The following is a 57671-nucleotide window of genomic DNA, read 5'->3' as shown; positions in this document are numbered from 1 at the left end:
GAACATAGTTACCAATGAAATGAAGACTGAGTTCCACATCCATTGTAAGGCTGGGTTTTGCACCATCAATTGTTGGAAGTTCTCCATTGTTGGAGCTTTAGGGAACCATTGTGGTGGAATCATAATGGTATCTGGTTGTGATTTGAATGCACCTGTCAAAATCCAGTAGAATGGAAAGATAAACAGTACAGTCAATAAAAGCAAGAAGATGGTTGAAATAACAGTGAAAGCTGTTAAAGGTTTCTTTTGTGTAGATTGCATAGCTGTCTCCTTTCTATTAATATTCTACGTCGTTTCCAAGTACTTTAAATTGAACAAAGCTGACAATTGCGATCATAACTGCCAAGAATACACCAATAGTATTGGCATAGCCATACTCAGTCAATTGGAAGGCTTTCTCGTATAGGTAGTACATAAGTGTACTTGTTGAGTAGTTTGGACCACCTGAAGTCAAAAGCTGAATCAAAGCGAAACACTGGAATGAGTTGATGGTTGTAATGATTGCGATATAAAGAGTTGTTGGAAGGAGGCTTGGCCATTTAATCTTCCAGAAAACTTGTAACTCAGTAGCTCCGTCGACACGCGCCGCTTCAACAAGTGAGTTATCAATATTACCCATTGCAGCGATGTAAAGGATGATTGGCTGACCAACTGATGTTGTCAAAAGAATAATCATAATCGCCATCAAAGCCCAGTTTTTATCACCCAACCAAGAAATGTTTTGGCTAATGATATGGCTTGACTTAAGTACGAAATTCAAAATACCTGATAGAGGATCATAAATCCATTTCCATACAACCGTTACAGCAACACTACCTGTTACAACAGGAAGGAAGAATACGAAACGATAGAAGGATCTAGCAACTGCATTTTGTTGGTAAGTTTGTGATGCCACAAATAGTGAGAAGAGTACAACGACTGGTACAGAACCGATAACTAAGATTACGGTATTAATCAAAGATTTTGTAAAGACAGGGTCTTTAAACATGCGGATGTAGTTGTCCAATCCCACAAACTCAAAGCTAGTCATCGAGTAGTTAAAGAAACTAGTGATGAATCCCATGATCATTGGAGCTAGGACAAAGACGATAAAGAAGATTAATACTGGTGCTAAGAATGCATAAGAAACAATTGTTTCTCTCATGCGAATTTTATTGACTTTCACAGTCGGCACCTCACTTTCAAATAGTTTTTGTTTTTTGATTGTTATCTGACATTGATGTAAAATCAAAATGAAATTTTTTCCAAGAAAAGCCTATGTAAGAACTTCATTTTAATTTTGACCTGTCAGTTCCTTACTTTTTTTAAACAAAACCCCCCTTTTCGTACACAGATGTGCACAGGGAAAAGGGGGTGATTTTACTTTTTATTTAGGGCTTATTATTTAGCTGCTTTTTTGATTGTTTCATTCGCTTTTTCAGTGAATGTCTTCAAAGCTGCAGCAGGTTGTTCGTCACCGTTAGACACTGATTGCAACATTGGGAACCATAGAGTTCTCATTTCAGCAAATCCGTCGATTGTGTTGTAGTATGGAGAGTAGTATTGAGTCCAACCACTGATTGTTTCCATACGTTTGTCGTCGTAAAGTTTTCCAAATGAAGTGCGAACTGGGAAGGCACCTGTACGAACTACGTCTTTAGGACCCCACTCTTTATCATCTGCGATGAATTGGATGAATTTCTTAGCAGCAGCAACTTTCTTTTCATCCTTGTTGTTAAATACTGCAAATCCGTTTACAAGGTACTCAAGAGCTGGTTTGCCTGAATCAGATGGGAATGGTACTTCTACCACTTCAACTTTACTTGCTTCCAAGAGTTTAGCTTGGATACCGTTTTGAGCTGGTGCCCAAAGGATTGTGTATGATGTTTGACCGTTTGCAAAGTTTTGGATGTCTGCTCCACCGTCAAATTGTGAACCGTTGTTCAACAAACCATCTTTAATCCAGCTAGTTGCTTTTTCAAGACCTTTGACGAACTTAGGATCGTCAGTTGTGTATTTAGTAACTTCTTTGTCTGTTACAGAACCGCCGTATAGGTTAGCGATGAAGGCACGTGTTCCTTGGTCTCCCCCTTGACCAGAACTGAACAATGAACCTGGAGTGTATCCTTTGTCTTTAAGTGCTTTCAAGACTTTTTCAAAATCATCTGTTGTCCAACCTTCTTTAACAAGGTTAGCTACACCAGCATCTTCCAACATTTTCTTGTTCATAGCCATGTAGAATGGTGCAGAACTGATTGGATACATGTATGCTTTATCACCAGCTTTACTTGCTTGAATGATGTTTTCATTGTTAACATCTTTAACAAATTCATCTGTAAAGAGGTCATTCAACTCAGCTAATTTACCATTTTTACCGTAATTAATGATACGACCTGGTGCATCGAAAAGTACATCTGGAGCAGTTCCAGCTTCAATAGCTGTCGTGATTTTTTCTGGACCAGATTTGAAGTCGATTGTTTCTAGTTTAACTTTGATATCTGGGTTTGCTTTTTCGAAAGCTTCGATGATAGATTTTTCATAAGTTCCTACACCGTCACCAGATTTTTCTTGAGTGAAGACTGGGAAAGCCCACCAAGTGATTTCAGTTTTCCCTGCATCACTTGCAACGTCTTTTTTAGCGTCTGATTTGCCACAAGCAGCAAGAGATAGAACAGCAGCACCCGCAAGTACTGTACAAGCTAGTTTTCTAAATTTCATTAGTATTCTCCTAAATGATGATATGCGTATCCAAAACGGATAATGAGTATTGACAACTTTGTATACGTTTACATTTTATTTTACGAATCAACCACTCTCCTCGTGTTTTAATTGTCTTATTTGAGACCTGCAACAAATCGTTCCGTGATCTCTTTTGGTCTAGTAATAGCTCCACCAACTACGATGCCTCGCACTCCGTAACCTAGGATTTGCTTAGCCTGTTCTGGTGTGTGAATCTTACCTTCTGCGATGACGTCTACTCCTGCATCACAAAGTTTCTTAATCAATTCAAAGTCTGGACCATCCACTTTCGGGCTATAAGATGTGTAACCTGACAAGGTTGTTCCAACAAAGTCAATTCCCGCTTCAACTGCTGTTAGTCCTTCTTCAAAGGTACTTGTGTCAGCCATCAAGAGTTGATTTGGATATTTTTCTTTGATTTGACGAATGAATTCTTGAATCTCTAGGCCATCATGGCGTTCTCTCTTGGTACAATCTAGAGCGATTACCTCAATATCTAGAGCAGCTAGTTCATCTACTTCTTTCATGGTTGCAGTGATGAATGGTTCCTGTGGTGGATAATCACGTTTGATAATTCCGATAATCGGAAGATTTGTAACCTCTTTGATTTCCTTAATATCCCGAACACTATTTGCTCGGATACCGACTGCTCCACCTTGCTCAGCCGCTTTGACTAGCAAGGGAATTACACCTCCCGCTTCTGTATAAAGCGGTTCGTGAGGAAGTGCCTGACAAGAAACGATGATTCCATCTTTAATCTGCTCAATCAAAGCTTCTTTACTGATCTGTGGCATCCACTTTCCTCCTTTTCTTTTTTTCTTATGAGCCTATTATATATCATTTTTGAAGCGCTTTCAATAACTTGTACTAGAATAGATTGAAGTTTCAAAACAATTTTATGAAACAGAATCTCCTGAAAGTAGTTTCAGGGAGAAATACCCGAGTTAAATTCTCCTTTCATCCGCTTATTTCCACTAGAATCTTCGCTTTCTGCAAACAAAGAGCCTGTAACGAATGAACGTTACAGACTCTTCTAATATAAGTCTAAACCTTTTTATAGAGACTTTTTAGATTCAATGTTGCCATTAATCTTCTTTTTTCTTAGCCATTCCAAACAAGCCGAGAAGCATTCCAACCATTCCTACAGATACTAGAGGAGTTGAAACCTCACTTCCTGTTGCAGGGAGGGTTGGTTGTTGTGGTTGAGCTGCTGGAGCTTGATATGTCTTGTCTTGCTGTGCTACTAAAGTGACAAGCGGTTTTTCTTCAACCTTATATTCCGGAAGTTCGTTTTTGGTTGCCTCGACTGCATTTACTCCGCCTGTGAATTCTAGAAGTTCATGCTTAAGGGCTTGAACTGCATTTGCTCCACCTGCAAATTCTGGAAGCTCATTCTTGAGCGCTTCAACTGCGTTTACTCCGCCTGTGAATTCTGGAAGTTCATGCTTAAGGGCTTGAACTGCATTTGCTCCACCTGCAAATTCTGGAAGCTCATTCTTGAGCGCTTCAACTGCGTTTACTCCGCCTGTGAATTCTGGAAGCTCATGAACTGCAGCTTCGACTGCATTGACACCACCTTCGAATTCTGGGACTTCCACCGTTGGCGCTGCTTCGTCACCGACTGTTGCACTAGGTTCAGTGTACTCAGGAAGTTCTGTTACAACCGCTTCGTCGTCATTGACACCACCTTCAAACTCAGGGACTTCTACTGTTGGTGCTGCTTCGTCACCTACTGTTCCAATAGCATCAGTATACTCTGGAAGCTCTGTTATAGTTGCTTCGTCACCATTGACGCCACCTTCGAATTCCGGAACTTCTACTGTTGGTGCTGCTTCGTCACCTACTGTTCCAATGGCTTCTGTATACTCAGGCGCCTCTGTTACAGCTGCTTCGTCACCATTTACACCACCTTCGAATTCTGGGACTTCATGTACTGCCACTTCGTCACCATTGACGCCTCCAGTGAACTCTGGAACTTCATGAATAGCAGGTTCTTTACTATTAATTCCACCAGGAATTCCTGCCTCATCAAGGCTAACTGGCAAATTATGCATGCTCTCAATCGCACCATCAACTATCTCTGTAACTTCTTGGCCAATATCTTCTTTTTTGACAACAAATAGCAGTGTTTTTGTATCGTACTGAGTTAAGAAGGTTGCTAGGTTTCCATTCGCTAATTTAAGAACAGGAGCTTGGTTTACCAAGACTTCTGAATCAAATTCTAGTGCAACAATATTGTTACCCATATCTACTGCACTTTTTACTTTTGCTTTAGTTGGAGCAATCATATCCTTGCTCAAGAAATCCCAGTTGAATTTCTTATAAGACAAAGTATATTCATTTTGATTGGCATCTGCATGCTCATAAAGTAAGCCAAATTCACCATTACCAAGATCTTGCAATGAGTTATAGGCAAATTTACCGCTTTGAATTGGATTGTGTTTAAGCCAAGTTAATTCTCCGTTAGCTTCCACACGTGCCAAGTGTACCAAACCGTTGTAACGTCCTGGTCCACCTGCGTTACTGAGGACGATATATTCCTTACCATCTTGTACAGTATGAATAGCTGACATTTGAACATAGACATCTTTGACATCTGAATAGCGTTTTACATCTTTTTCCCAAGTCGCTCCGCCATCTTTACTTGTTGCAACCTGCAAATCTCCTGTCAATCCACGCATGAAGAGTTTGAGGTCTCCGTTGTTCAACTGAACAACAGTTGACTCAGTATTTTGAGCACCTGGATTATTCATAGTTGAAGAGTGAATTGTTTGGTTACCTACTGGGCGGTTATCATTGACAGCTTCACCTGCTTGCCAAGTTTCACCATGGTCATCCGAGTAAATGACGCGTGAAGACTGAGAACCACTCAAGTAAGATACGTTATTTGTAGTATAGACTGGTATAACGAGACGACCTTTGTGAGGTCCTGAATGCAAGGCAATCCCTGTACCAGGTCCAGTACCTAAGAAGTGCATCCAGTCCTTGCGAATACCGTATGTAATATCTTTAGGTGCAGACCATGTTTTCCCATCATCATCACTATAAGACATCCAGAGATAGTTGGTATTTGAAACTCTAAAGATATTCTTGTCACTGTATTCGAAATAGACATTACCAATTAGTTCTTCACCCTTGTATAGATCACCCTTATCGCTATAAGCTGGTTGTTTAGGATCAACTACAACACGGTATTCTGTTTTTCTATTTTCAGGGTCAAAAACTTCACCATTTTCACGGATAGTATAACGTCCTGCATCACCTTGTTTGTACAAGACTTGGTAAACCTTATTACCGATTTGCTCATAAGCTTGTGGTGCTTTTCCTGGTAGAGAGAATACTGCCTTCCCTTCGAGGAACATATCATAAATTGAGAAGATTCTCTTAGTTTCAGGATCTTGGACTAAAGCCATGTCAATATTAACTGGTGATGGCCATTCTGGATTTTTAGCTTTCTCATTGTCACGAGGATTAGAGATGGTAATTCTATCTCCCCATGTCTTCCCATTGTCATCACTACGACGAACGACCATACCGATATCACCCCAGTCAGAGTGATGCAAGCGTCTTTCATCCGTTCCGGCAATCAAGGTACCTTTATCTGTCTTAAGAAGTGCAGGTATACGGTAACTTGCAATACCATCTTTATTTGGTTTGCGGTTCACACCACCTTCAAATACATCCAGTTTATCCGTAACTTTTGCACCTTCAGGAAGTTTTTTCGCCAATTCACCTCTTTCAAAGAACTGACTACGTTTTTTCACTTCTTCTGGAGAAAGGGTACGATCATAAATCGTTAAATTACGAACATTAAGATTTGATCCCCAGAAGTTTTTGCCTGTACGTTTTGTTGTACCGATTTGAACATGATTAACATCTGGCATATCTTGGATAAAACGACCAGACTGAGGACTTGTTCGAGACAAGACACCATTTACATAGACGCGAACCTGACCTTTTGGTTGGTCTACATTTGGTCTTTCAACTGTAAAGGTTACAGAGTTCCACTGACCTGGCTTAATCTTCAAAGGAGCAGTTTTATAATCACCATAGAATTGGTTTCCATTTGCATCACGACCTTCAACGATAGCCGTGTTATCAAGGATGGCCATTGTGAAGTACTCATTTACTTTGGTATCACTAGAAACTGAGAAGAGGTTGTAAAAACGTGGAGCAGACGCATCTGGTTTAAATTCCATGTGAATGGTAGCGTTCTGAAGCTTTTTCAATTTATCAAGTTCATCATTCAAATCAACTCGTTGACCATTTGTTGCATTGGTCTCTACATCTTCTTTTTCAACAACAACATTGGCATTTTCTAATTCTCTTGCGTAGAAGTCACGTGGAACACTACCGACTTTTTCGTCCTCAGTATCCGCTACTGGAGTCTCTGCTGGTTTTTCAGTTTCTGTCGGATTTTCAGAGCCTGGATTTGCTTGCAGCTCCTCACGGTTTACCTCAGTTCCTTTATCTGTCGCTGCTGCCAACTTATCAGCAAGTTCCTTATCTATGTTAGCCAGATTTCCTGATTCTACTTCTTTTGGCAATTCTGGCAAAGCTTGTCCAGCTGTTTCACCACTGGTTGCTGGAGCTTCTTGAGCTAAAACTGGCGACGCACCAAAAACAACTGCCCCAATGACTACTGATGCAGCTCCTACTGTTAACTTTCTAATTCCAAAACGTTGTTTCCGTTCAAAATCTCTCTGTGTCATATATTCCCTTCCGTCTTTCACAAAAAAATAAAGCGCTTTCTTTTTTATTGAAAATTTTTTGCCTCCAGGGCATAAATCATGTAAAGAAACTGTATTATTGATGGGTTTTTCCCATTCTTTTCATCTGAATTTCTGTTGCATTTTTATACTTTATATCTTAAAGCAAGCAACAATTTTACTCCTTTCAAATTGATACTACACTTATTATATAATAAATATTCTAAATAATAGCCTTAGTAATCTATAATAGAATTTACTTTCATATATATTTCTATGCTTCAAACTTTTCGAAACTACTTTCTTTAATCTCTCAAAAAGAAAGCCCTGTTTTAGCAGGGCTCTTTTTACATATTTCTAACGACCTACATAGGTAAAGGAAATCTCACTACCACACAACCAGTTGTAAACCTGGTCATTGACATGGACATTCATAGCCTCGTGGGCATATTCTGGCATGAGACGATAGCTCTTTTCACAAGTCAAACGATTGTAAATAGCAAACTGGGTGATTGGATAGCAGACATCGTCATCAAACCCTGTAATCATTCTCACATCACCTTTAATGCGATGGGCAAAGTTTTTCACATCGATATAACCAAGTGTCTCCATGATCTGCTCTTCTGTTTCGTGGAAAGGATCATGGAACTTAAAGTAACGAAAAAGCTCATCATAAGCTTCGCTGGTATTCCCAATTTCTAATACTCGTCTAAAGTCTGACAAGAATGGATAGATGGCAACTGTTCGCTTGATACGTGGATTGAGACCAGCAGCCACTAAAGCCAAGGCTCCTCCTTGAGAAGCACCATAACTGGCCAATTGCCCCTCATCTACTTGCGGGAAGCTAGCGACAATTTCAACCAATTGATAAATATCTAAATAGACATCTTTATAGAAGAGTTGCTCTTTTCCTTCTACTGCGCCACGGATGATTTGACCCTTAACTGTATTTCCGAGAGGCGAACGTAAGCCATCTTGTGAGTATCCAGATTGCCCACGAACATCCATCGATACAACCCCATAACCAGCGACGGTATAGGCTAGCATATCTGTCCAATCCCAACAACGTCCCATATAGCCATGGAAGTGGAAAATAACCGGTACTTTCTTATCTAATTTTGGTAAGACTACACGTGCATAAACAAGTCCATCACGTGTACCTTTAAAGGTTAACTCATAGCACTTAACATTTGGAATATGAAAGTCACGTTCCTCTAGTTGGTAATCTGGCAAGACCGAAACCTTGTCAATCTCCCCATCCCAAAAAGCATCAAAATCCTGAGGGACTTCATCTCTTCCTTGATATGTTTTCATTTCTTCTACTAATGCTGGATTTCTCATAGAATTCTCCTTTGTTTTGTAACCGTTATCATAACTGTAGCACATATGGGGAAGCAATGCAAGAAAGAAAGGGAAACGGAAAGTGGATTTAATGTCCGACCCCAGCAAGAATCCTCTTGAAAGTAGTTTTAGATATATAAAAAAGAGCGTTGCCACTCTTTTTCTTAGTATTTAGGAGAAGGTTGAGTTTCCTTTTGAAATATCTTTTGGTAATTTACTTTAATAGTCATGAGAGAGTCCTCGTTTCTTTTGGATGACTCTAGTATAGATACTCACCCTAAAAGCAAACTTAACATTATCTTAAAAAAGCTTAATCCAGATATTCTTTTTTCTCGAGATTTAAGGCAATCATGTGCCACTCTGGGTCCTCTCGCCAATTAGGTAGGGAGCTGATATAGCTAGCTACCTTTCTAGCTTCCTCAAGGATTGGGAAGTCTTCGATGATATCAGCTACATGGAACTCTGGTAAACCTGACTGTTTAGTCCCAAAAATTTCACCAGAACCCCGCATTTTCAAATCTTCTTCTGCAAGGACAAAACCATTGGTCGTTTCCGTCATGATACGCATGCGGTCTTTCCCAGAGTCAGTTTTTGGATTGGCCACTAGAACTGCATAGGACTGCTTGTCTCCCCGACCGACACGACCTCTGAGCTGGTGAAGTTGACTAAGTCCGAAACGGTCAGCATCCATGATAATCATGACTGTCGCATTTGGCACATTGACCCCAACTTCGATAACCGTTGTAGAGACCAGGATATCTGTCTTTCTCTCTTTGAAATCCTGCATAATCTGATCTTTTTCATCACTCTTCATCTTTCCATGTAAGAGGGCAACTTTTGCTTTCCCAGCAAAATGAGTTGTTAACTCCTCTGACAGAGCGATAGCATTTTTAAGGTCCAGAGCTTCAGATTCTTCAATCAAAGGAGAGATAACATAGACTTGGGAGCCTTTCTGAATCTCACCCTCCAACCAAGTCAAGACCTGTGGTAATTGCTCATGCTTGATCCAACGAGTTACGATCGGCTTACGCCCTGCTGGCATCTGGTCAATAATAGAAACATCCATATCCCCAAAGGCAGTGATGGCTAAGGTCCGTGGTATGGGAGTTGCCGTCATCATGAGGACATCTGGATTTTCACCTTTTTCCCGTAAAATACGCCTTTGCCCTACACCAAAGCGGTGTTGCTCATCGATGATAATCAAGCCGAGTCGGGCATAGTCCACGCCGTCTTGTATAAGAGCATGGGTTCCGATAATCACATCGGCTTCCCCCTTAGCAATGGTTTCCAAGACCTTTCGTTTTTCTGCAGCTTTCAGTGACCCTGTCAGGAGAGCTAATTTCAAATCTGGAAAGAGACTCTCTAAACTTTCAAAATGCTGCTCTGCAAGAATCTCTGTTGGAACCATGAGGGCAGCCTGATACCCTGCCGTTACAGCTGCATACATAGCAAGACCTGCAACCACTGTCTTCCCGCTACCGACATCCCCTTGTAAGAGTCGATTCATGTGATGGTCCGACTTCATATCTGTTAGAATTTCTTGCAGGCTTTTTTCTTGGGCTTGGGTCAAGGCAAAAGGCAATTTCTCTTTAACTGCAGTTAATGTTTTCTGAGACCAGTTCAAGACCAGACCACTTCCATGGACCTTATTTTCAGACTTGAGGGTCTGTAATTGCATTTGGAAATAGAAGAGTTCCTCAAATTTGATTCGACGGAGCGCCTGTTTGTATTCTGCCAAATCCTTAGGAAAATGCATGGCACGAACAGCCTGACTACGAGGCATGAGTTTGTATTTATCTAGCAAGGACTGGGGGATGTTTTCTTCTATCAAGAGGTTCAGTCCCTGATCAAAGGCTGTCTTGATGACTTTAACAAGTCCTGCTTGACTGACGCCTTGCGCTAGGCGATAGACAGGCTGGAGGTCATCCTCGACTTGGGCTAAAACCTTCATTCCTGTGAGGCTTGCCTTGGCACGATCCCACTTGCCAAAGACAGCCAAGGTTGCTCCTAGTTCAATCTTGTCAGCTAGGTAGGGTTGGTTGAAGAAATTAACTGCAAAAACAACCTCTCCCTGCTTGAGGCTAAAACGTAGACGATTACGCTTAAAACCATAATATTGAACACTAGCTGGTGTCACTACCTGACCAGATAAAACAGCCTTTTCACCGTCTTCTAGCTCTAGCACCTGCTTGGTCTTAAAATCTTCATAACGGAAAGGGAAGTAGAGCAAGAGATCTTGCAAGTTTTCAATTCCTAGTTTGGCATATTTCTCTGCTGATTTAGGTCCTACTCCTGGTAAGACATGCAAGGGTTGATGTAAATTCATGCTCTTCTCCTTTCCTTCTATTTCTTAATAATATTCTCTTGGAATTCGATCACTGAGGAGACAAACCACCTCATAATTGATGGTTCCTCGGTAAACTGCTACATCTGTTGCAGTAATTTCTTTATCACCGTCTGAGCCAATTAAAGTTACCTTGGTACCCAATGGGTAAAGCTTAGGTAAGCGAATGGTGATTTGGTCCATGGATACACGCCCTACAATGGGACACAATTGGCCATCCACCAGAACTGAGAAATTCTGCATGTCTCGTGTCCAACCATCTGCATAACCGATTGGCAAAGTGGCAATGACTTGCTCACTGTCTGCCTGATAAGTCGCTCCGTAGCCCATACAAGCTCCAACCTCTACTGTTTTGACATGTACGATGGCTGACTCCAAGGTTAAGGCTGGTTTTAGTTCATAAGGCAAGTCCAATACTTGTCCACTTGGATTGAGACCATACATGGAATCCCCCATGCGAACAGCATTAAAAATCGTTTCCGCATGCCATAAAGTAGTTGCGGAGTTACTAGCATGAACGAATTTGGGCACTTCTTGCAAATCATCTAGGATTCCCTTGAAATACTCTAGCTGTTGCTTAAAGTAGGTATCTGACTCTTCATCTGCAGTAGCAAAGTGCGTAAAGATTCCCTCGACAGAGGCACCATGGTTTTTGAGCATAGTTTGGGCTTGTTCGGCCTCACTGGCACTTCTAAAACCAATTCGTCCCATACCTGAGTCAATCTTAAGGTGAACGGTTAAACCAGCTAAGTCTGACTCAGTATCAAGGAGATTCTCAATCCATTCCAATCCTGCCACTGTCAAGGTAATATCAAAATCCTTAGCTAATGAAAAAGATTCAACCTCAGATACTCCCAAAATAAGAATTTTCTTAGCGATACCTGCCTGACGGAGTTCGATGGCTTCATCAATATTTGACACACAAAAGCCATCAACATCATCCTGGATAGCTCTTGCAACAGCTATCGCTCCATGTCCATACGCATTGGCTTTCACAACCGCCCATTTGAGAGTGCCTTTAGGAATGTGTGCTCCCATCTGTTGGATATTGTAGCGGATTGCTTCTAGATTAATAAGGGCCTTGGTTGGTCTATGTGGACTAGTTTTCATGATTTTCCTCCAAAATAACACTAGCTGTCACAAACTGTTCTGTATGGCTAATCGATAACCAAACATTTCCTGAAAATGGGGATTTGCTGAAGTAGGGAGCTCCCTTTTCATCGTTCAAGACTTCCAAATCCTGAAAGCCTAGCTTCCCAATTCCCGTTCCCATAGCCTTTGAGAAAGCCTCTTTAGCTGACCAACGACCAGCCAAATACTCGACCTGTCTGCGACCTTTGAGGTTGGTAAAGCGATCCATTTCCTTGTCTGTCAAGACACGCTGCGCAAAACCTTCTCTTTTTTCAACTGCATTTTGTATAGAAGCTAATTCTTCAATATCGATTCCGTGTCCAACTATCATTTTCATCAAAAGGAGTTGAGATCCCCCCAACTCCATCCTTTTCACTTATTTTGTTAAGGTAGAATAGATTTCTTCTACTAAAGCTACTGTGTTTTCCCAGCCCAAACATGGGTCTGTAATGGAACGTCCAAAGATTTCTGGCTGGTTTTGGCGCCCATCTGCTAAGTAAGATTCGATCATGAAGCCTCGAATTGTCTTCTTAATTTTTTCATTCCAAGCACGGTTGAGAAGAGTTTGGCGAACAATGCGAACTTGCTCCATATACTGTTTCCCTGAATTATCATGGTTGGTATCAATCATGATAAAGGGATTTTCGAGCCCCATAGACTCGTAACGCCCAATAGCATCTAGAAGGGTTTCATAGTAGAAGTTAGGTTCATTTTTCCCGTATTCATTCAAAGCACCGCGAAGGATGACGTGAGCCAAGGGATTTCCTGAAGTTTCAACTTCTTGACCATGAAAGAGAAAGGTTTGTTTGTTTTGTGCAGCATAGATGGCATTAAACATCACAGATAGGTTTCCAGATGTTGGGTTCTTCATTCCCACTGGTGCATCAATTCCCGAAGCTACAAAACGGTGTTCTTGGTCTTCGACTGAACGCGCACCCACTGCATGATAACTCACCAAGTCATCAACCAAGACGAGATTGGCTGGGTAAAGCATTTCATCTGCTGTAGTCAATCCAGTTTCTGTAATCACTCGATAATGAAGCTGACGAACAGCCTGTAAACCATTGATTAAGCTTGGAGCTTTAGAAGTATCTGGCTGATGAACCAAGCCCTTGTAGCCATCTCCATTGGTACGTGGCTTCGCAGTATATACACGCATGACCATGAAAATCTTGTCCGCCACTTTTTTCTGCAAGTCTGCCAAACGGCGAGCATACTCAAGAACTGCTTCTTCATTGTCAGACGAACAAGGTCCAATGACTAAAAGGACGCGGTCATCCTTTCCTGAAAGGATATCTGCGAGTTCTTGGTCACGGCTTTCCTTATACTGCAAGGCTTCTGCAGATAGCCGTGTTTCCGCCTTAATCGCTTCAATATCGATTTCTTGACCTTTCTCGATAAATGCCATATTATTCTCCTAGTCTTTGGTAGATTTCACGAACAAGAGCTTCCGTATTTTCCCATCCAAGACATGGATCCGTGATTGATTTACCAAAGACCTCAGGTTCGTTTTGACGACCGTCTTCTAGATAAGACTCAATCATGAATCCACGAACATATTTTTTAATCTTTTCATTCCAGTCTCGGTTAATCAAGGTCTGACGAACGATACGAATCTGCTCCATGTATTGTTTCCCTGAATTATCATGGTTGGTATCAATAATGATGAATGGATTCTCAAGTCCCATCTTTTCATACTGAGCAATAGTATCCATCAAATTATCGTAGTAGTAGTTAGGAATGTTTTTCCCGTACTCGTTAAGAGCTCCACGGAGAATAGCGTGCGATAGAGGATTTCCAGTAGTCTCGACTTCTTTCCCTAGGAAAAGGAAACTTTGCTTGTTTTGAGCTGCATAAATACCGTTAAACATGACATTGAGATTTCCTGAGGTTGGATTTTTAAAACCTGTCGCAAAATCTGCTCCGCTGGCTACAAAACGGTGTTGTTGATCTTCGACTGAACGAGCCCCAACTGCCATATAAGAAATCAAATCATCTACCAAGGGAAGGTTCTCTGGGTACAACATTTCATCTGCTGTTGTCATTCCTGTTTCAGAAATAACACGGTAGTGCAGATGACGAACCGCCTTGATTCCATTGATGAGGCTAGGCGCTTCTTTGGCATTTGGTTGGTGAATCAAGCCCTTATAGCCATCACCATTAGTACGTGGTTTAGCAGTATAGACACGCATGACCATAAAGACGCGGTCTTTGACTTCTTCCTGAAGTTTTGACAAACGCTTAGCGTACTCTAGGACTGCTTCTTCATTGTCAGACGAGCAAGGACCAATTACTAACAAGATGCGTTGGTCTTCCCCACGAATAATTGCTTCAAGCTCTTGATCACGTTGGAGTTTGTTCGCAAGTACTTGTCCTTCTAGTTTAGACAAACTACGAACTTCATCAATATTAATTTTAGGGCTTTTTGCTGTAAATACCATTATCCATCTCCTTATAAAGCAAACGGACGCCAAGCGAAAATTCACTTTTCACTAGGCATCCGCCTGAAAATTAATCATTCTTAACGTCGTTTACCATGACAGTTTTTAAATTTCTTACCAGATCCACATGGGCATAAGTCATTACGTTTTACTTGACTGAGATCCAAATCAGCTGGAAGATCTTTCTGTTGCGCAGCAATATTTCGAGTTGCTGTCGTACTGATATGATGTTCAGTTTGTGGTCGTTCTTGTTCATGAATTTGTGCTTTCATCATCAAGCGAGTCACATCAAACTCAATCGAACCAATCATATCATTAAACATACGGAAGCCTTCCGCTTGATATTCCACGACAGGGTTGTTTTGGGCATAACCACGAAGACCAACTGCATTTCTCAACTGATCAAGGGCATCGATATGGTCAGTCCACTTGTTATCTACAACACGTAGAATCAAGACTTTCTGGAATTCTTTCACAGCTTCTTCATCACGAAGTTTAGCAACTTGGCTATCGTAGACTTTCAATGCACGTTGGTATAGTTCATCCTTGATAGCTTGGTCAGACAAACCTTCTAGGTCTGAAAGTGAAATCGAATCTTCTGGAAGCAAGTTGTACTTGGCAAAGTTCAAGATTGCTTCAAGTTTTTCATCTTGTTTAGAACGAGCATGCCCATCGACAATTCGTCCAATCGTACGACGAATCATGGCGTGAATTTCAGGAGCCAAGTCACGTTCTGCAGTGATAACATCATAGCGTTGTGCGTAAATGATCTCACGTTGTTCACGCATAACATCATCATATTGGAGGACTTGTTTACGAGTATCGTAGTTATTTCCTTCAACACGTTTTTGCGCTGCTTCGACCTGACGTGTCAACATACGAGATTCGATGGCTTCGTCAGACATGTTAAGACGTTCAAAGACACCCTTCAAACGTTCTGAACCGAAACGCTTCATCAAATCATCTTCGAGTGACAAGTAGAACTGTGACTCACCTGGGTCACCTTGACGACCTGAACGTCCACGAAGCTGGTTATCGATACGACGGCTCTCATGACGTTCTGTACCGATGACACAAAGACCACCAAGTTCACGAACCCCTTCACCAAGCTTAATATCGGTACCACGACCGGCCATGTTGGTTGCGATAGTGATCGCACCACGTTGACCAGCGTTCATGATGATTTGCGCTTCTCTATAGTGGTTTTTAGCATTCAATACTTCGTGAGGTACGCCTGCTTCAACCAATTTCTTAGAAAGAAAATCACTGGTTTCAACGGCAACAGTACCTACCAAGACTGGTTGACCTTTTTGGTAACGCGCCTTAACATCTTCTACTACAGCCTTGAATTTTGCATCGAGACTAGCGTAAAGAAGGTCTGAATGGTCGATACGTTGGATCGGACGGTTAGTAGGAATTGGAATAACACGAATGTTGTAGATTTCGCGGAATTCTTCTTCTTCTGTTTTACCAGTACCTGTCATACCTGCCAATTTTTTATACATACGGAAAAGGTTTTGGTAGGTAATCGATGCTGATGTCTTAGTTTCATCTTGGATTGGTACACCTTCTTTAGCTTCAATCGCTTGGTGCAAACCATCAGAGTAACGACGACCTTCCATGGTACGACCTGTAAATTGGTCGACAATCAAGATTTCTTGTTCTTCGCTGACCACATAGTCAATATCAAGAATCATGATGTAGTTGGCGCGAAGGGCGTTGTCGATAAAGTGAGTCAAAGCCACATTTTCGATATCATAAAGATTTTCTAGTTTGAAGAAGCTTTCAGCCTTGTCAATACCAGAGTCAGACAAACCGATTGTCTTAGACTGAATATCAATGATGTAGTCATCTTTATCCAAAGACTTCACAAAGTGGTCAGCCATGTGGTAGAGTTGGCTAGTTTCAACTGCATTGGCTCCTGAAACGATCAACGGAGTACGAGCTTCGTCAATCAAGATAGAGTCTACCTCATCGACTAAGGCATAGTTGAGTGGACGTTGAACCATATTCTCCGCACGAACAACCATGTTATCACGAAGATAGTCGAAACCAATTTCTGAGTTCGTTGAGTAAGTAATATCACAGAGATAAGCTTCTTTTTTCTCCATTGGAGATTTTGCTGCCAAGTTGATCCCTACTGACAAACCAAGCCATGAGTACAACTCACCCATTTCAGTGGCGTCACGTTCTGTAAGGTATTCGTTGACGGTAACTACGTGGACACCTTTTCCTGAAAGGGCATTAAGGTATACCGGCATTGTCGCTGTCAAGGTTTTCCCTTCACCTGTACGCATTTCTGGAACGTCACCGTGGTGAAGAACGATACCACCCATAACCTGAACCTTGTATGGGAAAAGTCCAAGAACACGCTTAGCTCCCTCACGTACAACCGCAAAGGCTTCGTACAATAGTTGATCAAGGGTTTCGCCATTTTGATAACGTTGCTTAAATTCTTCTGTCTTAGATTGCAACTGCTCGTCTGTCAAAGCAGCCATTTCATCTTCGTATTTGAGGACTTTGTCAGCCATCTTTTCTAAGCGGCGAAGTTCCCCTTTATCATTTTCGATGATTGTTTTTAATAAATTTGCCATTTTTTTCCTTACTTTAAATTCTGAATATTTTAGAATGTTCTTTTTATTGTAGCATATTTGCCCAGCTTTTTCAAGAAAGAATCCGTGTTTATACAAGCTAAAAAAGGCTCATTGAGAGCCTTTTTTTGTAAATATTCAAACTATTGCTAATCATTGATTTTCTTTTAGAAAATTCAAGCCTACTCTTTGGTTGTAGAAGTACTAAAGTCAACCTTTGGAGCTGTCTTAGCTTCTTCGCTTTCTTTAAAGGTTTCTGCCTCTTTAAAGTTCATCATGTTAGCGAAAAGAACTGTTGGGAAGCTTCTTAATTTTTGATTGTATTCTGTTGCCACTTTGTTGTAATCCTTACGGGCTACAAAGATACGATTTTCACTTCCAGCCAGTTCCGTCATGAGTTGTTCCACATTTTGATTGCTCTTGAGTTCTGGATAATTTTCTGTTAGTGATATCAAACGTGAAATAGCTGAACTCAACTCTCCTTGAGCCTCTTGATTTTCTTTTGAAGTTACGGAGCCATTCCCGATTTTAGCACGAGCTTCCGCAATCTTGGTGAAAACCTCTGTCTCATGGTTCATCTGACCTTTTACAGACTCTACCAAATTTCCAATCAAGTCAGAACGACGTTGAAGAGCTGTCGCTACATCAGCTTGCGCTTGTTCGACCTTGGTTTGTTCAGAGACAAGTCCGTTATAAGTGCCTACTACTGAGCAACCGCCAAGCAAGATAATAGCCAGCAAAATGCTCAACACATAAATAATTCCTTTATTTTTCATATCTAAACCTACTTATTTTCTTAATTTTTACACGAACATTACCAATCATCGGATGAACCACCGCCATCGAAGCCGCCACCGTCCCAGCTACTAGAAGAGTCTGAGCCTGAATCTGACCAAGATGAACCTGAGTCAGATGAGTCACTAAACCACCATCCGCCGTCAGAGGAATCTCCTCCTCGGCCACCACCGCCTCCTCTAATAATAGCTATAAATACGACAATGAAATAAATGATTATCCCGACTCCGAACACATTGTCCATAGGGTCACTGTTCTTACTATGACTAGACGAGCTACTATTGCGACTCGATTTTTTCCCACTGATGCTATCAGAATAACGTTTAATTTCAGAGGAATCATCAGATGGAAATGTTCCGCTTCCTCTATAAAACTGATTGTCCAAGCCTTTGGCAATCGCTAGAATTCCTTTACCATAGTCACCAGTTTTAAAATCTGTACGGCTGGCTGCCAAGAGCTGCTTGGTTTGATAGTCCGTTATTCTAATGGCGGTGTTATTACTGGTTTCAATTCTTGATTTACGGTCTTGAACGGCTACTACAATAAGACTTCCAAAATTATCTCCTGAATAGCCAACCTTCCAAGCCCTGGCAGTTTCATTAGCCACTGTTTCAATGCTTTCTCCTTCTAGACTATCTACAATATAGACGCCTATTTGAAGCTTTTCTGCCTTTTGACTATTGGCTTCATTCAAATCACGAATCTGAGTAACTACTTCCTCTGTCAAATAATGATTTGGGTCATAGATACCATAGTCTGGTTTTTCAGGCGCCGTGAATGCTGATAGGAAGAAAAATGCCATCAGTAATCCAAGTAGACGCACCAAGAAAGGATTCTTTAACAATCTATCTTTTTTCATAATAACCTCCTTATGCAAGGAAAATTGTTTAGAGCATTATAGCATTTTGAATCTTACAAAGAAAGTACGTTTCCATTACAAAACCGTGACAAGGACTAGGAAAATGATGTTAATTTGATGACAAATTAGATCTACGCTCTTGCTATCATCTACAAAAAAGAAGGTCTGTTAACCTTCTTCTTTTTATCATTTTATTTCCGTTTTCTTGCGATCAGATGGATTGGCGTCCCCTCAAAGACGAAGGCCTTGCGGATTTGATTTTCCAAGAAACGCAAGTAAGAGAAATGCATCAGTTCTTCTTCGTTGACAAAAATCACAAAGGTCGGTGGTTTAGTTGCCACTTGAGTCGCATAGAAGATCTTGAGACGTTTCCCTTTGTCTGTCGGTGTTGGGTTGATGGCGATAGCATCCATAATGACATCATTCAAGACTGCTGATGGGATACGGGTATTTTGACTCTCGCTGATTTGTTTAATCATCTCTGGAAGTTTGTGGAGACGTTGCTTGGTCAAAGCCGAAACAAAGATAATAGGTGCGTAAGGCAGATATTGGAACTGCTCACGGATATCCTCTTCCCAGTTTTTCATGGTGTGGTTATCTTTTTCAAGAGTATCCCACTTGTTAACTACGATGATCATCCCTTTACCAGCTTCGTGGGCAAATCCTGCGATACGCTTGTCGTACTCACGGATGCCTTCTTCGGCATTGAGGACCATCAAAACTACATCTGAACGGTCAATAGCTCGCATGGCACGCATGACTGAGTATTTTTCCGTGTTTTCATAGACTTTACCAGACTTACGCATACCAGCCGTATCAATCATGGTAAACTCTTGGCCATCCGCATCTGTAAAATGTGTATCAATGGCATCACGAGTTGTACCAGCTACGGGACTAGCAATCACACGATCTTCTCCCAAAATGGCATTGATCAAGCTAGATTTTCCGACATTCGGGCGACCAATCAAGCTGAATTTAATGACATCTGGATTTTCATCTTCGACTTCATGTGGAAGATTTTCGACGATGGCATCTAGTACATCCCCTGTACCAATCCCGTGCACAGATGAAATTGGCAATGGTTCTCCCAATCCAAGAGCGTAGAAATCATAGATATCATTTCGCATCTCTGGATTATCAACCTTGTTGACAGCGAGGATAACAGGTTTATGAGTTTTATAGAGTTTACGTGCTACGTATTCGTCAGCATCTGTGATGCCTTCTTTTCCAGAAACTACAAAAACGATGACATCAGCTTCTTCCATGGCAATCTCTGCCTGGTGCTTGATTTGTTCCATAAATGGAGCATCAACATCGTCAATCCCTCCAGTATCAATCATACTGAAAGAACGGTTAAGCCATTCACCAGTAGCATAGATACGGTCCCGTGTCACTCCTTCGACATCTTCTACGATTGAGATGCGTTCCCCTGCAATACGGTTAAACAGGGTTGATTTCCCAACATTGGGACGTCCTACGATGGCAACAGTTGGTAAGGCCATGTTTTCTCACTTTCTACATTAAGTTCTTTTGTTCAAGATTTTCTCTAGTTGAGCTTGGTTCAGGCTGACCGAATTGCTCTGCAAGACGTTGACTCCAAGTGGTAGTCGCACGAGCTCCTGCATATTCAGTCTGCACACGATCATAAGCTTCAATAGCCTCCGTTGTTTGTTCTTGGTATTCTTCCTCAAAGACAACATTTTCGAGTGGTAATCTTGGTTTCACGTCATGTTTTTGGTTAGGTACACCCAGTGCAATCCCAAAAACTGGGTAGGTATAGTCAGGAAGGTTGAACAGTTCTGCCAATTCAACAGATTTGTAACGCACCAAACCAATAATCACTCCACCATAGCCTAGGCTTTCTGCCGCAAGCAAGGTATTTTGTCCAGCCAAAGCAGCATCCACAGAAGTAATGAGGAGACCTTCCACACCTTGAGGTTGGAAAGTATCGGTATGGAGACGAGCTCCTTTTTCTGCACGGTTTAAATCACCAACAAAGAGCAAGAATGCTGCTGATTGACGAATAGCTTCCTGAGGAACTAGTTCATAAAGAGCATCTTTCTTTTCTTGACTTCTGACTAGAATCACAGAATAAGATTGGAAATTTTTCCAAGAAGAGGCCATTTGTCCTGCTGACAAAATGGTATTTAAATCTTCCTGAGGAATCGCTTCTTCTTTAAATCTGCGAACCGAGGTATGAGATTTCATTAATGTGATTGTTTCACTCATCGGCGATTTTCTCCTTCTAGTCGTGTTTCTTCTGCTAAATAACGGATACGCTCCATAACGCGTCTAGCTTCCCATGTTTCATCGTTTCCATTCTTGCCTTTAGCAAAATGTTTTTCCAAATCTTCAAAATTGAAATTTGAGGTAAAGAAGGTTGGCAAATCTTCCTGCATACGATACTGGAGAATGACTTGCAAGACTTCATCACGAACCCAAGGCGTTGATTGCTCGGCGCCAATATCATCCAAAATCAAGACTTCAGCTTGCTTGATTTCATCCACCAAATTCTTGACATTTCCATCACCGATAGCATTTTTGACATCAATGACAAAGCTCGGATAATGGAGAAGAGTTGATGAAACGCCACGTTTTTCTGACAAATCATGGGCTAGGGCAGCCACCATAAAGCTCTTTCCTACCCCAAAATCTCCATAGAGATAGAGACCTTTACGGTTTTCTGGGTAATCATTAACAAATTTGATCATTCTATTTAGAACAGCTAAACGTGCAACATCATCACGATAAACATCTAAAAAGCTGACATTTTTCAAACTAGATGGTAAATTGATTAATTTTAGACGTTTCTTAATAGCTGCTTCTTTTTCAGCCGCAATCAGTTCCGGAGTTTCCTCATAGGATACATCTGCGTAACCATGGTTCATGACCAGGATAGGCTTGTAACCACGCGCGATATAGTCTGTATCTCCGCGAAGGAACTTATCACGCTCGGTGATGTATTGGTTAAACTTAGAGATACTACGATTCAATTCCTCTTGACTGAGAGATTCCTTCTGGATAAAAGCCGCAACATCAGGATCTTTTACAATCTGATGGACCAGGTCCTGGTATTGAAAACGGCTGGGATGACCTTTTAGCACATCTCCTACACTTTCCATCTATTCACCTCCATTATCTAATTTCGCTAATAATTCTAGGGTTTGGCGTTCCATTTCTTCCAATTCCTCAGCTGATGACGTGTTTTTATATTCTGGATTACTCCATTTAGGAACATTGGTTTTTGCCTGGCTTGTCTTCGCTGTTTTTGATTCTTGCCCCTTTTGATTTTTTTCTCTAATTCGAAGCACAGCCTCTTCAGCAGTTCTGACTTTGTTATAAGAGTAATCATTGGCCACTTTCATGGCATATTTTTCATTGAGATTGGCCGAATCAACCTTGTTGAAGGTCAAAAGTATAACGACATTGATAACTTCATCAAGCAAGCCTAGGTCTGCCATCTGTTTTAGCAAATCGCGTTCAGCTTGGATAATTCCTGCATTTCGGGTTTGTTTGATTCCCGCTAAAAATTCTAGGGCCGTTTTACTTTTAGCTTCTCGGATAATGGTCGCTTCCTTAGGACTAAAATCCGATGAAACAGACTCTTGCGCTAATTTTTCACGCATACGCTTGATAGAAATGACTTGAGAAACTGCTGTTCCTTTTGCTAGCTGATAGGTCTCAAACCAGGTCCATTTTTTCTCATCAGCGATTTTAAATAACTCTAAAACATCTGACTGTTCATCTTGGAAACGGAGATTATCTCTCGCCATGAGCTGACGAAAATGCTCCAAATCAAAATCATTTTTAAAATCAGCTTTTACTGGTGTCTCATCATGACTAGCCAATTCTTCTATCTCTGGAAAGGCCTGACTCAAATGAACCGTCAAAGCTTCTCCGTCTGCAGCCTCTTGACGTAAATCAGAAACTGCTGTATCGCCAATCCTTTTCTCCAACAAAGTACGATACACTGTATGATGCAAGAAGTCAGATTGAGAAAGTGTTGGATGAATAGCAAGTTCATAGCCGTCACCCTTTTGATAGAGGGTAACCAAATTGAAGGCTGTTAAGATTTTAAAAGCCTTTAAGAGTCTGTCCATCCCAAAATTGAGGTGGTTGAGGATAGCTGCAAACAGGTGTTCTTTTTGTCCATCATCCCAAAAAGCTAAGGTATAAAGGTAAAGACTCAGCGCATCCTGACCGATAATCGGGAGGTAGCACTGCACCAAAGTTGTGGGATCTTGCGACACCCGATTATTCTTTAGAAAAGAAAAACGATCATTAGGCTTCATTTATTTTTCCTTTTTCTTCTTTGAAGATTGCGTAATTTGTTTGAGAAGATTTTCGAGCTCGCTCACATCTTTAAAGCTACGATAAACACTAGCAAAACGAACGTAGGTGATTTCGTCTAGTTCAGCCAACTCTTCCATAACAAGAGAACCAATATCTTCACTTTGAATTTCATTATCATTGCGACTGAGGAGTTTTTGCTCGATACGATTGACCACCATACCAATCTCATCACTAGACACCGGACGTTTTTGAGCTGAACGAATAATTCCATTAAAGATTTTATCTCTTGAGAATTGTTCTCGAGTTCCATCTTTTTTGACAACTACCAGTGTTCTCTCTTCAACTCGTTCATAGGTTGTGAAACGATGTTGACACTCTTCGCACTCACGTCTTCTTCTAATCGTATTTCCTTCTTCAGCCTGACGGCTATCGATAACACTTGATTTTGTAGCGCCACATTTTGGACAACGCATGCCTTCCCCTCCTTGTCGTTTTCTTTTCATTATACCATTTTTTAAGCAATTCCCAAAATAATTCTCCTTTTAGCTTGACAAGTTTTTTGTTTAGTTGTATTATTTAAGTGACACAAAAGGAAATTGTTGAAAGGAGACCGTGATGTCCTGGACATTTGATAACAACAAACCCATTTATTTGCAGATAATGGATAAGATTAAACTGCAAATCGTTTCTCATAAACTAGAACCCAACCAACAACTGCCAACTGTCAGAGAACTGGCTAGTGTGGCTGGCGTCAATCCAAATACCATCCAACGTGCCCTATCAGACCTAGAAAGAGAAGGCTTCGTATACACCAAGAGGACTGCAGGACGTTTTGTCACCGAGGATTTGGACCTAATCCTCCAATCCCGGAAGCAACTATCTGAAGAACAACTGCAGCAGTTTGTAACAGGTATGGTAGAATTTGGCTATGAAAAAGAAGAACTACCAACTGTTTTGAGAGATTATATTGAAGGAGTTTAGACTATGACCTTGTTAACGTTTGAAAATGTTTCAAAATTCTATGGAGCAAGCCCTGCTCTTCAAAATGTTTCCCTTGAAATCCCGGCAGGAAAGATTGTGGGTCTCCTTGGCCCAAACGGTTCCGGAAAAACAACCCTGATTAAACTAATCAACGGTTTACTCCAACCAGAGCAAGGACGTATCCTCATCAATGGCATGGAACCAAGCCCAGCAACTAAGGCTATCGTTTCTTATCTACCTGATACGACCTATCTCAACGAACAGATGAAGGTCAAAGAAGCTCTTACCTTTTTCAAGACCTTCTATAAAGATTTTAATCTGGAACGTGCTCAAGGTCTTCTTCGTGACCTTGGTATCGACGAGAATAGCCGTTTCAAGAAACTCTCAAAAGGGAACAAAGAAAAAGTTCAGTTGATCCTGGTCATGAGTCGTGACGCTCGTCTATACGTCCTTGACGAACCAATCGGTGGTGTCGATCCCGCAGCTCGTGACTACATCTTGAACACCATCATCAACAACTACTCTCCAACTTCGACTGTCTTGATTTCAACTCACTTGATTTCGGATATCGAGCCTATCTTGGATGAGATTATTTTCCTCAAGGACGGAAAAGTCGTCCGTCAAGGGAATGTGGATGATATTCGTTACGAGTCGGGTGAATCAATTGACCAGCTCTTCCGTCACGAATTCAAAGCCTAGTTAAAGGAGATTATTATGTTTTGGAATTTAGTTCGTTATGAATTTAAAAATGTCAACAAATGGTTTTTAGCCCTCTATGCTGCTGTACTCTCCCTCTCTGTCATCATAGGAATTCAGGGCAGTAGCCTCTCAAGCACCTATTATCAAGATAAGGGCGTTGTTATGTTAGTATTTCTATCTCTGGTTTTTGGTGGTCTGGTTATTACTTTGAGTATCTCAACCTTGATTTTGATTATTCAACGATTTAAGAGAAGTGTTTATGATCGTCGTGGCTATCTAACACTCACCCTGCCAGTATCTGAACACCAGATCCTCTCCGCTAAACTGCTTGGAGCCTTTGTTTGGTCTTTGACAAGTACAGTGGTTTTCCTTTTTAGCCTTTATATTATCATTTCCATGATTCAACCAGACGCCTTCCTATCTAGTTTTGCCGAGTATATGCTAAAAAATTATACAGATAATTTCTGGTTAGCCTTGATTTCCTATATTTTTAACACTCTTGCAGGTATTCTTTGTATCTACTTGTCTATCTCTATCGGCCAACTCTTTAATGAATACCGTACAGCTCTTGCAGTCGTCGCCTACATAGCCATCCAAGTTGTTCTTGGATTTATCACCCTAAATCTTCGCATCGATTTCGACTACAATTGGGTATTATCCTTTGAAATTTTCAAAGACTTAATCCTTAGCGTCGGCTGCTATCTCGGAACCTACTATATTTTAAAGAACAAAGTAAACTTACAATAATGAATGAAGCCCCTAGCAAATAAAGCTAGGGGCTTCTTTTTACACAAAGAAATATAACATTCTTATTTTTTAACTCAATATCAAACCTGCTACGATGGGACTTACAAATACATAGAGAATACCGGTGACACCGATGGCTAGTCCTCCCATAGCACCTGCAACTGGTCCATAGCGAAAAGCTGTTCCAGTCCCAACTGCGTGACCAGTTCCTCCAAGAGCAAGACCAGCAGCTACTGGATCGTCAATTTTTAGCCATTTTAAAAGTGTTGGTCCAATAACGCTAGTCAAAATACCAGTTGCTACCACAACTACCAAGGTGATCGTCGCTATTCCTTGTAGCTTATCCGTAATTCCAACTGCCATGGCCGTCGTTACAGACTTTGGGAAAAGCGAAATTGCCAAGAAGAAATCCATACCGAAAAATTTTGCAACTAAAGCTGTAAAAACTGTATTTACAACAACAGCAAGGAAACTACTGAGTAGAATACTTCTAACATGGTGTTTCATGAGGTGAAAACTCTTATAAAGAGGAATTCCTAGAGCCACTGTTGAGGGAACAATCAAGTTATTGAGGTAGACCCCACCTTGATAATAGGCAACATAAGAAATACCAGTCAGTTTTAGAAAAACAATGATAAATAAAGTTGCTAGCAGCAAGGGAGTGGTCAGAGGATGAGGGTACCGTCTAAAGATAATCATGCCTCCAAGATAAGCCAAAATGGACAAGGCTATCCCAAAAAGTGGATTGGATACAAATTCGCTCATTTGGCACCTCTTTCTTCGTAATCTCCTTCATAACGCTTTTTGATAAACTGAACTACAAGCGCAATCAAGATAATATTGATAACTGCTGCAAAAAAGACAATCAAGACAATGGGCAATAAATAGGGAGCAATCACATCAAATTTCTCCATAATCCCAACTGCAGGAGGTAGAAAGAGGATAGTCATATTCGCTAGGAGAAAATTCCCAACCATGTTGACATGACGTACCCGCAACCACTTGAACTGCAAGGCTAAAAATAAAATAATCAAACCGATAATGCTTCCAGGAATAGGCAAATGGAAAAAGCTAGAGATTCCCTCACCAATCAGTGAAATGACAAAGAGAATCATTAACTGAACATATAATTTCATCGTTTACTCCACAAATAGACTTTCTGCATACCAGTTTACTCTTTTTTCAGAAAATTTCAAGGAAATACACAAGAAACATCCTTCTTGCTATCTATTCCAAAAAGTTGTATACTAATTGCGTGCGCAAGCATCTCAGATAGGCAGATCTGTTTATAACTACCATATAGAAAGGAGATTGATATGACTTACTTAGAAAAATGGTTTGACTTCAACCGCCGACAAGTAGAGCTAGAAGCTCTTTTAGAGCAAACGATTGCTGAGCAGAGTGACCAAAGCCTAACGCTCAAAGAATTCTATCTCTTGCACTTTTTAAATCAGGCTCAAGAAAAATCTTTGAGACAGATTGACCTGCCGGACAAACTCCATCTGAGTCCAAGCGCAGTATCACGAATGGTGGCACGCCTAGAAGCCAAAAACTGCGGTTTACTTAGTCGGAGATGTTGTGACCAGGATAAGCGAGCTAGTTTTATCTGCCTCACTAAGGAGGGTCAGACAACTCTTGCCTATCTACAAAAAGCTGTAGAAGAGAGCCTTGAAACAAAAGCAAGTTGGCTTTCCTAAAATTTTTACAAAAAAACTTGCGTGCGCAAGCAATTTTCTTGACATTCCTTTTTCCAAGGAGTAAAATGAAGATATGATTTAGCAAAGGAGAATCTTATGATTGAAATCACTTATCTTGATGCCAGCAAGCAAGAGAGAACCATGACCTTCGAGTCATACGAAGAATTTGAACGTTCTCAACATGCCTGCCTGATTGGTGTCGCAGACTACTACCCTGTCCAAAAAGTAACCTACAAGGGACATGATTTGGACTACCATGGGACTTATGGAGATGTTTTCTTCTATCTCATGAAACAAGATTTAAGCCAATATAATTAAAAAGGAGAAATACTATGGCAAAAGCAATTACAGATGCAACATTCGAACAAGAAACTAAAGACGGATTGGTCTTGGTAGACTTCTGGGCTACTTGGTGTGGTCCATGTCGTATGCAAGGTCCAATCTTGGACAAATTGTCTGAAGAACTTTCAGAAGATGTCTTGAAGATCGTTAAAATGGATGTTGATGAAAATCCAAACACAGCTCGTGCATTTGGTATCATGTCTATCCCTACTCTTCTCTTCAAGAAAGATGGACAAGTTGTTAAACAAGTGGCTGGTGTTCACACCGCAGAACAAATCAAAGCCATCGTTGCTGAATTAAGCTAATCAAAGGAGAGACCAAGTGCATTCATTTGGTCTCTTTTTTCTTGCCCTTTGCCATTTTTCAAAAAATATGCTAGACTGTAACTAGAATATTACGATGTTTGGGACATGCCATCGCTAAAAAAACCTCTACTTGGTATTTTTTAGCTCCCTCTAGGGGGCTTTTTGCGTGCTCTGAACATTTCCCATTTTGGAAGGAGTACTATGAAACGTCAATCAGCCTTGGTCGTCTTTAGTGGCGGTCAAGATTCAACAACCTGCCTTTTCTGGGCCAAGCAACACTATGAAAGGGTCGAAGCCGTTACCTTTGCCTACGGTCAACGCCACCATTTAGAAATTCAAGTGGCCAAAGAAATCGCTGAGGAACAAGGAATTCGTCATCATATCCTAGATATGTCTCTGCTAGGACAAATTACTGAAAATGCCTTGACTTCAGATTTAGAAATTGAGCAAAAAGAAGGAGAGGTTCCTAATACCTTCGTTGACGGTCGCAATCATCTCTTTCTGTCCTTTGCGGCAGTTCTTGCCAAGCAGCGTGGAATTACGGATATCGTGACAGGAGTGTGCGAAACAGACTTTTCAGGTTATCCTGACTGTCGGGATGTCTTTGTCAAATCACTCAATGTCACGCTCAACCTCGCTATGGATTACGACTTTGTGATCCAAACGCCTCTCATGTGGCTAGACAAGGCTGAAACTTGGGAATTAGCTGACCAACTTGGTGCCTTTGACTACGTTCGTGAGAAGACCTTGACCTGCTACAATGGGATTATCGGTACTGGTTGTGGAGATTGTCCTGCCTGCCATCTACGCCAACATGGTTTAGAGGTTTATCTCTCTCAGAAAGGAGAGGCCTGATGTTTTTTGCCCCAAAAGAAATCAAACAAGAAACTGGGGAATCTCTTGTCTACAATCCTCACAGAACCTTAGTCTCAAAAGAATTTACCTTCGATGCTGCCCACCACCTCTTTCACTATGAAGGAAAGTGCAAATCCCTACACGGTCACACCTATCATCTGCAAATCGCTGTTAGTGGATTTTTAGATGATAGAGGTATGACCTACGATTTCGGAGACATCAAAGCTATCTACAAGGACTACTTAGAGCCCCACTTGGATCATCGCTATCTCAATGAAACCCTGCCCTACATGAATACAACTGCTGAAAATATGGTTTACTGGATTTTCCAAACCATGAGCCAAGAGTTGCCAGACGAGCGCGGTCTCCGTTTGGAATATGTTCGTCTCTATGAAACTCCGACTGCCTTTGCAGAGTTTAGACGGGAGTGGTTAGATGACTAAGGAACGTGTCCTCAAACTACCAGTTCTAGAAATTTTTGGGCCTACCTTTCAAGGTGAAGGTCGTGCTATTGGCCAGAAAACCATGTTTGTCCGCACTGCTGGTTGCGACTACCACTGCGACTGGTGCGATTCCGCCTTTACTTGGGACGGTTCTGAAAAACCAACTCGTATGACAGCTGATGAAGTAATCGCTGAGTTAGACAAACTAGGAAGCTACGACTATGTCACCCTATCTGGGGGGAATCCTGCTATCCTAGCAGCCAATATGGCTCAACTTGTCACCAAGCTCAAGGAACGTGGGGTCACTCTGGCTGTTGAGACCCAGGGATCCCGCTGGCAACATTGGTTAAAAGATATCGACCAAGTCACTCTGAGTCCTAAGCCTCCTTCCTCCAAGATGGAAGTCAACTTTGAGACCTTGGACTTTATCGTTTCCCAACTAGACCCAGACAAAGTAACCTTTAAAATCCCTGTCTTTGATGATGCAGATCTAGCCTTTGCCAAAGGTATTCAAGAACGCTACCAACCAGATGTCCTCTTCTTATCGGCGGGAAATCCTGAGCCCAAGGCTACAGGCAATATTGTCCAAGACCAACTGGACCGCCTCAAAGAACTCTGGGAACGTGTCGCTGCTGACGATAGCTGGGGCAATGTCCGCGTCCTTCCTCAACTCCATACCCTCCTCTACGACAACCAACGTGGTGTTTAAGATTAGAAAGAAAAAATCATGTCACAACAAGAAGAAATGAAAAACCTCAGCCTCCTCGGCAACAAAGAAACCAACTACATTTTCGAATATCAACCAGATGTCCTCGAATCCTTTGACAATCGTCATGTGGAAAATGACTATTTCATCAAGTTCAACTGTCCTGAATTTACCTCACTTTGTCCCATCACTGCTCAACCAGACTTTGCAACTATTTATATTTCCTACATTCCTGACAAGCTCTGTGTCGAGTCAAAATCCCTCAAACTCTACCTCTTTAGCTACCGAAACCATGGAGATTTCCATGAAAACTGTATCAACACTATCGGGAAAGACTTGGTCAACTTGCTAGACCCTCGCTATTTAGAAGTCTGGGGAAAATTTACACCTCGCGGTGGTATTTCAATCGACCCCTACTACAACTACGGTAGACCTGGAACCAAGTATGAAGGATTGGCAGAACAACGCCTCTTCCAACATGACCTCTATCCAGAGAAAATTGACAACCGTTAAACTCATACTCAATGAAAATCAAAGAGCAAACTAGGAAGCTAGCCGCAGGTTGCTCAAAGCACTGCTTTGAGGTTATAGATAAGACTGACGAAGTCAGCTCAAAACACTGTTTTGAGGTTGTGGATAGAACTGACGAAGTCAGCTCAAAACACTGTTTTGAGGTTGTGGATAGAACTGACGAAGTCAGTAACCATACATACGGCAAGGCGAAGCTGACGTGGTTTGAAGAGATTTTCGAAGAGTATCATACGAAAAAGCCCTGTTCCTCAAGATGAGGAGCAAGGCTTTTTGAATTTCAATTATTCTTCTGTTCCAAGAAAGTTTTTCGCAACAAGAGCTGCAAGAACACCACCAACGATTGGTGCAAGGATGAAAATCCAAACTTGTTGAAGAGCTGCGCCACCTACCAAGACAGCTGGAGCCAAGCTACGAGCTGGGTTTACTGAAAGTCCAGTAATGTTCAAGCCAGCTAGAATCAAAGCTGTCAATGACAAACCGATGACCAAACCAGCAATTGCGCCATTACCTTTACTTGCTGAAGTTACAGTCATGATGACCAAAACAAATAAGAATGTTGCGATTGTTTCAAACAAGAAACCACCAAAGACAGTTACACCATTTGCCAAGGCATTTTCACCAAGGCTTGCAGTTGACATACCTGAATTTGCCAAGAGGAAGAAGACAGATCCAGATGCAAGGAAAGCACCAACTACTTGTCCAAGGATGTAGTTTACAAGTTCTGAAGATGACAAACGTTTGTTAACAAACATAGCGATAGAAACAGCTGGGTTCAAGTGAGCACCTGAAACAGTTCCGATTGAGAAGGCTGCGACTACGATTGCTAAACCAAAAGCAAGAGCAATTCCAAGGTGTCCAAGTCCTTCAACACCATTTCCAAAAACAACAGCTCCTGTTCCGATGAACACAAGCATAAAAGTACCGATCAATTCAGCAACAAATTTTTTCATATTAAGTCTCCTTTTTTCAAACTATGTATTAGTCTATCAGAAGAAGGAAAGGGTTTCAAGAAAAGTGCTTGGAAAATATCGTGCGCTTTCCCCTTTACGCGATAGTTTTATTTTTCTAACTCTAAATCTCACACAGGAAAGTTTTCGATTATTTTGATCTTGAAAAATATTCATTTTTCCAAAAACCAGTCTTTGTTTGACACTAATTTCACAAAGGTATATACTAAAAAGTGATAGGGATTCTTTTAGAAACCTATCACGACTCACTTATAACCCTTTTGCTGTTCTTTTATGAACGTTTGAGTGGTATCACGGATACCAAAGGAGGAATCATATGTCTAAAGTAGCTATTGTTACAGGTGCAGGTCAAGGAATCGGTTTTGCAATCGCAAAACGCTTGGTCCAAGATGGTTTTAAGGTTGGAGTATTAGACTACAATGCTGAAACAGCTGAAAAAGCAGTTGCTGAGTTGTCAGCAGAGAATGCTTTAGCTGTTGTAGCAGATGTGTCTAAACAAGCGGAGGTTGCTGCAGCTTTCCAAAAAGTTGTAGACCATTTCGGAGACTTGAACGTTGTGGTAAACAACGCTGGTGTCGCTCCGACTACACCTCTAGATACGATTACAGAAGAACAGTTCAATCGTACCTTTGCTATTAACGTTGGTGGGGTAATCTGGGGAGCACAAGCTGCTCAAGCTCAGTTCAAAGCACTTGGTCATGGTGGTAAAATCATCAACGCTACTTCTCAAGCAGGTGTTGTCGGAAATCCAAACTTGACTGTTTATGGTGGTACAAAATTCGCTGTTCGTGGTATTACTCAAACATTGGCACGTGACTTAGCTGATTCAGGTATCACTGTTAATGCGTATGCTCCAGGTATCGTTAAAACACCAATGATGTATGATATCGCTCACGAAGTTGGGAAAAATGCAGGAAAAGACGACGAATGGGGTATGCAAACATTCGCAAAAGATATTACATTGAAACGCCTATCTGAGCCAGAAGATGTCGCTGCAGCGGTTAGCTTCCTTGCTGGACCAGATTCAAACTACATTACAGGTCAAACCATTATCGTCGATGGTGGTATGCAATTCCATTAAGATAAAAAAAGAGGTTGGATAATAATCCAACCTCTTTTATCATCTCTATGACTCCAATTTCCAGAGTCATTTTTTTGTTAGTTAAACTAATCTTTCATCAAGACTAGGAATACTCTCCTGCTCTAAATAGTGTGATTTGCCCTGTTTTAATAGAACACAAGATTAGGAACAGTTTGGATATCCATTTTTTCTGCGAAATCATCAAAAAATCAAAGTTTCCATTGCCGCCATGGATACGTTTATTGACTCTTTCGCGCGCCATTTCAAGAGCATAAAAAATCACCTTTTCTAGGTGATTTTTTCATAGTCTCTTATTTTTCCAATTCAAGCAAAACACTAATGGCAGATAAGGCATAAAGTGGTGCTGTTTCTGCTCGTAGGATGCGAGGCCCAAGTCCTGCTAGGACTGCTCCTTTGGCTTCAAAAGATTCAATTTCTGCAGGGGATAAACCACCTTCTGGACCAAAGATAAAGAGCAGTTTAGCTCCCTTTTCTAACCCAGCAACAGCTTGGATAAGCGCAGCTGATTCTCCTTCTTTGGCTGACTCTTCATAAGCAACCACGACACGATCAAACTGATCAAGTTGTGCTAAGAAGTCTGATTTTCTCTCAAACAGCTCTATGCTTGGAACAAAGTTCCGCTTGCTTTGCTCAGCTGCACCGAGAGCGATTTTTTCTAGTTTCTCGGCCTTTTTCCCCAATTTTTTGCTGTCCCACTTGGCAACGGACCAGTCTGCAGGGAAGGCCCAGATCTGACTAGCTCCGAGTTCTGTTACTTTCTGAGTGATGAACTCCAGCTTGTCTCCTTTGGGAAAGCCCGATGCGATGGTCACTTGAACTGGTAGTTCTACATTGTCTGCTAATTCCTCAATCAGCTCCAACTGACGGGCTTCTACATTGACCACGCGCGCCAAACGCTTGATGCCATCATCAAAGACTAAGGTCACCTCATCATCTTCTGTCAGGCGCATGACCTGAAACATATGCTTGCTGGTTTCCTTGTCCTCGATAGTGACAGGAGAGATTGCACTGCCTTTTACAAAATATTGCTGCATGCTAGCCTCCAATCACACCTGAAATATCCTTGGTTTTCTTGAAGACACAGGCATTCCATTCTCCTTGAATCATGTGAGTTTCAAGGAAAAATCCAGCTGACTCAGCTGACTCACGCACCATGTCCCACTTGTCCTTGATAATCCCGCTCATGATGAGATAGCCTTCGTCCTTGACCAAGCGATAAGCATCCTCTGTCAGATGAATAAGGATATCCGCCAAAATGTTGGCCACGATGACGTCAGCTTCAATCTCCACGCCTTTAAGCAAATCACCTGGGGCTACATGGATATTTTCCATGCCAGGATTGAGTTCAATATTTTCCTGAGCGACACGAACCGCTACATCGTCCAAGTCATAGGCGAAGATTTCTTTGGCACCCAGAAGCGAGCTAGCAATAGAAAGGACGCCTGAACCTGTCCCTACATCCAGGACTGTTTCTCCACCGCGAAGAACCTGCTCCAAGGCAAAGAGACTCATCTTGGTCGTCGGATGCGTTCCTGTCCCAAAGGCCATCCCTGGATCTAGCTTGATAATCTTTTCTCCAGCTGTCGCCTCATAGTCTGTCCAAGACGGAACGATAGTCAAATCATGGGTGATACGAGCTGGTTCATAGTATTTCTTCCAATTATCTGCCCAGTCTTCCTCAGCCAAGGCAGTCGTGCCAATCTTAACCTCACCCAGATCCATAAAGTCGGTCAATTCTGCAAGACGAGTTTGCAAGTCCGCTTCCACCGCTGCTACATCAACTGTGTCAGGGTAGTAGGCAGTCACCACGATTTCTTCTTGCTGCTCGACCTCAGGGAAAATCTCACCGAAACGGTCGACATTTCCCACATAGTCCATGCTGTCTTCGATCGCTACCCCTTGGGCGCCTAACTCGATCAAGAGATTGGAAACTAATTCCTCCCCCTCACGCTTAACCGTTACTTTTAACTCTTGCCATGTTTCCATAATTAAGATACCAAGCCCATAAAACACAAAGCCAAAATAGGAAACTCTCTTAAGACACTTATGTTTAAGAGAAGTTTATCTTTTTGGCACAGTGTTTAGGGCGGGTTCAGTTTAGAAATTTAACCGAACCGTCCTTTCTAATCACTTACTTTTAAATAATCTTTTAATCTCTCTTGCAACTGAGGTACAACCTTATCTGAGCCAAGAAATTCATCAATGCTCATCAATTTATAGCCCTGGCCTTCATCTCCAAAGACGATACTGTCAAATTGTTCTTGACTTAACTGACTAACCATAAAGACCGACTGCTTCCTCTCAAAAAGCATACTTGGGTAGACCTTACTCCCAAGCAGGTTATCTTCAGTTAGATGAATCCCTAACTCTTCAAAAACTTCACGCGCTACGCACTCAAAAGGAGTTTCGTCCCCTTCACGACCTCCACCTGGCAACTCCCACATATTGGGCCAAGGAATGCTGGGCTTGTCATCACGCAGAATAGTTAGGACACTATCTCCACAAAGTAAGGCAATCTTGCAGCCTGTGAAATCAGAAATCTCTAGCTCCATGCTAGACTCCTAATATCTCGGATAAGGATAAAATTCTCCTTCTTCCAATCCAACTTTTCCTTCTTCAAAGACTTCTTGGTTCCATTCCATGACGAATTCTTCTGCTTCTGGGTCTTCCAAAAAGTCCATGAGGGCATCTAGTCCAACCTCTGCAGTATCTTTAAGAAATAGCGCAAAATAAGCTAAAAACTCACGAGAAAAACCTTTCTTCGGCAAATAAGGGATAACTGCCAGATAGTCTTCTGCATTAACTGTTGACTTGGCAGGGTTGTAAAAAAGTACCGCTTCTTCAAAAAGGATATCATCTGACGAAACCTCTCCGTCTTCATCTAACATCTCCACCCCTGCAGAATTTTGCGCCTCAAGCAGAAAACTCACTTCAACCGCATGATTACGCTTGTCCCAACTAATCTCATAATCAAAAGGAAAGTTCTTGTCCAACTCTTCTTGTAAAACATCTAAAAATCCATATGTTGCCATTTTGTCCTCTTTCTATACGACTCTTCAATCGCCCCGAATACTCGGAAATATGCTAAAATAGATACTACCATATTACCACATTCGTATCAGAAAATCCATGTTAGAAAGGGCTGCTATGCCAGACAATCTCGCGCTTCGTATGCGCCCCAAAACCATCGACCAGGTCATCGGTCAGGAGCATCTAGTTGGACCAGGCAAGATTATCCGCCGTATGGTGGAAGCCAATCGCCTATCCTCTATGATACTCTACGGACCTCCAGGCATCGGAAAAACCAGTATCGCTTCAGCCATCGCTGGAACGACCAAGTATGCTTTTCGGACCTTCAATGCGACAGTTGATAGTAAAAAACGTCTCCAAGAAATCGCTGAGGAAGCTAAATTCTCAGGTGGCCTTGTACTGCTACTAGACGAGATTCATCGTCTTGACAAGACTAAACAAGACTTTCTCTTGCCTCTCCTAGAAAGTGGACTGGTCATCATGATCGGGGCGACAACTGAAAATCCTTTCTTTTCTGTCACTCCAGCCATCCGCAGTCGTGTTCAGATTTTTGAGTTGGAACCCTTGTCTAACCAAGATGTTAAAGAGGCCGTTCAAATAGCCCTGACTGACCCTGAAAGAGGTTTTGATTTCCCTGTTGAGTTAGATGATGATGCCCTTGATTTTATCGCAACATCTACCAATGGAGATCTCCGTTCTGCCTTCAATTCGCTTGATTTGGCAGTTCTCTCCACCCCAGAAAATGATGACGGTGTCCGTCACATCACACTCGACATTATGGAAAATAGTCTTCAGAGAAGCTACATCACTATGGACAAGGATGGAGACGGACACTATGATGTTCTCTCTGCCCTGCAAAAATCCATCCGTGGATCCGATGTCGATGCTAGTCTCCACTATGCTGCTCGCTTGATAGAGGCCGGTGACCTTCCTAGCCTAGCTCGTCGTTTGACTGTTATTGCTTATGAAGATATCGGTTTGGCCAATCCCGAAGCCCAGATTCATACCGTGACTGCTCTGGATGCAGCACAGAGGATCGGTTTCCCCGAAGCCCGCATCCTCATTGCCAATGTTGTGATTGATTTGGCCCTTTCTCCAAAATCCAACTCAGCCTATGTAGCTATGGACAAGGCTCTGTCTGACCTTAAAACCTCAGGTCATCTACCAATCCCACGTCACCTGCGAGATGGCCACTATAGTGGTAGCAAGGAATTAGGCAATGCCCAAAACTACCTCTATCCACATAACTACCCAGGTCACTGGGTCAAACAAGAGTACTTGCCAGAAAAAATTCGCAACCATAGCTACTTCTCACCAGAAGATAGTGGAAAATACGAACGTGCCCTGGCTCAACGCAAGGAAACCATTGATAAATTACGAAACTTATGAAATCCTTTTCAAAATTTTTAATTTTCCCTTGATTTTTTTTGAAAAAGTGGTATCATATAATCATAGAAACGCTGTGGTGTACGACTTCACATTTAAGTGTTGACCGACTATTTTTTGTATTATTAGGGAAACAAAAGTCTTCTAACAGCATGTAGGCCGTCTCACACGGAAACAGCTTCAGTTAGAGCGAGTTGCCCACCTGCTTAATTGCGCGGGTTCAATACAAACCGTGAAGTTTCGGCACCAATACAGCTTTTTATTTGCCTCCTTAGCTCAGTTGGTAGAGCAGTAGACTCTTAATCTATGGGTCGCAGGTTCGAGCCCTGCAGGGGGCATCTAAATCAACAGGAAAAAGCCTTGATTTATAAGGCTTTTTTGCTTGTCTATAACTGATTTGCCCCATCATTTGCCCCACATTTTTTTATGAGCAATCTTTCCAGACATCTCTGATTACGAAAAACAAAAAAGCTATCCTACCTTTGCAAATTTGGATAAGATAGCGGAATATTTTAATGCAACTCCAACCCAACTCTTTGGAACGAGTAAAGAGATTGAGTTAGAAAAGAGTGTTCTTGAATCTAATGAATACTCTGATAAAGTAAGTGAGATTTTAAAAGCTGTCAAATATATCGAAGATTTTCTAGAAACTGATGGACAGTACTTAGAGGATTTACTTTACTTAACAAGAGGCAACCAACTATACACAGAAGATGGAGATGAGTTGTATATTGATCCAACTTCTCAGAAAAGAACACTTCATAACCAATATGAACCTGGTTTTATTGAAGCAAGGGATAAATCTCCACTAGAGCTCTTAATTGAAAATAAGGAGCTATTAGATTAAATAAAAAAAGCGAGGATATCCTCGCTTCAGATTGAAGTTAAAATCTTTAGAAGACACTTTTATAAGGACTTTGTCTTAAATCTGTGAAAAGGAGTGAAAACTCCTTTTCTTTTTGTAAGTCAGACTGAAACTTCCAAATTGTTTATTTATTTTATTGACATTTTCTATAAAAATAAGTATAATAGTTTTATTAGAAAACTATACTATATAGGGGGTATTGAAATGAAATTTTCTAATCGTTTACTGCTATTCCTTGCAGGAGTTGTTTTTGTCCTTTTAGGACTTTTCCTATTTACAAACCCAGTAGCTAATCTTGTTGCTTACAGCTGGTGGATTTCATTTGGTTTACTGGTTTCTTCTATAGCAGCTATTTTAGGCTATTTCTCTGCACCAAAAGAGCTTCGCTCACCTGTTTATCTTTTCCAAGGATTTGTTAGTCTTCTCTTAGCTCTTTACCTCGTTGCTTATGGCTTTGTGACCCTGCCGGTCGTCATTCCGACCATTGTAGGAATTTGGTTAATTGTAGAAGCCATTATTGCTTTCTTTAAAGGCAATCGTCTAAGATTGATTTTCCCTATTATTGGTAGCAATATCACGTGGGTAGCCTTGCTTGAATTTTTACTAGGTCTAGTGATTCTGTTCAATCCAGCGGCTACAGGTGTCTTTGTCGTTTATGTCATTGCCTTTTCAGTTTTAGTTACTGGCTTCACCTACATTATTGAGGCCTTTCGTAAATAGTCTAGTTGCTATTTCTATCGCATTCAAAAAAGCTGGGAAATCATATTCTCAGCTTTTTTGTCTCTTTAATTATCACTTTTTCGCATTCCATTCTGCGTAGAAATTTGTTTTTCCATTTTATTCTCCAATTTGATCTCGCACTGACATTTATTTATAACAAAACTATATATCTAGAATAGCATAATCATTAGGTATTATAGGTTTTCAAACAAAATACGAGTCATTCGTTTTTGCCCCACTTTTGCCCCATTTTTAAATCCTGACATTGAAAATACCTAAAAGTATTTCCCTAAAATCAGCTATATTTCAACATTTTTGTTTATTTTCAATATGAAAAGTTCTTACAAATTCATGTCGTTATCCTGAGAATAGTTAGAATAAATTAAAATAAGGTCTTTATCTAACACGAAAGCCACATATGTTTATTTTTCATTAACTTGTGTAATGAAAAATAACTGAAAATCTTTTGCATCTTTCTGAGTCGGAAAGTCAATTATAATATTGTCCAACGCAGTACCAAACCACCTATTTGCCGACCTTTTTCTATTGCTTTTACAGATAGGAGTATTCTTCCCTTAGCCAGCCAACGGTTTATCGACTTCATCCTTGCTAATAAACACCTGCTCTGTTAAGACGGGACACTCTTATCCCAAAAAAGTTCCAAAGTCTCACCTGACTCTGGAACTTTTTGATTTCTACACTTATTGTTTGGCTTCCTGTTTTAATTGTTGCACCTGTTCCTCGTACTGGACAAGCTCCTTGTCTTTTATATTGATAGTCGCTTCTGCTTCAGCAATGCGGCTTCTCAGATCTTGAGTCTTGCTATGGTGATAGCTAATACCAATAACACTACCAGCAATGATTCCGATTACTAGACAAGTAAAAATCACCAAAATCAAGGAAGCAGATAGTTGTGTAAAGACAAGACTGACAGTTACTGTTTGACGATTGAGCAGACCAAAGCAGATCACAATGACTAATAAGATCAAACCGCCAATTAGATAAGCCTTATCTTTCAGTGACAATTCATTAAATTTTTTTAGCATAAGTTCCTTTCCTCCTGACTATGTTGATAGAAAACTACACAACATTTAGACATTAACCGAAGCCATTCTACCAGAAAAATTCGATACTGTCAATAATTATTTGATTAACACTCCGTAACTCTACTTGAGTATTTACACATAATTATTGACAGTATCCCGATTTGAACTCGCACTGACATTTATTTATAACAACACTATATATCTAGTATGGCATAATCATTAGGTATTATAGGTTTTCAAACCAAATGTGAGTCATTCGTTTTTGCCCCACTTTTGCCCCATTTTTAAATCCTGACATTGAAAACACCTAAAAGTATTTCCCTAAAATCAGCTATATTTCAACACTTTTGTTTATTTTCAATATGAAAAGTTCTTACAAATTCATGCAGGGGGCATCTAAACAACAGGAAAAAGCCTTGATTTCAAGGCTTTTTTGATGTCAAATAACTTTTTGTAGCAAATCATTATAAAGGTTTTCCAACCTTATCAAACTTATCATTTATTCTCAATCAATTGCTAGCAATATTTGATAAGACCAACTGTTTTTTACAGTACAGAGCTAGTCTATAATTAACTAAACTATACTAATTTGTGCCCATATTACATGGCCAATCCGCATAGAGATTAAAATGGGCTATTATGAATTCATAAATTTTCGCAACAGAACAAGAGCAAGTCATTTAGAAATAAAAGAGAAGAGAATCTTTCACTCTCTTCTTAGTATATCTTATTAAATTCAGTCTTTCTCAATCTACCTGATTTTCCTTTGCAACGACAAATTCTTTAACCAATCGATAGATAACAGCAAATATGGGTGTAAAGAATATCATCCCAAGTAAGCCAAAGAGATTGCCTCCAATACTAGCAGCCGCAAGCGTGAAAAGGGCTGGCAAACCAATAGACTGACCTACAACTCTAGGATAAATAAGGTTTCCTTCAATCAGCTGTATAACTTGATATAGAAGAAGAGAAAGTAAGGCTTGAGTAGGACTCACTGTGAAGATAAAAATCGCTCCCACAACACAAGCAATCATAGGCCCTACATAAGGAATGAACGATAGCACTCCTGCAAAGATACCTGTCATTACTCCATAGGGTATCCCAAACACGCTGTAACCAACCGCTATCATAACTCCTATGATAACTGCTTCAATCAGCTGACTCATCAAAAATTGGTCATAAGTCTCTAGTGCTACTTGTCCAATGTAAGTCAACTTTATCACCACCTTCTCTGGAAGAAAAACTTTTAGAAGTCGACTCGTCATCGCTGCCAAATGTTCCTTACTGGATAAAAATAAAAAGGTGAAGACTATAATCAAAAAGGCATTCATCAAACTTGAAAAAATATTGCCGATATTACTAGTCAGACCTGATAAAAAACCTATCAAAGCTTGGCTAATAGAGCTAGACTGTCCCTGAATTCCTGATACGATAGTTGACAACATGTCTTTGGTTACAAATTCCGAGCTGCCTAGCAATTTCCCAAGTTGAGTAAGGACTGTTGAAAGGACTGTTCCCAGCTGACTAATAGTCTGGGCTAGGGTTGGCAGCACCAAAACCAAAAGAGCAATCACGATTAAGATAAGAGCTAGGAAAACAAGTACCATGGCAATCGGACGACGCAACTCTGCCTTTACCTTCAATTTAACTAAGTACTGTTCAATTTTTTTCATGGGAACATTGAGCACAAAAGCAATAACAGCACCATAAATCAAGGTTGATATTACATCAAAGAGAGAGATTGCTCCTGATATAAAGCTCGATGCATTCAGAATTACAAGAGCAACCAGCCCTATAAAAAGTATTAACGGGGTGTATTTTTTTACTAAGTTCATAAATTCTCCTTAATAAACATGTTTAGATACGACTATACTATTTGGTTTTTCAAACTCTCGATTAAGGTAGGCTTGGTAAGTTCCTGGAGCGATAAATCCTTTGGGTGAGAGGATATCGGTGCCAGCCTGACCGACTATGGTATCAGCCAAGAGCACACAGTTTGTAGATAAGACAAAGTAGGATTTAAACTTAGATTTGATAAATTTATAAAGTTCCCCATCCGTCTCATGTCTGATTTTATAAGCGTAGGTGTAGTCTTCCTTACCATCTTCCGTTTTAATTTTATCTGCGCTTGGCTCCCAAGGAATCGTTAGTTGTTTTAATTCAGCTAATTTTTCCTGAACCGCTTCTTCCATTTCCGGTGTCAAATCTATTCCGTAACCAAATAGCGTTTTTTGACTCTCCCGTTTACATAAGTCAATGTACTTATCACGGTCGCAAAAATATAAAACACCATCTCCAACCATACCAAATAAGGTCTCAGATGACGGATCATAGTTTCCATAAGAAATCACACGTCCTTGATAACAAAGGTCCACATGACCAATAGCTGAAAATAGAGAAGTCTCCGCTGTATGAACGAAAATTTCAAGATCTGCTGTCTTACCAAACTTCACCATTCCAAGATAGATTTCCTCTTCCTCATCAGCATTTTCCTGCATGAATTTATTGATTTTTGCTAAAGTACTTGCAGGGATGAGAGCGGCTAGGGCAATAGGTAAGCTCATTCTGACACGACGTTTGAGATGGTTTTTCCCAATTTCCTCCTCAAACAAGAAACCATCACGGATATTGGACACACCATAAAGGAAAAAATAAGCCCCTAATACAAAGAGTTGAAAGACAGAATTTCCTGTAGAGGACAAAAGACTAGTCCCACCAAGAAAAACTAGTACGAGACCATCTAGTAAGAAACGAAAACGAGGTCGAATTTTGTTTTTGCGGTAGAGAACATAGGTGACAAGGTTGATACTAGCATGAAAAATCTGAGAAATTCCAATCACAAGAGCCAAAATATAAATTGGCACATCAGTAGCAAGATTCGAGCCTAGCAAATATCCCATCACTAACAATTTAACCAGTGCAACTCCCAAGGTGTCCGTTGACTGACTTTTTTTGAAAATACGTAATACTAAATCTAAGACCGTTGCTATCCAAGCTAAAAACAGAACCAGTCGAATAACCGTCACTGGCAACCAAGTTCCCGTGACCATCAAGATAAGACCTAGCAGAACAAACAAGAAACCCTGAACAAGTAATTTCTTACCTGTCAGACCTAAAGAAAGAATTTTTTCCATAAAAGACCTTTCAAAAATAATAATTAAGCCCTTTGATCAAATTGACTGGTAAATAGCTGACGGCACAAACAGCCTGTGCCAGCAAGACATGGCGACTGACTGTAGCAATGTCACCATCTTGTCTTTTGCACTTCTGAAATTTGTTTTATTGATTCGAAAACAGAGCTTATAAAAACTAGCTAAACTTGAGAGATAAGTACAATTGAGACGAAAAAATGTCTAACCAATACTACTTGTAAAGGTAAGAAAATATTATTTCTATTCTATTAATGATTTATATACTATCTATTATGACACAATACTCACTATAGTTCAACTTTTTACCTATTTAAAACCATAAAGCCTACATAACTCTTTGAAGAGAACAAAAATCTGAATGTAATAAGATAGTACCCATTACCCATATTATAATTAGATTATGAATTGAAGCTTTTTGGAACTAAAATTAGGAATAATTGAGAAAGTAGGGAGGGAAATTTTGCTTTTACCCCATTTTGAAATAATTTCATTTTAGATTTTTCTAAGTTTCTTTCAAAGAGCCTGCAGGGGGCATCTAAACAACAGGAAAAAGCCTTGATTTACAAGGCTTTTTTGTTTTTCTAAAAGATTTTCTCTAGATATTTAGCAGAATCCCAAGATAGTTTCTCAATGTTCCACTTCTTCCTTAAATCGTACTTTTCCTTGGCTGTATAATCTCATAATCTTCACAAAGCGAACTGGATTGTTTTGGTTATACAAAAGAAATACTGAAAAGAATAACAAGCCAGCAAACCACAAACCATAGCCTTCATCACCAATCGGTTGGCCAAATTTTAGAGGAAGAATCAAGAAATACAAAAAGTAATAGATAGACACTATATTTACTACAAAGCGGGCAAATCGATAAGGTAAAGCAGACAGTTGTCTAGGATCAAACTGGTTTTTTACAAACAAATTATGAGATGCTGCAAAGAAAAAGACTTTCTCTGTCGTTGGCTGGGCCTTTCGAACATTTTTATAAAGTGCTCGTTCAAGTATAGCAACCAACAAGGAAAACTGCATCAACCAAAATAGAAGAATACAGGCTAGACTGAACCAGTTATAGACACCAATAAACTTGAGGGAAAAGAAGCCCGAAATTGCAGGTCCACCTACTAGTAAGAGAATTACCAATTCAGGAATAAAAGAATTCGTTTCACCAGCTTTTTCAGTATTGAGCAACTTACTCTTTGGAGCAGCTAAAGCCTCTCCTGTCTTTTGGTCATAATAAACAGCCTGACCATTGCATTCGCCGATAAAGACACGACGGCGTCCGAGAAAAAACATATTGACCTCTTTCTATTTATGAAAACAAGTCTTCAAATTTTGGAATTTTATTATCCTAGTATACCATAAACCAACTTGCTAGGTCATAAGATAGCTAAGAGCCACATCTTGCTAAAAGGTTGACAGAACTTCGCTCCATAGGATATGATGGGAATACCTAAAATTTTAACTCTGCATGATCTTTACGACTTCTACTGAAAAAGCGTTGGAGAGTTCAATTCTATATCTGGAGGTTTCTATGAAAATCTATTATTCAAAATTTGTCGGTGTCGGCTATCTAGTTTTTGCGGTAGGTATATTCTTTCAATTTTTCTTTTTTCTCGCGCATGGATTGATCGACTTTTCTCAGCTCAGTCTTCTCACTGTGGTACCAACCATCCTCTTTTTCACTGCTATCTATGCAACGATTGCAGGCATCAAAAGACTTTCTAGTCGCAGACTCTCCTTTGAATTCACCTTTGAAGGTATTTATGTCTATCCTGGGCTCTTCTTTTCCAAGGAAATTTTCATCCCAAAAGAAGAATTGTTGCGAGCATCTTATGTTGAAGTGGATGTCAGTGACCCTGACCATACCAACAGCAAAGCTTACTATTTAGATTTTGATCTGAGAGAGGTCACCCAGCTAGAAGATATTTCTAAGTCAAATGTTATCATCAATACAAGTGCCCTGATATTGCGACTCGCTCTTAGCCTCTGTCGATTTAGAGAGGAAGAAAAAGCCGAGTTGGCAACCTATCTAAAAGAAAACTACGGCATTGATTTCTTATACTAGCAAGTAAAAAAAGCCCTACATCAGGGCTTTTGTGTTGTTAGCGATTTAGTACTTGCGCTTCAAAGTGGGCAGGTTTATCGTCCAACTTAAACGTCGTGTAAATTTGAATGCTTAAAATTTTATGCTTCGAAAACTATTAAAAAAGTAAGAGCGTTTCTACACCCTTACTTCTTACTGGTATTCTTAATTACGGTAAAAATGACTATCTTTGTCGCTTGGTGATTGGCCGATTGCCAAGACGTCTTGGCTACCATCCGTACCAGTTAATTCATTTGCTACGCCTGCTGGGGTAAAGATAAGGCGTGCTCCTTCTCCACCACCAACAAGATGAATTCCTGTCAAATAGTAACCGTCCTTCTCCTCTACTTTGTCCATCTCATATTTAAAGGTGCCTTTTGAGCTTTGAATGGTCACGATTCCATCCGCTGTGACTGTAGCAGTTGTTCCAGCATAATTCTCCCAAGTTCCAAGGAATTTAGAATAATCTTTTTGATTTTCCGCCTTTGTCTCAGTTTGACTACCTGTAGCGCTTGAAGAACTTGTCTCAGACTTCTGCTCCTCTTTTTGACTAGCTTCTGTTTTACTTGATGACTCCTTAGTTACTTTAGAAGAAGCCTCTTTGCTTGAAGATGCTGTAGTTTTTTCAGTATTTCCTCCACAAGCAGCTAATGTTAAGACCGCCAGCAAAGCAAGAGCTGAAAGACTAGTGTAACGCAATGTTTTGTTTTTCATAAAAATCTCCTTTTGAAATGGTGACCCAGTTTAGTCTGAATCTAAAATGGCTAGTCCGAAATTACATATATTTTTGACGGCTAACCTGTAGTTTTCAGTGTATCATTTATTTCCATATAATTCAATAGCTATTTTGGTAACTTTGTGTAAGATCAAGCAAAAAACTGATCCAAGAATGAATCAGTCTCTCTTTATATCTTCTTTGATTTTTCAATAGCTTTAATAGATAAACATGGCATCGCCAAAGCTAAAGAAACGATATTTTTGGTCAATAGCATGCTGGTAGGCTTCGAGGACCAATTCACGTCCTGCAAAGGCTGAAACGAGCATGACCAGTGTTGACTTAGGCAAGTGGAAATTAGTAGAAAAAGCATCCACAACCTTCCAGTCATAACCTGGCTTGATAAAGATATTGGTCCAGCCAGAGTCTGCTTGAATTTGACCGTCAAACTTGCTTCCGATAGTTTCTAGCGTACGGATTGAGGTTGTCCCCACGGCAATCACGCGACCTCCATTTTCCTTGACCTGACGCAAGGTCGCTGCAGCTTCCTCAGACAATTGGTAAAACTCTGAGTGCATCTCGTGCTCATCTAGATTGTCGACTGAAACAGGTCTAAAGGTACCAAGACCAACATGCAAGGTCAAGTAGACAAGGTGAACACCTTTTTGCTGGATTTCTTCTAGTAACTCCTTGGTAAAATGCAAACCTGCAGTCGGAGCAGCCGCTGAACCACTCTCCTTGGCATAGACGGTCTGGTAACGTTCACGGTCATCCAACTTTTCGTGGATATAAGGAGGCAAAGGCATTTCTCCAAGGCTTTCAAGCACTTCAAGGAAAATCCCCTCATACTCAAAGCGAACAATACGACCTCCATGGGTTAATTCCTCGGTCACAACTGCGCTTAGACGACCATCACCAAAGATAACGCGGGTGCCGACCTTGAGACGTTTAGCTGGTTTAGCCAGTACTTCCCACTCATCTCCTGCTGTATTTTTCAAGAGCAAGAGTTCAACATGACCCCCTGTTTCTTCTTTTTGACCATGAAGTCGAGCTGGCAAAACGCGGGTATCATTCATAACCAGGGCATCACCTGGCTCTAGCATTTCGATAATAGAGTGAAAGTGGCGATCTTGAAATTCACCTGTTTTGCGATTGACCATCAAGAGTTTAGAGGCATCGCGCTTTTCCAAAGGAGTCTGAGCAATCAAATCCTCTGGCAAGTGAAAATCAAAATCATTTGTATTTAATGTCGTCATTCTTCTTTTCTCTTCTCATTTATTCAAATTACTTATCAAAGCGAACTTCTTCAAGTAGGTACTCGATGAAGCGTTCACCCATCTTAGACAAGCTAGTTTTCTCATGCTGGATATAAACCAGTTCAATAGGATCATCAATATCAAGTGGAATCGAAACGATATTGTCTCCATTGAGGTTACTATTAAGGATACCAGTCGCGATGGTATATCCGTCCAAACCAATCAAGAGATTGAACAAGGTCGCACGGTCACTAACAACGATGGATTTCTTGTGGTGTTCCTGAGACAAAATCTCTTCTGAGAAATAGAAGGAATTATGGGTACCTTGGTCATAACTCAAGTATGGGAAGTCTTCTAGGTCTGCCAACTGCACCTTGTCTCTCTTAGCAAGAGGGTTGGTCTTGCTGACAAAGATATGGGGTTGGGCTGTAAAGAGATGGTGGGCAACGAGATGGTTGTCATCCAACATCTTCGAAAGAACGTCCCGGTTATAGCTATTTAAAAAGAGGACCCCTACTTCACTACGGAAGTTCTTGACATCATCGATGATCTCCCAGGTTCTCGTTTCACGCAAAAAAAGCTCGTACTTTTCCATATCGCTTTTCTTGAGCAAGGAAACAAAGGCATTAACTACAAAGGCATAGTGTTGCGAAGACACACTAAAAAGCTCGCGATGAGCGATTGGGTTCTTATAGCGTTCTTCTAGAAGTTGCGTTTGCTCGACAACCTGACGGGCATAGGATAGAAACTCCATCCCATCGCGTGTGAGGGTAATTCCCTTAGGATTTCGGATAAAAATCTCAATTCCCATCTCATTTTCTAGATCACGAACGGCATTTGATAGACTCGGTTGTGTAATGAAAAGTTGCTTGGCAGCCTCATTCATCGAACCAGTCTCTACGATTTTGATAATATAGTGTAATTGTTGAATTCTCATGCTTTTATTGTACCATACTTGAGGCAATATAAAAAGGAACAGTCACTGAAAGCTCTGTGGCTAAGCTTAGATGAGTGCTTTCAAAGGACTTTATCTAGCACTTTAAAAAGAGGTTGAAACAATTCCAACCTCCTTTAATCTTTATTATTATACAAGCTATTAAATGACTTATATTGTAAGAGTGATTCAAAAATAATAATAATTCTCTCTAACTTTTGGAAAGCACTTCAACATGTCTTTTATAACATATTTTTTCTTTGCAAATCAGTAACAAATTCCAATCTCGCTATGAAATATCTTTTAATTTATATTGACATTCTTTTTCGAAATATTGATCTATCCCAAATATTTCAACTATAAAATGAGGAAATGCTGATAAAATGACAACTTTATCTTGCGGATTAATGTACTTTGTAAATTGATTTGAAAATATAGCACTAGAATTCGCAATTTCATTTTTATTACCAACTAAAGACAATGAACAGTAAATAAAGTATTTAACTAGCTTTTCAATCTTCAACTCATCATAAATCGGATTATTATACTGACTCGAAGTTATATTTTTATATTTATCTTTAAAAGTTGTTCTACCTCTCTCTTTAACATCATAAATTCTAAATAGATGTAGCAAGACATCATATCCATCTATACAATCATCATTAAAACATTTAATTGCTTCAAACATTGGATAACTAATTAATAACTTGCCTTTATCAGTTGATTCATTAAAAATGGACAAAAGTTCATTAATCTTCTTATAAACTAAATCATTCCGATCATTTTTCTTGTAATAGTGGTGCGCATCTAAGTCGAAAAAAAGAAAAATATCAGAAAACTTCTCGTAATCTTCTAATTTAGAATTATATTCTATTTTTTTTGATTTTAATATGTTTAGTAAAAGAGGAATAGTTTCAAATTCATCCTCTACCCGATTCTCAGAGATTTTTTTATATAAATCATATATTAATGTTCCATAACTCTGAACAATAATTGGAGTAACACTATTCCCATTTTTTCTCATACATTCTTGGTGATATTTGATAAATTGTTCCATATATTTTGGCTCATCTACCACACCTTCAACAATAAATAAAATATTACTCATTATCAAAACTACCTGCTCGATACATTTTTTCTATATTTTGTGCTTGACGAATTTCACGACCTGAACGATCTGCTATATTAGCAATTTTATTATGCGAAATAGTAAAATAACTATCAGGTCTTAAAATTGCATTAGACATATTGGCTGTATTATGTGTAGTTAGAATAATTTGACTAGAAGATTCTTTAAGTTTTTTAATTAATTTTCTAGAAACTTCATGATGGAAATAAGAATCAAACTCATCTATAAATATAAAATTAATACCATCCACCATTTGCATATACCACATATAAAATAGAGATAAAGCAACAGTTCCCTTCGACATAATACTAAAAAAGTTAGCCTCTCTTCCTGAAGGAAACTTCACATATATATATTTAGTATCGTCGACTTCCTTTTCAAATAAGTTATATTTGATACCCAAATCAGATAGAAATTCTTGATATTCTTTTATTTTATTTTTTTCAATAATTGTTGTTGCGATACCACCATTACCTGTTGTATATCCTTGATAATGATTCCCATATATTGAATCAAAAGATAACATTGAATCAACGAATTCTATAAATTTATTAAAAATATCATCCTTTGATTCTTCAACATTGTCTATACCTGTTGAATAAATATAAGCAAGTTTTACTAGTGACTGATCGCTTCGTAATTTATCAAAGTTAATTTCATTACCATTTTTTAAATTAATAGTCTTGATTTGTTCATCCTTATCATACAAGATAAGCATATCACCATCTATATATAATTCTTCATATAAAATGTCATCGTAACTTTTTTTACAATATTTATATTGGACAATATGATTACTAATGTTAAACGTATATTCAAACTCAGCAAACTTAGGCATAGTTTCTAAATTTAGGAAATGTTTTTTATAATCCTTACTATTTTTTTCATTATCTGTTAGATGAGTTATAATATCCATGATAGCTAAACCTAAGTTTGATTTGCCTGAAGCGTTATCTCCATATATAACCGCAGTAGAAAGAATATTGTTTTTTACAATACTATTATTAAACGAATAATTTCCAGCTGTTAAATCAAACTCAATTTGTGATGCAAAATTTTTAAAACCTTTTACCTTAAATTTTTGTAACATGCTATCCCTCCTTTAACCGTAAAAAAATTACGGCTTATTCAATTATACGATAAATATTCAGTCAATGCAAGAATAAGACATAATTTTTTAAAATAAAAACACCCCAAAATAGATTTTTTGGTCTAGCTTTTGGGGTGCAGTTCAACAGTTCCAACCTCTCTATCTGTTCTAGCAAGTTAAAACTAGCTGTCTTTTTTCCAAAAAATGGCTAATAAAATCATGGCTCCTAAAACTGATGGGATGATAGCCGTATCAGCTAAGATAGGCCCCCAAGTTCCAAAAAGCATTTGACCCAGGAAAGCACCAATCCAACCCAGGAACATTTTCCCGAAGCATCCCATCCGTTCTCCACGATTGGTGATAGCTCCTGCTAATAGTCCGATCAAAAGACCGACAAACATACTTCCAAGCATAGTTTCTCCTTAAATTGCCCAATCTCCATTGCGGAAGAGTGGAACGCGTGTCCCATCCTCACGGATACCATCGATATCCATTTGGTTAGAACCAATCATAAAGTCAACGTGAACATCTGAACGGTTGAGTCCTGCAGCTTCCAGTTCTTCTTCGCTCATCTCTGCTCCACCAACAACGCTCGTTGCATAGGCTGCACCGATAGCTAAGTGGTTAGAAGCGTTCTCATCGAAAAGAGTGTTAAAGAAGGTAATACCTGACTGTGAAATTGGGCTTGGATCTGGTACCAAGGCACATTCACCCAAGGCACGCGCACCAGCATTCTTAAAGACGAGATCCTTCATTACTTGATCACCCTTTTCAGCTGTGATATCAACGATTTGACCATTTTCAAAGGTCACCTTGATGCCTTCGATGATATTTCCATTGTAGCTAAGAGGTTTCGTAGATGTTACATAACCATCTGCACGACGGAAGTCAGGAGCTGTAAAGACTTCTTCTGTTGGCATATTTGGCAAGAAACCTTCGCCTTGAGCATTGATGGCTCCAGCTGATTCCCAAACGTGGTTCTTAGGCAAGCCAAGTGTCAAGTCTGTTCCAGGGGCAGTGTAGTGAAGAGCTGAGAATTGCTCTTTGTTGAGCATTTCCGCCTTGCTCTTCAAGATAGCTGCATGTTCTTCCCAAGCTTTAACTGGATCTTCTTCGTAGATACGGCAAGTTTTGAAGATTTGCTCCCAAAGGAGGTCTACTGCTTCTTCGTCGCTCGCAGCATTCGGAAAGACCTTCTTAGCCCACTCTGTACCAGCTGCTGCTGCAACTGTCCAGCTAACCTTGTTGGATTGAGTTGCGATACGCATTGGCTTCATAGCAATTCCCATAGCTTTAGCAGAAGCTGAAAGCTTTTCAGCGTCCACTCCGTTCAAGGCACCTGGGTCAGACGAACGGACACCAAGACGACTTGCTTTGTTTTCAAGAAGGTAGTTCATCTCAGCAATCTTGTATTCTGGTACATTGTCCAAACGCTCCATCGGAGCATGGAGGAATTTCTCACGGTTAATCACATCATCTGTCCACTGAACGATGACCTCATGCGCACCCAAGGCATAGGCTTCTTTGACAATTAAGTGAGCCAACTCGCGTTGCTCCACATCGATAGAGAGAGCCAAGGTATGACCAGGTTGCACGTTAACTCCGTTTGCAACCAAAAGCTTAGCGTATTTTTCTAGATTTTCTTTAAAATTTGGTAAAACCATCTTGTTTCTCTTTTCTATTTTTATTTTTCTTTCAAAGCAGAAAATAATCCTGCTAAAGCAATGGCGCCAGACAAAAGAGCTGTCGATATAAGAATTGTCTGATCAGCAAGTTCCAATTGATATTCAAATACCTTCTCAGCCGGCTTGTCTTCCGCAAAAATTCTTAGTTTCATGAAATATCCTCCGTTCTAACTCTTAAAACAAATCATCAAACAAACTCAACTGATTGTCCTCTGGCATATTGCCGAGAATGCCCATTTCATCCATCTTTTCAACCAAGGTTGATGAGAGTCCTCCACGCTTGCGGAGTTCAGTTTTAGAGAGAAATTCTCCCTCTTGACGGGCACGAACCAGTTGCTTGGCAACGTTCTCTCCCAGACCATCCATCGCTACAAATGGTGGGATAAGGGTGTCTCCATCGATGATGAATTCAGTCGCATCACTGCGATAGAGGTCCAATTTGCCGAACTTAAAGCCACGTTCCCACATCTCATTGACGATTTCAAGTGTTGTGTAGAGGTCAATTTCTACGTTGGAAGCTTCATTGTTCTTACGCTTTTCAGCAATTTCTTGCATCTTGCGTTTGATAGCATCCAAGCCTGCCCCCATGGTCTTGATATCAAAGGCCTTAGCACGGATGGAGAAGTAAGCACAGTAATAATAAATCGGATGGTGAACCTTGAAGTAGGCCACGCGAAGGGCCATCATAACGTAGGCTGCCGCATGGGCTTTAGGGAACATGTACTTGATTTTTCCACAAGATTCGATATACCACTCAGGCACATTGTTGGCCTTCATGGCTTCGATATAACCATTGCGCTCTTCTTCTGAGATTTTAAGCCACAAGCCCTTACGCACTCGCTCCATGATGGTAAAGGCCATCTTTGGATCTAGACCAGCGTGCATGAGGTAAACCATGATGTCATCCCGACATCCGATAACAGTTGAAAGGTCTGCAATTCCAGTCTTAATCAAGTCCTGGGCATTTCCCAACCATACATCTGTACCGTGAGACAAACCAGAAAGCTGAAGCAACTCCGCAAAGGTCGTCGGATGAGTTTCATCAACCATCCCTCGAACAAAGTTGGTTCCAAATTCTGGAATCCCCAGCATACCCGTCGGCGTCCCGATTTGTTCAGGAGTCACACCTAGCACATCCGTCCCAGAAAAGAGGGCCATCACGCCTTCATCATCCATAGGGATTTCATTAGGGTCAATCCCAGACAAGTCCTGCAATTTCCGAATCATAGTCGGATCATCATGTCCTAGGACATCGAGCTTGAGGACGTTCTCATCAATATCGTGGAAGTTAAAGTGAGTGGTCTGCCATTCAGCAGTGACATCATCTGCAGGATACTGTACCGGAGTAAAGTCATAGACATCCATATAGTTAGGGATAACAACGATTCCTCCTGGGTGCTGACCAGTCGTCCGTTTGACACCGGCAGCCCCTTGGGCAAGGCGCTCTACTTCAGCTTCTCGGTAGAATTTGCCATAGTCACGCTCGTAACCTTTGACAAATCCATAGGCTGTTTTAGCAGCCACCGTACCAACCGTTCCTGCACGGAAGGCATATTCTTCCCCAAAGATATCACGAACATCCAAGTGGGCGCTTGGTTGATCCTCACCAGAGAAGTTCAAATCAATATCAGGTACCTTATCCCCATCAAAACCAAGGAAGGTCTCGAAAGGAATATCCTGTCCATTCTTGCTGAGTTTGTGGCCACAGTTTGGACAGTCCTTATTCGGCATATCAAATCCTGAACCGTAGGAACCATCCGTGATAAACTCACTGTACTGACACTGACCACAGACATAGTGAGGAGAGAGAGGATTCACCTCGGTGATCCCAATCATGGTCGCAACGAAACTGGATCCAACAGACCCACGGGAACCAACCAAGTAACCTCGTTCATTGGAACGATGCACTAGCATCTGGGAAGCCAGATAGATCACGGCAAATCCATTCCCCAGGATAGAGGTTAGTTCTTTTTCAATCCGCAGATCAACGATATCTGGCAGAGGATTTCCATAGATTTCAAAAGCTTTTTTATAGGTTAATTCGGCAACTGTTTCTTCGGCTTGGTCGATAAAAGGTGTGTACAAGTCACCTTTAACGACCTCAACAGGCTCAAAAATTTCTGCTAAGGCATTGGTATTTTCAATGACAATCTTGCGAGCCAAGTCTTCCCCTAGAAAGGCAAATTCATCCAACATTTCATTGGTCGTTCTGAAGTGTGCCTTTGGTAGCGGAGCTGGTTGGGCAGCTTCTCCATGACCGATAGTTCGGTTAATCATGGCTCCCTGACCTAGACTTCGTACGATGATCTCCCGATAAATCTCATCCTCTGGTTCGATGTAGTGGACATTTCCTGTCGCAAGGACTGGCTTACCGAGACGCTCTCCAACCTCTATCAAGCTCTTGATAATGGTCTGAAGCTCCTCCATATCCTTGACCTGCTCTTTGGCAATCAGAGGTGCATAGATAGCTGGTGGCATTACCTCGATAAAATCATAGTATTTAGCTACTTCGACTGCCGCATCTACACCTTGTGATACGACTGCATCAAAGACTTCCCCTTCCGTACAGGCTGAACCTAAGATCAAACCTTCTCGATGGGCATCCAGCACCGTACGTGGAATCCGTGGAACTCCTTCAAAATACTGGGTATTAGAAAGGGAAACCAGCTTAAAGATATTTTTTAAGCCCACTTGATTTTTCACATAGATGGTCGCATGCTTGACTCGAGCTTTTTTATAAGAGTCTGGACTGATTAAATCAAGGTTTAATCGTGCTAAGTCTGTCACACCGTGTTTTTCTGCTACTTCTTTGATAAAGATAAAGAGCAGACGACCAGTTGCTTCCGCATCATAGTTGGCCATATGGTGGTGTTCTAGAGCTACGCCAAAACGTTTGGTCAAGGGGCCCAAACCATGGCGTTTGTACTCAGGATAGAGATTTCTAGCGAACTCTAGCGTATCGATGACAGGTTGAGTAATTTTTGGAAGACCGTGACGCTCATAGTTGGCATTCATAAAGCCAACGTCAAAGCTTGCATTATGGGCTACAAGAACGGTATCTTTACAGAATTCTTGGAATTCTTTCAGAACTTGAACTAAGGGTTTAGCATTTTTTACATGGTCATCCGTAATTCCTGTCAATTCAGTTGTAAAAGCTGACAAAGGATGCCCTGGATTGATAAATTCATCAAATTCGGCAATGATATTGCCCTTATACATCTTGGAAGCTGCCACCTGAATCAAATCATTATAGATAGCAGATAGACCCGTCGTTTCCACGTCAAAGACTACATAGGTAGCTTCAGAAAGATCCATCTCCACTTCGTTATAGACGATAGGAACACGGTCTTCTACGATATTGGCTTCCATTCCATAAATGAGCTGAATACCAGCTTTCTTGGCTGCCTTATAACCATGAGGGAAGGATTGAACATTTCCGTGGTCTGTGATTGCTACTGCTTTATGACCCCATTTTGCTGCTGTTCCAACGATTTCCTCAACCTCAGGAAGAGCATCCATAGTCGACATATTGGTATGGGCATGAAACTCAACACGACGCTCGCCTTCTGGCATCAAATCCTTACGTTCATAGTGGACTACTTCCTGCACATCTTGTACATTCATGGTCAAATCTCGTGTGAAATTATTGACCTCGACATTTCCACGAACACGGAGCCATGAATTTTTCTTGATGATATCAAACTTCTGAGCTTCCTCTTCATTTTTGACCCATTTTTGCATAGAGAAACTAGACGTATAGTCAGTCATCTTGAAATTAATCAAGACACGACCCGTTCTAGTCACTTTATGTTCCACATCAAAGACAACCCCTTCAAAAACCAGTCGATTTTCTTCGGTATTGACCTCAATCATTGGAGTTATCTCTGCCTTGTCGAGTTTAGGCTTGGCAGCTGCCTTCTTGGCTTGGAAATCAAAGACAGGTTTGTCCTCAACTGGAGGTGGCGGTGCCATCTGTTCTAACTGTTCCATAGCTCGAAGGGTCTCATCATTGGCAGCCTGAACAATCATTTGATTCTCTGTATGGAAGGCTTCTTGTTCTTCCTTGGTCAGGTCCTCATTTTTTTCCAATCGGAAGGTTAATTTAGGAAAACCAAAGAGCTCAAGTTGTTTACTAAGATTTGGCAAATGGTTTTTTCTGAAATGCTCTGTATCTGCTGCTTCAGAGGCCTCAATAATCAACTGATCATTTTCAAATCGAACCTGAAAATCCTGATACATGGTTCGAAAGCCTTGACTAGAACAAGGGCCAGCTGAAAAAGCCTCCCGATAGTAGGCCTGTAAAAGCTCTCTTGAAAAATCTTGATCTTTCGTTTTAATCTCGAAAGTCGCTTGATTTCCTGTTTTTGAAAATTCTTCTTTCAATCCCTTCTTCAATGCTAAAAAGAGTTCAAAGGGCAGAATATTCTCAAAGACAAAACGAAACTCCCAAATGTTACTTTGCTTGTGTACAATAACTTGTTCAATTTCAGCCTGGGAGAAGGCCTCATGATTTCTTATCTCAGCGGGAATTCCCAACTGATTCATTAAAATTTCAAAAGTGGTTGACATCCATTTTCCTCACAATATACTCCTTCTATTTTACCATATTTGAGGCAATTTTAGCTATTTCTACTAAACAGAAAAAGAAGCCACAAAGTGACTTCTTTTAAAGTGACGATGAATTATTCTTCACCTTTGTTTTTCTTAATGATTTCTTCTTGTACTGACTTAGGTACATCTTCGTAGTGGTCGAATACCATCATGAATGTACCACGTCCTTGTGATGCAGAACGAAGAACTGTTGCATAACCGAACATTTCAGCAAGTGGAACGTAAGCACGAACGATTTGGCTGTTACCGTGTGCTTCCATACCATCTACACGTCCGCGACGAGCAGTTACGTGACCCATAACATCACCAAGGTTTTCTTCTGGAACAGTGATTGTTACAAGCATCATTGGCTCAAGGATAGCTGGTTGTGCAGTCTTAGCAGCTTCTTTAAGTGCAAGAGATGCAGCAATCTTGAAGGCAGTTTCAGATGAGTCGACATCGTGGTATGAACCATCGTAAAGCTTAGCTTTAACGTCAACCATTGGGTAACCAGCAAGAACACCGTTAGCCATAGATTCTACCAAACCTTTTTCAACCGCTGGGATAAATTCACGAGGAACCACACCACCGACGATTGCGTTTTCGAATTCGAATCCTTTACCTTCTTCGTTTGGAGTAAATTCAATCCATACATCACCGAATTGACCTTTACCACCAGACTGACGTTTGAAGAATCCACGTGCTTGAGTAGAAGCGCGGAATGTTTCACGGTAAGATACTTGAGGAGCACCTACGTTCGCTTCAACTTTGAACTCACGACGCATACGGTCAACAAGGACGTCAAGGTGAAGTTCACCCATACCAGAGATAACTGTTTCACCAGTTTCAACGTTAGTTTCAACGCGGAATGTTGGATCTTCTTCAGCCAATTTTTGAAGGGCGATACCCATCTTATCTTGGTCTGCTTTAGATTTAGGCTCAACCATCAATTGGATAACTGGTTCTGGAACGTTGATTGACTCAAGGATGATTTTCGCTTTTTCATCTGTCAATGAGTCACCAGTTGTAGTGTCTTTCAAACCAACGGCAGCAGCGATATCACCTGAGTAAACAGTGTCGATTTCTTGACGGCTGTTAGCGTGCATTTGAAGGATACGTCCGATACGTTCACGTTTACCTTTAGAAGTATTCAATACGTAAGAACCTGATTGAAGAACACCTGAGTAAACACGGAAGAATGTCAAACGACCTACGAATGGGTCAGTCATGATCTTGAAGGCAAGAGCTGCAAATGGCTCTTCATCAGATGCTGGTCGAGTTTCTTCTTCTTCAGTATCTGGGTTGATACCTTTGATCGCAGGGATATCAAGTGGGCTTGGAAGGTAGTCGATAACCGCATCAAGCATCAATTGAACACCCTTGTTCTTGAAGGCAGAA

Annotated in this window: 55 protein-coding genes and 1 tRNA gene (2 of these 56 running past the window's edge); 16 read left to right on the top strand and 40 right to left on the bottom strand. The window is 40.6% G+C overall.

What is annotated here, in order from left to right; all coding sequences use genetic code 11:
* The 19 genes from SPAR10_RS03485 to nrdR form a co-directional block, all read right to left on the bottom strand.
* Positions 1 to 261, bottom strand: partial view of a carbohydrate ABC transporter permease gene (locus tag SPAR10_RS03485; protein ID WP_004250812.1) — the beginning only. The gene continues 579 nt to the left of window position 1, outside the view; 261 of the gene's 840 nt are visible here — the first part of the coding sequence; it begins with the start codon at positions 259 to 261; the stop codon falls past the left edge of the window.
* Positions 262 to 277: 16 nt separating this feature from the next.
* Positions 278 to 1144 carry a carbohydrate ABC transporter permease gene (locus SPAR10_RS03480; RefSeq protein WP_033630848.1) on the bottom strand — a complete coding sequence of 289 codons (867 nt, stop codon included), beginning with the start codon at positions 1142 to 1144 and terminating at the stop codon, positions 278 to 280.
* Positions 1145 to 1380: 236 nt separating this feature from the next.
* A complete protein-coding gene (locus SPAR10_RS03475; RefSeq protein WP_004250808.1) occupies positions 1381 to 2697 on the bottom strand; it encodes an ABC transporter substrate-binding protein in 1317 nt (438 codons plus the stop codon).
* A gap of 116 nt (positions 2698 to 2813) precedes the next feature.
* Entirely contained in the window at positions 2814 to 3512 is a 699-nt protein-coding gene (locus tag SPAR10_RS03470) for an N-acetylmannosamine-6-phosphate 2-epimerase (RefSeq protein ID WP_004250807.1), read from the bottom strand.
* 291 nt (positions 3513 to 3803) lie between these two features.
* Positions 3804 to 7430 (bottom strand): SIALI-17 repeat-containing surface protein, encoded by a 3627-nt coding sequence (locus SPAR10_RS03465; RefSeq protein WP_004250805.1) that lies wholly within the window; start codon positions 7428 to 7430, stop codon positions 3804 to 3806.
* A gap of 354 nt (positions 7431 to 7784) precedes the next feature.
* A complete protein-coding gene (locus tag SPAR10_RS03460; RefSeq protein ID WP_004250803.1) occupies positions 7785 to 8768 on the bottom strand; it encodes an acetylxylan esterase in 984 nt (327 codons plus the stop codon).
* Positions 8769 to 9078: 310 nt separating this feature from the next.
* A complete protein-coding gene (recG, locus tag SPAR10_RS03455) occupies positions 9079 to 11094 on the bottom strand; it encodes an ATP-dependent DNA helicase RecG (protein ID WP_004250802.1) in 2016 nt (671 codons plus the stop codon).
* Between the two features lie 24 nt (positions 11095 to 11118).
* Positions 11119 to 12222, bottom strand: coding sequence for an alanine racemase (gene alr, locus SPAR10_RS03450; RefSeq protein ID WP_004250800.1), 1104 nt, complete (start codon positions 12220 to 12222; stop codon positions 11119 to 11121).
* Entirely contained in the window at positions 12212 to 12574 is a 363-nt protein-coding gene (acpS, locus tag SPAR10_RS03445; RefSeq protein ID WP_004250798.1) for a holo-ACP synthase, read from the bottom strand. The genes alr and acpS overlap by 11 nt, the downstream gene beginning before the upstream one ends.
* 45 nt (positions 12575 to 12619) lie before the next feature.
* A complete protein-coding gene (locus tag SPAR10_RS03440) occupies positions 12620 to 13651 on the bottom strand; it encodes a 3-deoxy-7-phosphoheptulonate synthase (RefSeq protein WP_004250797.1) in 1032 nt (343 codons plus the stop codon).
* Position 13652: 1 nt separating this feature from the next.
* Positions 13653 to 14684 carry a 3-deoxy-7-phosphoheptulonate synthase gene (locus SPAR10_RS03435; protein ID WP_004250795.1) on the bottom strand — a complete coding sequence of 344 codons (1032 nt, stop codon included), beginning with the start codon at positions 14682 to 14684 and terminating at the stop codon, positions 13653 to 13655.
* An 80-nt stretch (positions 14685 to 14764) separates the two neighbouring features.
* Positions 14765 to 17278, bottom strand: coding sequence for a preprotein translocase subunit SecA (gene secA, locus SPAR10_RS03430; protein ID WP_004250793.1), 2514 nt, complete (start codon positions 17276 to 17278; stop codon positions 14765 to 14767).
* Between the two features lie 179 nt (positions 17279 to 17457).
* The gene (locus SPAR10_RS03425; protein WP_004250792.1) at positions 17458 to 18051 is read right to left on the bottom strand and encodes a LemA family protein; all 594 of its coding nucleotides are present in this window, start codon (positions 18049 to 18051) and stop codon (positions 17458 to 17460) included.
* Between the two features lie 38 nt (positions 18052 to 18089).
* Positions 18090 to 18929, bottom strand: a complete 840-nt coding sequence (locus SPAR10_RS03420; RefSeq protein WP_004250791.1) for a TPM domain-containing protein — start codon at positions 18927 to 18929, stop codon at positions 18090 to 18092.
* Positions 18930 to 19120: 191 nt separating this feature from the next.
* Positions 19121 to 20431: a ribosome biogenesis GTPase Der gene (der, locus tag SPAR10_RS03415; protein WP_004250788.1), complete on the bottom strand. Its 1311-nt coding sequence runs from the start codon at positions 20429 to 20431 to the stop codon at positions 19121 to 19123.
* Positions 20432 to 20444: 13 nt separating this feature from the next.
* Positions 20445 to 21158: an NADPH-dependent oxidoreductase gene (locus SPAR10_RS03410; RefSeq protein WP_004250787.1), complete on the bottom strand. Its 714-nt coding sequence runs from the start codon at positions 21156 to 21158 to the stop codon at positions 20445 to 20447.
* Positions 21155 to 22051 (bottom strand): primosomal protein DnaI, encoded by an 897-nt coding sequence (dnaI, locus tag SPAR10_RS03405; protein WP_004250785.1) that lies wholly within the window; start codon positions 22049 to 22051, stop codon positions 21155 to 21157. The genes SPAR10_RS03410 and dnaI overlap by 4 nt, the downstream gene beginning before the upstream one ends.
* A complete protein-coding gene (locus tag SPAR10_RS03400; protein WP_004250783.1) occupies positions 22052 to 23221 on the bottom strand; it encodes a replication initiation and membrane attachment family protein in 1170 nt (389 codons plus the stop codon).
* Positions 23222 to 23695, bottom strand: a complete 474-nt coding sequence (nrdR, locus tag SPAR10_RS03395; protein WP_004250782.1) for a transcriptional regulator NrdR — start codon at positions 23693 to 23695, stop codon at positions 23222 to 23224.
* Between the two features lie 142 nt (positions 23696 to 23837).
* Here nrdR and SPAR10_RS03390 point away from each other — a divergent pair, with 142 nt between their 5' ends.
* The 3 genes from SPAR10_RS03390 to SPAR10_RS03380 are packed head-to-tail and all read left to right on the top strand — an operon-like array spanning position 23838 to position 25649.
* On the top strand, positions 23838 to 24203 hold the full coding sequence (locus SPAR10_RS03390) for a GntR family transcriptional regulator (protein WP_004250781.1): 366 nt from the start codon (positions 23838 to 23840) through the stop codon (positions 24201 to 24203).
* A gap of 3 nt (positions 24204 to 24206) precedes the next feature.
* Positions 24207 to 24902, top strand: a complete 696-nt coding sequence (locus SPAR10_RS03385) for an ABC transporter ATP-binding protein (protein ID WP_004250779.1) — start codon at positions 24207 to 24209, stop codon at positions 24900 to 24902.
* 15 nt (positions 24903 to 24917) lie between these two features.
* Positions 24918 to 25649 (top strand): hypothetical protein, encoded by a 732-nt coding sequence (locus SPAR10_RS03380; RefSeq protein ID WP_004250778.1) that lies wholly within the window; start codon positions 24918 to 24920, stop codon positions 25647 to 25649.
* A 69-nt stretch (positions 25650 to 25718) separates the two neighbouring features.
* On the opposite strand, the gene SPAR10_RS03375 is transcribed toward SPAR10_RS03380, so the two are convergent.
* Together SPAR10_RS03375 and SPAR10_RS03370 are read right to left on the bottom strand one after the other, a co-directional pair.
* Complete coding sequence (locus tag SPAR10_RS03375) at positions 25719 to 26414, bottom strand: LrgB family protein (protein WP_004250776.1); 696 nt, start codon at positions 26412 to 26414, stop codon at positions 25719 to 25721.
* Complete coding sequence (locus SPAR10_RS03370) at positions 26411 to 26785, bottom strand: CidA/LrgA family protein (RefSeq protein WP_004250774.1); 375 nt, start codon at positions 26783 to 26785, stop codon at positions 26411 to 26413. Before SPAR10_RS03370 ends, SPAR10_RS03375 begins: the two co-directional genes overlap by 4 nt.
* Before the next feature lie 180 nt (positions 26786 to 26965).
* Between SPAR10_RS03370 and SPAR10_RS03365 the strand changes: the two genes are divergently transcribed.
* From SPAR10_RS03365 to queF, 7 genes are all read left to right on the top strand, one after another.
* Entirely contained in the window at positions 26966 to 27346 is a 381-nt protein-coding gene (locus tag SPAR10_RS03365; RefSeq protein ID WP_004250773.1) for a MarR family winged helix-turn-helix transcriptional regulator, read from the top strand.
* A 96-nt stretch (positions 27347 to 27442) separates the two neighbouring features.
* Complete coding sequence (locus tag SPAR10_RS03360) at positions 27443 to 27664, top strand: DUF4649 family protein (RefSeq protein WP_004250771.1); 222 nt, start codon at positions 27443 to 27445, stop codon at positions 27662 to 27664.
* Between the two features lie 14 nt (positions 27665 to 27678).
* Entirely contained in the window at positions 27679 to 27993 is a 315-nt protein-coding gene (gene trxA, locus SPAR10_RS03355) for a thioredoxin (RefSeq protein ID WP_001029581.1), read from the top strand.
* A gap of 201 nt (positions 27994 to 28194) precedes the next feature.
* Positions 28195 to 28848, top strand: a complete 654-nt coding sequence (queC, locus tag SPAR10_RS03350) for a 7-cyano-7-deazaguanine synthase QueC (protein WP_004250769.1) — start codon at positions 28195 to 28197, stop codon at positions 28846 to 28848.
* Positions 28848 to 29291, top strand: a complete 444-nt coding sequence (gene queD / locus SPAR10_RS03345; RefSeq protein WP_000464566.1) for a 6-carboxytetrahydropterin synthase QueD — start codon at positions 28848 to 28850, stop codon at positions 29289 to 29291. The genes queC and queD overlap by 1 nt, the downstream gene beginning before the upstream one ends.
* Positions 29284 to 30000 (top strand): 7-carboxy-7-deazaguanine synthase QueE, encoded by a 717-nt coding sequence (gene queE, locus SPAR10_RS11170; protein ID WP_004250767.1) that lies wholly within the window; start codon positions 29284 to 29286, stop codon positions 29998 to 30000. The genes queD and queE overlap by 8 nt, the downstream gene beginning before the upstream one ends.
* A gap of 18 nt (positions 30001 to 30018) precedes the next feature.
* The gene (queF, locus tag SPAR10_RS11165; RefSeq protein WP_004250766.1) at positions 30019 to 30510 is read left to right on the top strand and encodes a preQ(1) synthase; all 492 of its coding nucleotides are present in this window, start codon (positions 30019 to 30021) and stop codon (positions 30508 to 30510) included.
* A 299-nt stretch (positions 30511 to 30809) separates the two neighbouring features.
* On the opposite strand, the gene SPAR10_RS03325 is transcribed toward queF, so the two are convergent.
* Entirely contained in the window at positions 30810 to 31478 is a 669-nt protein-coding gene (locus tag SPAR10_RS03325; protein ID WP_004250764.1) for an MIP/aquaporin family protein, read from the bottom strand.
* Between the two features lie 334 nt (positions 31479 to 31812).
* Between SPAR10_RS03325 and SPAR10_RS03320 the strand changes: the two genes are divergently transcribed.
* Entirely contained in the window at positions 31813 to 32577 is a 765-nt protein-coding gene (locus SPAR10_RS03320) for a (S)-acetoin forming diacetyl reductase (RefSeq protein ID WP_004250763.1), read from the top strand.
* A 311-nt stretch (positions 32578 to 32888) separates the two neighbouring features.
* Here the strand turns inward: SPAR10_RS03320 and SPAR10_RS03315 are convergent, their stop codons facing one another.
* The 4 genes from SPAR10_RS03315 to SPAR10_RS03300 form a co-directional block, all read right to left on the bottom strand.
* Entirely contained in the window at positions 32889 to 33632 is a 744-nt protein-coding gene (locus SPAR10_RS03315; RefSeq protein ID WP_004250762.1) for a 16S rRNA (uracil(1498)-N(3))-methyltransferase, read from the bottom strand.
* A gap of 1 nt (position 33633) precedes the next feature.
* Entirely contained in the window at positions 33634 to 34584 is a 951-nt protein-coding gene (gene prmA, locus SPAR10_RS03310; RefSeq protein WP_004250761.1) for a 50S ribosomal protein L11 methyltransferase, read from the bottom strand.
* Between the two features lie 137 nt (positions 34585 to 34721).
* Complete coding sequence (locus SPAR10_RS03305) at positions 34722 to 35150, bottom strand: NUDIX hydrolase (protein ID WP_004250760.1); 429 nt, start codon at positions 35148 to 35150, stop codon at positions 34722 to 34724.
* Positions 35151 to 35159: 9 nt separating this feature from the next.
* Positions 35160 to 35630, bottom strand: coding sequence for a DUF3013 family protein (locus SPAR10_RS03300; RefSeq protein ID WP_004250758.1), 471 nt, complete (start codon positions 35628 to 35630; stop codon positions 35160 to 35162).
* Positions 35631 to 35745: 115 nt separating this feature from the next.
* On the opposite strand from SPAR10_RS03300, the gene SPAR10_RS03295 reads away from it, so the two are divergent.
* From SPAR10_RS03295 to SPAR10_RS03280, 4 genes are all read left to right on the top strand, one after another.
* Positions 35746 to 37017: a replication-associated recombination protein A gene (locus SPAR10_RS03295; protein ID WP_004250757.1), complete on the top strand. Its 1272-nt coding sequence runs from the start codon at positions 35746 to 35748 to the stop codon at positions 37015 to 37017.
* Between the two features lie 262 nt (positions 37018 to 37279).
* Positions 37280 to 37352 (top strand) — tRNA-Lys (locus SPAR10_RS03290).
* Positions 37353 to 37447: 95 nt separating this feature from the next.
* The gene (locus tag SPAR10_RS03285; protein ID WP_232672988.1) at positions 37448 to 37861 is read left to right on the top strand and encodes a helix-turn-helix domain-containing protein; all 414 of its coding nucleotides are present in this window, start codon (positions 37448 to 37450) and stop codon (positions 37859 to 37861) included.
* Positions 37862 to 38083: 222 nt separating this feature from the next.
* Positions 38084 to 38599 carry an HdeD family acid-resistance protein gene (locus SPAR10_RS03280; protein WP_004250753.1) on the top strand — a complete coding sequence of 172 codons (516 nt, stop codon included), beginning with the start codon at positions 38084 to 38086 and terminating at the stop codon, positions 38597 to 38599.
* 701 nt (positions 38600 to 39300) lie between these two features.
* On the opposite strand, the gene SPAR10_RS03275 is transcribed toward SPAR10_RS03280, so the two are convergent.
* The 4 genes from SPAR10_RS03275 to SPAR10_RS03260 form a co-directional block, all read right to left on the bottom strand.
* Positions 39301 to 39645, bottom strand: coding sequence for a lipopolysaccharide assembly protein LapA domain-containing protein (locus tag SPAR10_RS03275; RefSeq protein WP_004250751.1), 345 nt, complete (start codon positions 39643 to 39645; stop codon positions 39301 to 39303).
* A 746-nt stretch (positions 39646 to 40391) separates the two neighbouring features.
* Positions 40392 to 41480, bottom strand: coding sequence for an AI-2E family transporter (locus SPAR10_RS03270; RefSeq protein WP_004250750.1), 1089 nt, complete (start codon positions 41478 to 41480; stop codon positions 40392 to 40394).
* A 9-nt stretch (positions 41481 to 41489) separates the two neighbouring features.
* Positions 41490 to 42779, bottom strand: a complete 1290-nt coding sequence (locus SPAR10_RS03265; protein WP_004250748.1) for a hypothetical protein — start codon at positions 42777 to 42779, stop codon at positions 41490 to 41492.
* Positions 42780 to 43424: 645 nt separating this feature from the next.
* The gene (locus SPAR10_RS03260; RefSeq protein WP_004250746.1) at positions 43425 to 44084 is read right to left on the bottom strand and encodes a hypothetical protein; all 660 of its coding nucleotides are present in this window, start codon (positions 44082 to 44084) and stop codon (positions 43425 to 43427) included.
* A 238-nt stretch (positions 44085 to 44322) separates the two neighbouring features.
* Between SPAR10_RS03260 and SPAR10_RS03255 the strand changes: the two genes are divergently transcribed.
* The gene (locus SPAR10_RS03255; RefSeq protein ID WP_004250745.1) at positions 44323 to 44856 is read left to right on the top strand and encodes a hypothetical protein; all 534 of its coding nucleotides are present in this window, start codon (positions 44323 to 44325) and stop codon (positions 44854 to 44856) included.
* Positions 44857 to 45039: 183 nt separating this feature from the next.
* Here the strand turns inward: SPAR10_RS03255 and SPAR10_RS03250 are convergent, their stop codons facing one another.
* From SPAR10_RS03250 to fusA, 10 genes are all read right to left on the bottom strand, one after another.
* On the bottom strand, positions 45040 to 45588 hold the full coding sequence (locus SPAR10_RS03250; protein WP_004250743.1) for a DUF6287 domain-containing protein: 549 nt from the start codon (positions 45586 to 45588) through the stop codon (positions 45040 to 45042).
* Positions 45589 to 45807: 219 nt separating this feature from the next.
* Positions 45808 to 46845: a tRNA preQ1(34) S-adenosylmethionine ribosyltransferase-isomerase QueA gene (gene queA, locus SPAR10_RS03245; protein WP_004250740.1), complete on the bottom strand. Its 1038-nt coding sequence runs from the start codon at positions 46843 to 46845 to the stop codon at positions 45808 to 45810.
* Positions 46846 to 46873: 28 nt separating this feature from the next.
* On the bottom strand, positions 46874 to 47782 hold the full coding sequence (locus SPAR10_RS03240; RefSeq protein ID WP_004250738.1) for a LysR family transcriptional regulator: 909 nt from the start codon (positions 47780 to 47782) through the stop codon (positions 46874 to 46876).
* A 286-nt stretch (positions 47783 to 48068) separates the two neighbouring features.
* Complete coding sequence (locus SPAR10_RS03235) at positions 48069 to 48887, bottom strand: hypothetical protein (RefSeq protein WP_004250733.1); 819 nt, start codon at positions 48885 to 48887, stop codon at positions 48069 to 48071.
* Positions 48880 to 49998 carry an AAA family ATPase gene (locus SPAR10_RS03230; RefSeq protein ID WP_004250732.1) on the bottom strand — a complete coding sequence of 373 codons (1119 nt, stop codon included), beginning with the start codon at positions 49996 to 49998 and terminating at the stop codon, positions 48880 to 48882. The genes SPAR10_RS03235 and SPAR10_RS03230 overlap by 8 nt, the downstream gene beginning before the upstream one ends.
* A 182-nt stretch (positions 49999 to 50180) precedes the next feature.
* A complete protein-coding gene (locus SPAR10_RS03225) occupies positions 50181 to 50411 on the bottom strand; it encodes a GlsB/YeaQ/YmgE family stress response membrane protein (protein WP_004250730.1) in 231 nt (76 codons plus the stop codon).
* Between the two features lie 9 nt (positions 50412 to 50420).
* Complete coding sequence (locus SPAR10_RS03220; protein ID WP_004250728.1) at positions 50421 to 51662, bottom strand: aminopeptidase; 1242 nt, start codon at positions 51660 to 51662, stop codon at positions 50421 to 50423.
* A 20-nt stretch (positions 51663 to 51682) separates the two neighbouring features.
* The gene (locus SPAR10_RS10980; protein WP_004250726.1) at positions 51683 to 51835 is read right to left on the bottom strand and encodes a hypothetical protein; all 153 of its coding nucleotides are present in this window, start codon (positions 51833 to 51835) and stop codon (positions 51683 to 51685) included.
* A gap of 22 nt (positions 51836 to 51857) precedes the next feature.
* On the bottom strand, positions 51858 to 56252 hold the full coding sequence (locus SPAR10_RS03210; RefSeq protein ID WP_004250725.1) for a PolC-type DNA polymerase III: 4395 nt from the start codon (positions 56250 to 56252) through the stop codon (positions 51858 to 51860).
* A 113-nt stretch (positions 56253 to 56365) separates the two neighbouring features.
* A protein-coding gene (gene fusA, locus SPAR10_RS03205) for an elongation factor G (protein ID WP_004250723.1) crosses the window boundary here: on the bottom strand, positions 56366 to 57671 show its 3' portion. The gene runs 776 nt beyond the window's last position; the window shows 1306 of its 2082 coding nt (coding positions 777-2082); its start codon lies off the right edge, out of view — the gene reads right to left on this strand; the stop codon is at positions 56366 to 56368.

Source organism: Streptococcus infantis SPAR10, from assembly GCF_000279535.1.
Classification (GTDB): Bacteria; Bacillota; Bacilli; order Lactobacillales; family Streptococcaceae; genus Streptococcus; species Streptococcus infantis_I.
Note: the sequence above shows the minus strand (reverse complement) of the source record. Positions and strands in the feature narration are given on the sequence as shown.

What these genes read in the sequence shown, in the direction of transcription:
- SPAR10_RS03480 (WP_033630848.1), bottom strand. Translation starts at nt 1,144, where the DNA reads ATGAGAGAAACAATTGTTTCTTATGCATTCTTAGCACCAGTATTAATC.
- SPAR10_RS03475 (WP_004250808.1), bottom strand. Translation starts at nt 2,697, where the DNA reads ATGAAATTTAGAAAACTAGCTTGTACAGTACTTGCGGGTGCTGCTGTT.
- SPAR10_RS03470 (WP_004250807.1), bottom strand. Translation starts at nt 3,512, where the DNA reads ATGCCACAGATCAGTAAAGAAGCTTTGATTGAGCAGATTAAAGATGGA.
- SPAR10_RS03465 (WP_004250805.1), bottom strand. Translation starts at nt 7,430, where the DNA reads ATGACACAGAGAGATTTTGAACGGAAACAACGTTTTGGAATTAGAAAG.
- SPAR10_RS03460 (WP_004250803.1), bottom strand. Translation starts at nt 8,768, where the DNA reads ATGAGAAATCCAGCATTAGTAGAAGAAATGAAAACATATCAAGGAAGA.
- recG (WP_004250802.1), bottom strand. Translation starts at nt 11,094, where the DNA reads ATGAATTTACATCAACCCTTGCATGTCTTACCAGGAGTAGGACCTAAA.
- alr (WP_004250800.1), bottom strand. Translation starts at nt 12,222, where the DNA reads ATGAAAACTAGTCCACATAGACCAACCAAGGCCCTTATTAATCTAGAA.
- acpS (WP_004250798.1), bottom strand. Translation starts at nt 12,574, where the DNA reads ATGATAGTTGGACACGGAATCGATATTGAAGAATTAGCTTCTATACAA.
- SPAR10_RS03440 (WP_004250797.1), bottom strand. Translation starts at nt 13,651, where the DNA reads ATGGCATTTATCGAGAAAGGTCAAGAAATCGATATTGAAGCGATTAAG.
- SPAR10_RS03435 (WP_004250795.1), bottom strand. Translation starts at nt 14,684, where the DNA reads ATGGTATTTACAGCAAAAAGCCCTAAAATTAATATTGATGAAGTTCGT.
- secA (WP_004250793.1), bottom strand. Translation starts at nt 17,278, where the DNA reads ATGGCAAATTTATTAAAAACAATCATCGAAAATGATAAAGGGGAACTT.
- SPAR10_RS03425 (WP_004250792.1), bottom strand. Translation starts at nt 18,051, where the DNA reads ATGAAAAATAAAGGAATTATTTATGTGTTGAGCATTTTGCTGGCTATT.
- SPAR10_RS03420 (WP_004250791.1), bottom strand. Translation starts at nt 18,929, where the DNA reads ATGAAAAAAGATAGATTGTTAAAGAATCCTTTCTTGGTGCGTCTACTT.
- der (WP_004250788.1), bottom strand. Translation starts at nt 20,431, where the DNA reads ATGGCCTTACCAACTGTTGCCATCGTAGGACGTCCCAATGTTGGGAAA.
- SPAR10_RS03410 (WP_004250787.1), bottom strand. Translation starts at nt 21,158, where the DNA reads ATGAGTGAAACAATCACATTAATGAAATCTCATACCTCGGTTCGCAGA.
- dnaI (WP_004250785.1), bottom strand. Translation starts at nt 22,051, where the DNA reads ATGGAAAGTGTAGGAGATGTGCTAAAAGGTCATCCCAGCCGTTTTCAA.
- SPAR10_RS03400 (WP_004250783.1), bottom strand. Translation starts at nt 23,221, where the DNA reads ATGAAGCCTAATGATCGTTTTTCTTTTCTAAAGAATAATCGGGTGTCG.
- nrdR (WP_004250782.1), bottom strand. Translation starts at nt 23,695, where the DNA reads ATGCGTTGTCCAAAATGTGGCGCTACAAAATCAAGTGTTATCGATAGC.
- SPAR10_RS03390 (WP_004250781.1), top strand. Translation starts at nt 23,838, where the DNA reads ATGTCCTGGACATTTGATAACAACAAACCCATTTATTTGCAGATAATG.
- SPAR10_RS03385 (WP_004250779.1), top strand. Translation starts at nt 24,207, where the DNA reads ATGACCTTGTTAACGTTTGAAAATGTTTCAAAATTCTATGGAGCAAGC.
- SPAR10_RS03380 (WP_004250778.1), top strand. Translation starts at nt 24,918, where the DNA reads ATGTTTTGGAATTTAGTTCGTTATGAATTTAAAAATGTCAACAAATGG.
- SPAR10_RS03375 (WP_004250776.1), bottom strand. Translation starts at nt 26,414, where the DNA reads ATGAGCGAATTTGTATCCAATCCACTTTTTGGGATAGCCTTGTCCATT.
- SPAR10_RS03370 (WP_004250774.1), bottom strand. Translation starts at nt 26,785, where the DNA reads ATGAAATTATATGTTCAGTTAATGATTCTCTTTGTCATTTCACTGATT.
- SPAR10_RS03365 (WP_004250773.1), top strand. Translation starts at nt 26,966, where the DNA reads ATGACTTACTTAGAAAAATGGTTTGACTTCAACCGCCGACAAGTAGAG.
- SPAR10_RS03360 (WP_004250771.1), top strand. Translation starts at nt 27,443, where the DNA reads ATGATTGAAATCACTTATCTTGATGCCAGCAAGCAAGAGAGAACCATG.
- trxA (WP_001029581.1), top strand. Translation starts at nt 27,679, where the DNA reads ATGGCAAAAGCAATTACAGATGCAACATTCGAACAAGAAACTAAAGAC.
- queC (WP_004250769.1), top strand. Translation starts at nt 28,195, where the DNA reads ATGAAACGTCAATCAGCCTTGGTCGTCTTTAGTGGCGGTCAAGATTCA.
- queD (WP_000464566.1), top strand. Translation starts at nt 28,848, where the DNA reads ATGTTTTTTGCCCCAAAAGAAATCAAACAAGAAACTGGGGAATCTCTT.
- queE (WP_004250767.1), top strand. Translation starts at nt 29,284, where the DNA reads ATGACTAAGGAACGTGTCCTCAAACTACCAGTTCTAGAAATTTTTGGG.
- queF (WP_004250766.1), top strand. Translation starts at nt 30,019, where the DNA reads ATGTCACAACAAGAAGAAATGAAAAACCTCAGCCTCCTCGGCAACAAA.
- SPAR10_RS03325 (WP_004250764.1), bottom strand. Translation starts at nt 31,478, where the DNA reads ATGAAAAAATTTGTTGCTGAATTGATCGGTACTTTTATGCTTGTGTTC.
- SPAR10_RS03320 (WP_004250763.1), top strand. Translation starts at nt 31,813, where the DNA reads ATGTCTAAAGTAGCTATTGTTACAGGTGCAGGTCAAGGAATCGGTTTT.
- SPAR10_RS03315 (WP_004250762.1), bottom strand. Translation starts at nt 33,632, where the DNA reads ATGCAGCAATATTTTGTAAAAGGCAGTGCAATCTCTCCTGTCACTATC.
- prmA (WP_004250761.1), bottom strand. Translation starts at nt 34,584, where the DNA reads ATGGAAACATGGCAAGAGTTAAAAGTAACGGTTAAGCGTGAGGGGGAG.
- SPAR10_RS03305 (WP_004250760.1), bottom strand. Translation starts at nt 35,150, where the DNA reads ATGGAGCTAGAGATTTCTGATTTCACAGGCTGCAAGATTGCCTTACTT.
- SPAR10_RS03300 (WP_004250758.1), bottom strand. Translation starts at nt 35,630, where the DNA reads ATGGCAACATATGGATTTTTAGATGTTTTACAAGAAGAGTTGGACAAG.
- SPAR10_RS03295 (WP_004250757.1), top strand. Translation starts at nt 35,746, where the DNA reads ATGCCAGACAATCTCGCGCTTCGTATGCGCCCCAAAACCATCGACCAG.
- SPAR10_RS03280 (WP_004250753.1), top strand. Translation starts at nt 38,084, where the DNA reads ATGAAATTTTCTAATCGTTTACTGCTATTCCTTGCAGGAGTTGTTTTT.
- SPAR10_RS03275 (WP_004250751.1), bottom strand. Translation starts at nt 39,645, where the DNA reads ATGCTAAAAAAATTTAATGAATTGTCACTGAAAGATAAGGCTTATCTA.
- SPAR10_RS03270 (WP_004250750.1), bottom strand. Translation starts at nt 41,480, where the DNA reads ATGAACTTAGTAAAAAAATACACCCCGTTAATACTTTTTATAGGGCTG.
- SPAR10_RS03265 (WP_004250748.1), bottom strand. Translation starts at nt 42,779, where the DNA reads ATGGAAAAAATTCTTTCTTTAGGTCTGACAGGTAAGAAATTACTTGTT.
- SPAR10_RS03260 (WP_004250746.1), bottom strand. Translation starts at nt 44,084, where the DNA reads ATGTTTTTTCTCGGACGCCGTCGTGTCTTTATCGGCGAATGCAATGGT.
- SPAR10_RS03255 (WP_004250745.1), top strand. Translation starts at nt 44,323, where the DNA reads ATGAAAATCTATTATTCAAAATTTGTCGGTGTCGGCTATCTAGTTTTT.
- SPAR10_RS03250 (WP_004250743.1), bottom strand. Translation starts at nt 45,588, where the DNA reads ATGAAAAACAAAACATTGCGTTACACTAGTCTTTCAGCTCTTGCTTTG.
- queA (WP_004250740.1), bottom strand. Translation starts at nt 46,845, where the DNA reads ATGACGACATTAAATACAAATGATTTTGATTTTCACTTGCCAGAGGAT.
- SPAR10_RS03240 (WP_004250738.1), bottom strand. Translation starts at nt 47,782, where the DNA reads ATGAGAATTCAACAATTACACTATATTATCAAAATCGTAGAGACTGGT.
- SPAR10_RS03235 (WP_004250733.1), bottom strand. Translation starts at nt 48,887, where the DNA reads ATGAGTAATATTTTATTTATTGTTGAAGGTGTGGTAGATGAGCCAAAA.
- SPAR10_RS03230 (WP_004250732.1), bottom strand. Translation starts at nt 49,998, where the DNA reads ATGTTACAAAAATTTAAGGTAAAAGGTTTTAAAAATTTTGCATCACAA.
- SPAR10_RS03225 (WP_004250730.1), bottom strand. Translation starts at nt 50,411, where the DNA reads ATGCTTGGAAGTATGTTTGTCGGTCTTTTGATCGGACTATTAGCAGGA.
- SPAR10_RS03220 (WP_004250728.1), bottom strand. Translation starts at nt 51,662, where the DNA reads ATGGTTTTACCAAATTTTAAAGAAAATCTAGAAAAATACGCTAAGCTT.
- SPAR10_RS10980 (WP_004250726.1), bottom strand. Translation starts at nt 51,835, where the DNA reads ATGAAACTAAGAATTTTTGCGGAAGACAAGCCGGCTGAGAAGGTATTT.
- SPAR10_RS03210 (WP_004250725.1), bottom strand. Translation starts at nt 56,252, where the DNA reads ATGTCAACCACTTTTGAAATTTTAATGAATCAGTTGGGAATTCCCGCT.